Annotated in this window: 50 protein-coding genes and 4 pseudogenes (1 of these 54 running past the window's edge); 17 read left to right on the top strand and 37 right to left on the bottom strand. The window is 52.5% G+C overall.

Annotation, left to right across the window (positions count from 1 at the left end; all coding sequences use genetic code 11):
* Positions 1 to 191, top strand: the final stretch of a protein-coding gene (locus ACNTAO_RS12200; RefSeq protein ID WP_435162330.1) for a hypothetical protein. It extends 520 nt beyond the left edge of the window; the window shows 191 of its 711 coding nt (coding positions 521–711); the start codon falls outside the window, past its left edge; its stop codon occupies positions 189 to 191.
* Between the two features lie 46 nt (positions 192 to 237).
* On the opposite strand, the gene ACNTAO_RS12195 is transcribed toward ACNTAO_RS12200, so the two are convergent.
* The 7 genes and pseudogenes from ACNTAO_RS12195 to ACNTAO_RS12490 all read right to left on the bottom strand — a co-directional run bounded on the left by ACNTAO_RS12195 (position 238) and on the right by ACNTAO_RS12490 (position 4,395).
* On the bottom strand, positions 238 to 528 hold the full coding sequence (locus ACNTAO_RS12195; RefSeq protein WP_435162329.1) for a hypothetical protein: 291 nt from the start codon (positions 526 to 528) through the stop codon (positions 238 to 240).
* Between the two features lie 74 nt (positions 529 to 602).
* On the bottom strand, positions 603 to 1,166 hold the full coding sequence (locus ACNTAO_RS12190) for a hypothetical protein (protein ID WP_435162327.1): 564 nt from the start codon (positions 1,164 to 1,166) through the stop codon (positions 603 to 605).
* A 184-nt stretch (positions 1,167 to 1,350) separates the two neighbouring features.
* Positions 1,351 to 1,482: pseudogene (locus tag ACNTAO_RS12185) on the bottom strand (IS1595 family transposase); the annotation flags it as partial.
* Between the two features lie 151 nt (positions 1,483 to 1,633).
* Positions 1,634 to 2,143, bottom strand: a complete 510-nt coding sequence (locus tag ACNTAO_RS12180) for a protein-tyrosine phosphatase family protein (protein ID WP_435162360.1) — start codon at positions 2,141 to 2,143, stop codon at positions 1,634 to 1,636.
* A 371-nt stretch (positions 2,144 to 2,514) separates the two neighbouring features.
* Positions 2,515 to 3,120 carry a hypothetical protein gene (locus ACNTAO_RS12175; protein ID WP_435162325.1) on the bottom strand — a complete coding sequence of 202 codons (606 nt, stop codon included), beginning with the start codon at positions 3,118 to 3,120 and terminating at the stop codon, positions 2,515 to 2,517.
* 680 nt (positions 3,121 to 3,800) lie between these two features.
* The gene (locus tag ACNTAO_RS12170; protein ID WP_435162323.1) at positions 3,801 to 4,061 is read right to left on the bottom strand and encodes a hypothetical protein; all 261 of its coding nucleotides are present in this window, start codon (positions 4,059 to 4,061) and stop codon (positions 3,801 to 3,803) included.
* Positions 4,062 to 4,113: 52 nt separating this feature from the next.
* Positions 4,114 to 4,395 carry a DUF7983 family protein gene (locus tag ACNTAO_RS12490; RefSeq protein WP_496923243.1) on the bottom strand — a complete coding sequence of 94 codons (282 nt, stop codon included), beginning with the start codon at positions 4,393 to 4,395 and terminating at the stop codon, positions 4,114 to 4,116.
* Positions 4,396 to 4,482: 87 nt separating this feature from the next.
* Here ACNTAO_RS12490 and ACNTAO_RS12165 point away from each other — a divergent pair, with 87 nt between their 5' ends.
* Positions 4,483 to 5,019, top strand: coding sequence for a hypothetical protein (locus tag ACNTAO_RS12165; RefSeq protein WP_435162321.1), 537 nt, complete (start codon positions 4,483 to 4,485; stop codon positions 5,017 to 5,019).
* 309 nt (positions 5,020 to 5,328) lie between these two features.
* Here ACNTAO_RS12165 and ACNTAO_RS12160 read toward each other — a convergent pair.
* The 13 genes and pseudogenes from ACNTAO_RS12160 to queF all read right to left on the bottom strand — a co-directional run.
* Positions 5,329 to 5,439 (bottom strand): annotated as a pseudogene (locus tag ACNTAO_RS12160) (TRAM domain-containing protein); the annotation flags it as partial.
* 62 nt (positions 5,440 to 5,501) lie between these two features.
* Positions 5,502 to 5,684 (bottom strand): ribbon-helix-helix domain-containing protein, encoded by a 183-nt coding sequence (locus tag ACNTAO_RS12155; protein ID WP_435162319.1) that lies wholly within the window; start codon positions 5,682 to 5,684, stop codon positions 5,502 to 5,504.
* 103 nt (positions 5,685 to 5,787) lie between these two features.
* Complete coding sequence (gene queC / locus ACNTAO_RS12150; RefSeq protein ID WP_435162317.1) at positions 5,788 to 6,477, bottom strand: 7-cyano-7-deazaguanine synthase QueC; 690 nt, start codon at positions 6,475 to 6,477, stop codon at positions 5,788 to 5,790.
* 112 nt (positions 6,478 to 6,589) lie between these two features.
* A complete protein-coding gene (locus ACNTAO_RS12145) occupies positions 6,590 to 7,366 on the bottom strand; it encodes a 7-carboxy-7-deazaguanine synthase QueE (RefSeq protein ID WP_435162315.1) in 777 nt (258 codons plus the stop codon).
* On the bottom strand, positions 7,366 to 7,827 hold the full coding sequence (locus ACNTAO_RS12140; protein ID WP_435162313.1) for a 6-pyruvoyl trahydropterin synthase family protein: 462 nt from the start codon (positions 7,825 to 7,827) through the stop codon (positions 7,366 to 7,368). The genes ACNTAO_RS12145 and ACNTAO_RS12140 overlap by 1 nt, the downstream gene beginning before the upstream one ends.
* 187 nt (positions 7,828 to 8,014) lie before the next feature.
* Entirely contained in the window at positions 8,015 to 8,500 is a 486-nt protein-coding gene (locus ACNTAO_RS12135) for a GNAT family N-acetyltransferase (protein WP_435162311.1), read from the bottom strand.
* Positions 8,497 to 9,660, bottom strand: coding sequence for an ATP-binding protein (locus ACNTAO_RS12130; protein WP_435162309.1), 1,164 nt, complete (start codon positions 9,658 to 9,660; stop codon positions 8,497 to 8,499). The genes ACNTAO_RS12135 and ACNTAO_RS12130 overlap by 4 nt, the downstream gene beginning before the upstream one ends.
* Positions 9,657 to 10,772, bottom strand: coding sequence for a hypothetical protein (locus ACNTAO_RS12125; protein WP_435162307.1), 1,116 nt, complete (start codon positions 10,770 to 10,772; stop codon positions 9,657 to 9,659). The genes ACNTAO_RS12130 and ACNTAO_RS12125 overlap by 4 nt, the downstream gene beginning before the upstream one ends.
* Before the next feature lie 10 nt (positions 10,773 to 10,782).
* Positions 10,783 to 14,751 carry a hypothetical protein gene (locus tag ACNTAO_RS12120; RefSeq protein WP_435162305.1) on the bottom strand — a complete coding sequence of 1,323 codons (3,969 nt, stop codon included), beginning with the start codon at positions 14,749 to 14,751 and terminating at the stop codon, positions 10,783 to 10,785.
* Positions 14,744 to 15,262: a hypothetical protein gene (locus tag ACNTAO_RS12115; RefSeq protein WP_435162303.1), complete on the bottom strand. Its 519-nt coding sequence runs from the start codon at positions 15,260 to 15,262 to the stop codon at positions 14,744 to 14,746. Before ACNTAO_RS12115 ends, ACNTAO_RS12120 begins: the two co-directional genes overlap by 8 nt.
* Positions 15,249 to 16,100, bottom strand: a complete 852-nt coding sequence (locus ACNTAO_RS12110; RefSeq protein WP_435162301.1) for a hypothetical protein — start codon at positions 16,098 to 16,100, stop codon at positions 15,249 to 15,251. The genes ACNTAO_RS12115 and ACNTAO_RS12110 overlap by 14 nt, the downstream gene beginning before the upstream one ends.
* 6 nt (positions 16,101 to 16,106) lie before the next feature.
* Positions 16,107 to 17,141, bottom strand: coding sequence for a hypothetical protein (locus tag ACNTAO_RS12105; RefSeq protein WP_435162299.1), 1,035 nt, complete (start codon positions 17,139 to 17,141; stop codon positions 16,107 to 16,109).
* Positions 17,138 to 17,566: a preQ(1) synthase gene (queF, locus tag ACNTAO_RS12100; RefSeq protein WP_435162297.1), complete on the bottom strand. Its 429-nt coding sequence runs from the start codon at positions 17,564 to 17,566 to the stop codon at positions 17,138 to 17,140. The genes ACNTAO_RS12105 and queF overlap by 4 nt, the downstream gene beginning before the upstream one ends.
* 317 nt (positions 17,567 to 17,883) lie before the next feature.
* Between queF and ACNTAO_RS12095 the strand changes: the two genes are divergently transcribed.
* Positions 17,884 to 18,249: a hypothetical protein gene (locus ACNTAO_RS12095; protein WP_435162295.1), complete on the top strand. Its 366-nt coding sequence runs from the start codon at positions 17,884 to 17,886 to the stop codon at positions 18,247 to 18,249.
* An 89-nt stretch (positions 18,250 to 18,338) separates the two neighbouring features.
* Here the strand turns inward: ACNTAO_RS12095 and ACNTAO_RS12090 are convergent.
* Positions 18,339 to 18,682 (bottom strand): annotated as a pseudogene (locus ACNTAO_RS12090) (ISH3 family transposase); the annotation flags it as partial.
* Between the two features lie 517 nt (positions 18,683 to 19,199).
* Here ACNTAO_RS12090 and ACNTAO_RS12085 point away from each other — a divergent pair.
* Positions 19,200 to 19,570, top strand: a pseudogene (locus ACNTAO_RS12085) (helix-turn-helix transcriptional regulator).
* Positions 19,571 to 20,208: 638 nt separating this feature from the next.
* Here the strand turns inward: ACNTAO_RS12085 and ACNTAO_RS12080 are convergent.
* Both ACNTAO_RS12080 and ACNTAO_RS12075 read right to left on the bottom strand, forming a co-directional pair.
* Positions 20,209 to 20,451, bottom strand: a complete 243-nt coding sequence (locus ACNTAO_RS12080) for a hypothetical protein (protein ID WP_435162293.1) — start codon at positions 20,449 to 20,451, stop codon at positions 20,209 to 20,211.
* Between the two features lie 225 nt (positions 20,452 to 20,676).
* The gene (locus tag ACNTAO_RS12075) at positions 20,677 to 21,012 is read right to left on the bottom strand and encodes a hypothetical protein (protein WP_435162291.1); all 336 of its coding nucleotides are present in this window, start codon (positions 21,010 to 21,012) and stop codon (positions 20,677 to 20,679) included.
* 595 nt (positions 21,013 to 21,607) lie between these two features.
* Here ACNTAO_RS12075 and ACNTAO_RS12070 point away from each other — a divergent pair.
* Positions 21,608 to 21,763, top strand: a complete 156-nt coding sequence (locus tag ACNTAO_RS12070; protein WP_435162289.1) for a hypothetical protein — start codon at positions 21,608 to 21,610, stop codon at positions 21,761 to 21,763.
* A 467-nt stretch (positions 21,764 to 22,230) separates the two neighbouring features.
* Here the strand turns inward: ACNTAO_RS12070 and ACNTAO_RS12065 are convergent, their stop codons facing one another.
* Positions 22,231 to 24,975, bottom strand: coding sequence for a phage NrS-1 polymerase family protein (locus ACNTAO_RS12065; protein WP_435162287.1), 2,745 nt, complete (start codon positions 24,973 to 24,975; stop codon positions 22,231 to 22,233).
* A 305-nt stretch (positions 24,976 to 25,280) separates the two neighbouring features.
* Between ACNTAO_RS12065 and ACNTAO_RS12060 the strand changes: the two genes are divergently transcribed.
* Entirely contained in the window at positions 25,281 to 25,622 is a 342-nt protein-coding gene (locus ACNTAO_RS12060; RefSeq protein WP_435162285.1) for a hypothetical protein, read from the top strand.
* Between the two features lie 488 nt (positions 25,623 to 26,110).
* Here ACNTAO_RS12060 and ACNTAO_RS12055 read toward each other — a convergent pair whose 3' ends face one another.
* From ACNTAO_RS12055 to ACNTAO_RS12040, 4 genes are all read right to left on the bottom strand, one after another.
* Positions 26,111 to 28,987 carry a UvrD-helicase domain-containing protein gene (locus tag ACNTAO_RS12055; RefSeq protein ID WP_435162283.1) on the bottom strand — a complete coding sequence of 959 codons (2,877 nt, stop codon included), beginning with the start codon at positions 28,985 to 28,987 and terminating at the stop codon, positions 26,111 to 26,113.
* On the bottom strand, positions 28,984 to 31,578 hold the full coding sequence (locus ACNTAO_RS12050; protein WP_435162281.1) for a PD-(D/E)XK nuclease family protein: 2,595 nt from the start codon (positions 31,576 to 31,578) through the stop codon (positions 28,984 to 28,986). Before ACNTAO_RS12050 ends, ACNTAO_RS12055 begins: the two co-directional genes overlap by 4 nt.
* Before the next feature lie 56 nt (positions 31,579 to 31,634).
* Entirely contained in the window at positions 31,635 to 32,270 is a 636-nt protein-coding gene (locus tag ACNTAO_RS12045) for an IS6 family transposase (protein WP_435162279.1), read from the bottom strand.
* 277 nt (positions 32,271 to 32,547) lie between these two features.
* Positions 32,548 to 33,264 (bottom strand): hypothetical protein, encoded by a 717-nt coding sequence (locus ACNTAO_RS12040; RefSeq protein ID WP_435162277.1) that lies wholly within the window; start codon positions 33,262 to 33,264, stop codon positions 32,548 to 32,550.
* A gap of 319 nt (positions 33,265 to 33,583) precedes the next feature.
* On the opposite strand from ACNTAO_RS12040, the gene ACNTAO_RS12035 reads away from it, so the two are divergent.
* Together ACNTAO_RS12035 and ACNTAO_RS12030 are read left to right on the top strand one after the other, a co-directional pair.
* Positions 33,584 to 34,162, top strand: coding sequence for a hypothetical protein (locus ACNTAO_RS12035; RefSeq protein WP_435162275.1), 579 nt, complete (start codon positions 33,584 to 33,586; stop codon positions 34,160 to 34,162).
* A gap of 267 nt (positions 34,163 to 34,429) precedes the next feature.
* Positions 34,430 to 42,589, top strand: a complete 8,160-nt coding sequence (locus ACNTAO_RS12030) for a PDDEXK-like endonuclease domain-containing protein (protein ID WP_435162273.1) — start codon at positions 34,430 to 34,432, stop codon at positions 42,587 to 42,589.
* Between the two features lie 1,218 nt (positions 42,590 to 43,807).
* On the opposite strand, the gene ACNTAO_RS12025 is transcribed toward ACNTAO_RS12030, so the two are convergent.
* Positions 43,808 to 44,134, bottom strand: a complete 327-nt coding sequence (locus ACNTAO_RS12025; protein WP_435162271.1) for a transcription factor S — start codon at positions 44,132 to 44,134, stop codon at positions 43,808 to 43,810.
* Between the two features lie 117 nt (positions 44,135 to 44,251).
* On the opposite strand from ACNTAO_RS12025, the gene ACNTAO_RS12020 reads away from it, so the two are divergent.
* Complete coding sequence (locus ACNTAO_RS12020) at positions 44,252 to 45,151, top strand: SDR family NAD(P)-dependent oxidoreductase (RefSeq protein WP_435162269.1); 900 nt, start codon at positions 44,252 to 44,254, stop codon at positions 45,149 to 45,151.
* Positions 45,152 to 45,155: 4 nt separating this feature from the next.
* Here the strand turns inward: ACNTAO_RS12020 and ACNTAO_RS12015 are convergent, their stop codons facing one another.
* From ACNTAO_RS12015 to ACNTAO_RS11985, 7 genes are all read right to left on the bottom strand, one after another.
* Entirely contained in the window at positions 45,156 to 45,719 is a 564-nt protein-coding gene (locus ACNTAO_RS12015) for an adenylate kinase (protein WP_435162268.1), read from the bottom strand.
* Positions 45,719 to 46,006, bottom strand: a complete 288-nt coding sequence (locus ACNTAO_RS12010; RefSeq protein WP_435162267.1) for a DUF5789 family protein — start codon at positions 46,004 to 46,006, stop codon at positions 45,719 to 45,721. Before ACNTAO_RS12010 ends, ACNTAO_RS12015 begins: the two co-directional genes overlap by 1 nt.
* 85 nt (positions 46,007 to 46,091) lie before the next feature.
* Entirely contained in the window at positions 46,092 to 47,123 is a 1,032-nt protein-coding gene (locus tag ACNTAO_RS12005) for a beta-ribofuranosylaminobenzene 5'-phosphate synthase family protein (RefSeq protein WP_435162266.1), read from the bottom strand.
* 84 nt (positions 47,124 to 47,207) lie between these two features.
* Complete coding sequence (locus tag ACNTAO_RS12000) at positions 47,208 to 47,546, bottom strand: cupin domain-containing protein (protein ID WP_435162265.1); 339 nt, start codon at positions 47,544 to 47,546, stop codon at positions 47,208 to 47,210.
* 67 nt (positions 47,547 to 47,613) lie between these two features.
* On the bottom strand, positions 47,614 to 49,314 hold the full coding sequence (locus ACNTAO_RS11995; RefSeq protein ID WP_435162264.1) for a YcaO-like family protein: 1,701 nt from the start codon (positions 49,312 to 49,314) through the stop codon (positions 47,614 to 47,616).
* 194 nt (positions 49,315 to 49,508) lie between these two features.
* The gene (locus tag ACNTAO_RS11990) at positions 49,509 to 50,390 is read right to left on the bottom strand and encodes a glycerophosphodiester phosphodiesterase (protein WP_435162263.1); all 882 of its coding nucleotides are present in this window, start codon (positions 50,388 to 50,390) and stop codon (positions 49,509 to 49,511) included.
* Positions 50,374 to 50,679 carry a hypothetical protein gene (locus ACNTAO_RS11985; protein ID WP_435162262.1) on the bottom strand — a complete coding sequence of 102 codons (306 nt, stop codon included), beginning with the start codon at positions 50,677 to 50,679 and terminating at the stop codon, positions 50,374 to 50,376. The genes ACNTAO_RS11990 and ACNTAO_RS11985 overlap by 17 nt, the downstream gene beginning before the upstream one ends.
* A 170-nt stretch (positions 50,680 to 50,849) precedes the next feature.
* Between ACNTAO_RS11985 and ACNTAO_RS11980 the strand changes: the two genes are divergently transcribed.
* The 4 genes from ACNTAO_RS11980 to ACNTAO_RS11965 all read left to right on the top strand — a co-directional run bounded on the left by ACNTAO_RS11980 (position 50,850) and on the right by ACNTAO_RS11965 (position 53,256).
* Positions 50,850 to 51,389 carry a hypothetical protein gene (locus ACNTAO_RS11980; protein WP_435162261.1) on the top strand — a complete coding sequence of 180 codons (540 nt, stop codon included), beginning with the start codon at positions 50,850 to 50,852 and terminating at the stop codon, positions 51,387 to 51,389.
* A 134-nt stretch (positions 51,390 to 51,523) separates the two neighbouring features.
* Complete coding sequence (locus ACNTAO_RS11975) at positions 51,524 to 52,078, top strand: diadenylate cyclase (RefSeq protein WP_435162260.1); 555 nt, start codon at positions 51,524 to 51,526, stop codon at positions 52,076 to 52,078.
* Between the two features lie 148 nt (positions 52,079 to 52,226).
* Positions 52,227 to 52,715, top strand: a complete 489-nt coding sequence (locus ACNTAO_RS11970) for a hypothetical protein (RefSeq protein WP_435162259.1) — start codon at positions 52,227 to 52,229, stop codon at positions 52,713 to 52,715.
* Between the two features lie 82 nt (positions 52,716 to 52,797).
* Complete coding sequence (locus ACNTAO_RS11965) at positions 52,798 to 53,256, top strand: hypothetical protein (RefSeq protein WP_435162258.1); 459 nt, start codon at positions 52,798 to 52,800, stop codon at positions 53,254 to 53,256.
* 12 nt (positions 53,257 to 53,268) lie between these two features.
* Here the strand turns inward: ACNTAO_RS11965 and ACNTAO_RS11960 are convergent, their stop codons facing one another.
* Positions 53,269 to 54,081, bottom strand: a complete 813-nt coding sequence (locus tag ACNTAO_RS11960) for a helix-turn-helix transcriptional regulator (protein ID WP_435162257.1) — start codon at positions 54,079 to 54,081, stop codon at positions 53,269 to 53,271.
* A gap of 209 nt (positions 54,082 to 54,290) precedes the next feature.
* Between ACNTAO_RS11960 and ACNTAO_RS11955 the strand changes: the two genes are divergently transcribed.
* The 4 genes from ACNTAO_RS11955 to ACNTAO_RS11940 form a co-directional block, all read left to right on the top strand.
* Positions 54,291 to 55,250, top strand: a complete 960-nt coding sequence (locus tag ACNTAO_RS11955; protein WP_435162256.1) for a DMT family transporter — start codon at positions 54,291 to 54,293, stop codon at positions 55,248 to 55,250.
* Between the two features lie 327 nt (positions 55,251 to 55,577).
* Positions 55,578 to 55,820, top strand: a complete 243-nt coding sequence (locus ACNTAO_RS11950) for a hypothetical protein (protein ID WP_435162255.1) — start codon at positions 55,578 to 55,580, stop codon at positions 55,818 to 55,820.
* Positions 55,821 to 55,840: 20 nt separating this feature from the next.
* Positions 55,841 to 56,875 (top strand): isocitrate lyase, encoded by a 1,035-nt coding sequence (gene aceA / locus ACNTAO_RS11945; protein WP_435162254.1) that lies wholly within the window; start codon positions 55,841 to 55,843, stop codon positions 56,873 to 56,875.
* A 66-nt stretch (positions 56,876 to 56,941) separates the two neighbouring features.
* A partial coding sequence (locus ACNTAO_RS11940; RefSeq protein WP_435162253.1) for an aldolase/citrate lyase family protein occupies positions 56,942 to 57,671 on the top strand: 730 nt, incomplete at its 3' end.

The following is a 57,671-nucleotide window of genomic DNA, read 5'->3' as shown; positions in this document are numbered from 1 at the left end:
GATGGGGTACATTTGAAGTTACAAAAAGTGGAGAAATCATCCCCTTAGAACGCGCTCCACTTGCCAGACCATTACGTAAGATCCGGCAGAGCGTTGATCACGATAACTTTGAATTCAAGCGAGAACAACTCAAAATCGGAAGATTACTCAGACTGTTTGAATCAATTCCGGGCAACGTCCAACGGGGTTAGGACGCGATCGTGGGTTAGGGGAATACGTAGTTAGAAGACGGCGTCGTTATGACTTATCTACGCCAAACCACCTCACCCTCCATACGGTTCGCATTATCGTATCTAACGAGTTGGATCTCCCATCCCCTTTTGTTAGATGATAGACTTTGATTTCTTCTTCATTTCTTTCCTCACAGGCATTTCTGTACTCTCTTTTTAATGCGTTGGTAAATCCTGTATGCGACACGATCACTTCTTCACTTGATTCATCCACAATAAATGTACTTTCAGTCCCTCTTGAAGCGATTCTCGACCGAACTTCGTCTTCGAGAAAACTCGGGATTTGATCATCAACCATATAGGAAATATTACCGGCTAATGATTGAAGCTTTGTGTCATAACAGCCACATTGACACCGCAGAGATCGTTGTTTTACTCAGGTTCAATTGGAATCACTTCAATCCCCGCTACCCCCTCCAATTTAATCGACTCTTGAAGCCAGTTGACGACCTCATCGTAGTATGTCGATTTGTATTCCATCGTACCGATAATCATAATCACAGGTTCGTCCCCGGTAATCGAATACTCTCTATCGCCATCCACGATCTTAGCTCCATTCCGTACCGCCCAATAGTATGTGAGGATCTGTCCAATGCCCTTCTTTCCAAATCGTTTCTTTAATTCGATAACATACAACGTAGACCCGGCTCCGGGTTCGGCCTCCCACTCACATATTAAATCAGGACGCTCAGTAACGTTGGCCGGGACTTCGTCACGCTTGCGCTCGCGTACAAACACATCTGGCTCCGCATACCAAGTAGTAATACCATCATCAGGACAAAATCCAGACGATTCAAGTTCCTGTTTTATTGGTTCAACTAACTGACTCTCATCAATATGAGAGAGTCGGCGGCGTTTTTGTCTTTCCTTAGTACGGCGTTCTTGTTCTTCAAGCAACCCGTCTAATTTGTCTTTATCCATCGGGATTTTTACCATGTTCCGACAGTACGTCTCGGTCGTAATAGTGTTTGGAGACTAACGAGATCGTCTATGCTAACCTGATCAGGGGGCTGTTTTGAATCGGCATACAGCGGCAGGATAGGTCGCTAAAACGAAGGAGTTGAAGCGGGAAACTGCGGTTATCTATGACACAACGCTCTTGTGTAGCATATTGTTGATCTCAGAGAGTTGCTTTGACGGCGTGTTTGAACGCTTCTCGTCCGGATTTGCGGTAGAGTTCTCGTCTGAGTTGGAACGCTCGGGAATACTGTGTGAGGCGATCTTTTGAGATGCCTCAATGCGGCGAGAGCCACCATCACGCCAACGAACCTGCTGTAACAGGTCCGCTGCGACCGATTCCGACCCAAACACATCTAGCGGAATCATCCGTGTCGGACACCGCTGACGCGGTATGCTTGTCCTCTTCGACTCGACAGCCGCAGCTCAGCAGTATCAACAATCTCCTACAGAAGAGCGTCGTACATTTCCCGGAAGGTATCAATAGCAACCGACTCAAGTGGGTCACGATACTGATTGCGGACGGTATGGATTGCGGTCTCAAGATCATAGTCATGTTCGAGCGCTAGCCACAGCGTAAGTACTTGTCCCGTCCGGCCGATCCCTGCTGAGCAATGTACGACAGCCGGCAGTTCCTGTCGCATAGATTCTTTCAGAAACGGCCAGATCTGCTCGCTGAACAGATTCGTAGAGACTGGTGTGTGATCCTGAACGGGCGCGTGGAGTACGTGATCTGACCCAAATCTGCTCTGATACTGGTCGAGGAGGTCGTCATACAGCTGTAGTTGGTCTGCTGACAGCAGACAGCACACGCGTTTGATCCCGTGGTCCTCTATTGCTGCTAACCAAGCCGCGACATCTGTTTCGTCTGGTTCGGTCGCTGGATATCCGGGGCGACAGGCTCCATACACGATCTCGGTATCTGGGTCTACAGGGGCGATATGATGAGCTATCATCTCTGTGCAGCTGCAGAATACGTTTCCCACCTAACGATCGCGTCAGGCTCGATCCCATCTTCTACAACCACTTCGGGTACGTCGTATTGACCACATAGCGTTGGCAGGGCTGCTTGAACGTCAATCGGGTCAGATAGCGACAAAAAAGTGCTTGGAGACGCCGAGTCAGTCATACCGTATCTTGGGTCATCCCACAAATAAGTAGTCACTTCGAGAGTATCATAGAAGCATTCCCACAGTCGGATCAAAATCGGTCAATACGTACTCTTCATCGACCAGTCGTTTCAGGCGCGAATATATCTGAAGAATAGGATTTCAACAGAGCCAAATTCACATAAAGTAGGCCACTATTACGTGACAAGAGCGAACTCTCATCGGAATCGACGGTGGTCACTGTCAAGCCAATCTTCGTATTTTTTCTTGGATTCTTTTCGCTGTGACTTGATTTCGTTCAGTAGTGAATCGTATTCCTCATTCAGACGTGTGACGTGATCGGCATACCTCTTGATTGGTCCCGGATCTTGTGTGATAATAACATTAACCTGATCAGGTCGCTCAGTGTGATCTGAATCCTCAGCAGTGAAACGTATCTTAGTGGTCGACAATTCCGAGTCCAAGTAGTCAATATCGTACACCTGTGCCACTTCAACAAGGTCTGCCATCGTATTGATATCCACGTGATGGGCAGTACAAATCGTAATGATTGTCGGGTCTATCTGGTGGTTCATCATCCGAAAAGTCGGCATCTGAGACCACTTATCATACTTTGCTACAGCCACTTGGTCGTGGTCTGTATCAATTATAAGACGCCAAGCGTTACGCATCCAGCTGAAGTAGTCATTTGACGATTCGATATGTGGATATTCCCGTACAAGACGTGCCGCATCAATTTCATCAATATTCTGTAGGGAAGTGGCATTCCTATTGCTGTTTGTAGTCTGTACATCAGTGTCATTATTAGAATGTTCTACTGACATAATTATATAATATGTATCGCAATATTTAAATCTATCTCCGGTTCTTAATATTAAAATCCTAATGGCAATATACTAGAGATATAAAATCATAACTTTGATCCCGCTCAAATAACACAAAACCCACACCCCTTTTCGTGAACTACCCCTCCCTACTCACTCGCTTCGCTCGTTCGTTGAGGAAGGGGCCTTAGCGCCTACTTTCAGGTGAAACTCAGCCGAATTAAATCACTACATCCACGATACTGTCTGCATCAACCATCACGAACGACTCTTTTGACTTGTAATCACTCACGACTATTCCTTCTGTCCCTGAATCACTCTGAACTTGATGAAGTCTATACTCGTTCAGCCTCTGTTCAAGATCTCGTTCCCACTTCTTTTCTTTAATCGCCCAATTATGTTTACCCAAAGTAATTCACCTTACGTTAACTAAAATGTGTGAATACATAAGTAACTTGTGATTACCTCAATAACTCACCAGTCATACTCGAATTATTCACAGACGGAACAGCTACCGAAGACACATTCTCAACAATACCACTCACAGAATCACCAAACGACGGAATCTCAAACACAGACGGAAACAACACATCAACACCACTCACCTGCACACTCACAAACAACACACTAGAAACTACCAACAACAACACAAACTCTCTCAACGAAAACCCACTCATACCCTACCAATCAAACAACTCCCTATCAATAGCCTCTGCCGTATCCTTAGGCGTATAATACACACTACCAATCACCTTATATATCACATCAACCCCATTAAAATCAATCTCATACGTACCCACTAAATTACGAAATTTACCAGCTCGAATTGTCGCATGAGAATACGAACCATCCGTCTCAGTCAACAGCCTCCAATCCACTCCACCTCTAATCTTAATCAACTCCGCATGCACTTTATCATGATACTCTTCTAAATCTTCCATACAACAGTATACCGGAATACCCATTAAATATCTATGGGCACTTACAGTTATCCTACGACCGAAGATCTACCGTATACACAGACAACGAACTCTGGTCCACCGTAAAACGGGATATTAGAAGAATCAAGAGCCCGTCCACGAGCGTCTCGATGAGCCGGGATTCGACGTCTGCCTTCCGCACGTACTCCCTTTCCTCAATGTCGTACACATCGGATTCAGAGAGTGAGGTGACGTCCAAGGCGTCACCAAGTTTGCTCGTGTCAATTTTGAGTAACGACTCTGCCACAAGGAGTTGCCTTTTTTCTGAACCACTGTAACCATGCGCATATGACATCCAATTCTATATTTTTGCTCCTGTATGTTTAAAATCTCGATCAAAATCCCAACATACAAATAGTGTCTACTCGATTAAAACTATGTGATGTATCAATCACACATCAAAACCTCCAGTAATGGGGGTGAAGAAGAGAATTGGAATAGAGACGGACAAATGGTTGACGATCTGGGCATGTTCCCAACAATTAGAGAGATGAATGACTCTGCTGTTGAGCCTAGCACCCTAGAATTCAACAATCCCTCCGAGTTTAAAACGAAGATCAGAGTGGGTTATGACGGCCACAAATTAGCGATTGCGTCCATCTATCAAGAAATACACGTAACACTCCAAACGTACCCGGAATACGCTGTCTTGAGTAATCAAATTGAGTCTCAAGAGGAACTTTGGAAACATCTTGATGAATCGGACAATCAAATAGTATCACTCGGCTATACGGCCAATAACTGGTACGTTACGATAGAGACTGCTGATGATGGAGACGACATAACTGCTGTAATTACAACCAATATAACAGAAGCTCAAGCACTTCCTCATGAAGTAGTTGAGATTGTTGGCGATAAGATGCAGCGGAGATTTGACGAGATGATCACAAAGAACCACCTGATCGACGAATTTCTCTAATAGCTGTACGGACGGACTGATAACATGATCGGAATCATGGAAGAGACAATTAGATTCTTGAGGTCGTGATTATTACGCTAATTCTGCCACTTGGTAGCACGACAGACCCACCACAAGAGCGTTATTCTAATTTTCAGCCAAACTCCTACGGACTTACTGGACAGAATCATCATAAAAGTATGTAGACTAGTGTCCATGTTCGGAAAACCACATTCTTCTGGTATAATGTGGACTGAAACAGTCGGCCACTGAAGAATGCGTATCGGTCACGCGCCCTCGTCAACAAACAAAGAGAATGAATGCTTCAGACTACTTGTAGTAACTGATGCGATCCACAACTTCTGCGAAGGCGACATTCTCGCGTACATCGGTAATCTCGATCGTCACACGCTCGCTCTGTTGAGTATCGGTAATGATAAGTTACACGGGTACTCGATCCCCCCCTGAGCATACGGTCCTGTCGCCGACTTGTTCACGGGACGCTATGTATTGCCGGAGGAGTCAATCCGGCCGTGTCTATCGTCGATCTTGTCAAGAATATCTAGTGTCTTCCGGATTGAGGCGCGGATTGCGTCGCTTCGGTTGACAAACTTCCCTTCCTCACCAACGTGTTCGTCAAGATCTTCTAGCAACTCATCAGGGATCTCAACGCTGATCTTTGTCATACCCCTGGATTCGTCAGGGAATATCTTCATACTGTCGTCACCGCGTTGTTGCTCTCAGGCGTCATCGCTTGCAATACGCAAAATGACCGGGCTGTTAAACCAGCTACGAGAACTCCGGCCGCTGTGCGTACGCAATTGGATCACGCATTCCTGCGTTTCGAAATGCTTCAAGCCGGAATGCACACGCATCACATGTCCCACATGCTGGCTCCTCATCACGGTAGCACGACCACGTTATCTCGTAGGGAACGTTAAGTTCCATTCCGCGTTCCGCGATCTCTGTTTTCGACCACTCAACGAACGGTGCTTTCAGCTCAATCTCTGTCTCTGGCTTTGTCCCGACATCGATCACGTGCTGAAACGCGTCGAAAAAAGCTGGGCGGCAGTCAGGATATCCGGAAAAATCTTCAGAATGTGCACCCATGAACAACGCCTCAGAGTCAGTTGCCTCTGCGTATGAGGTCGCCATTGACAGCAGGTTGGCGTTCCGGAAGGGCACGTACGACGTCGGGATCTCGTCACTCTCAAGATCCGCCTCAGCTACGTCCATCTCTTCGTCGGTCAGGCTTGACGATCCAATTTGTGCGAGGTGTCCTGTTTCGATATGGAGGAAGTCAGCCGCATCGACCTCCTCAGCAAGCGATTGTGCGCACTCGTGCTCTTTGTCTTCCGTGCGCTGTCCATACGACGTGTGGAGGAAGTACGGTTCGTACCCCTGTTCCATTGCCTCGTACACCGCTGTCGCACTATCCATGCCGCCGGACACCAGAATGACTGCGCTTTTGTTGCTCATCGTTATTCAATTGCGTCGGAACTGCTATTGTTTGGGTTAGTACTCTGGACGTTCCGCTCACGGCATACTCTCTTTGCCGTACAGCGTCGACCGGAGTGTCTGTCGGTGCTACTCATGTTCCTGGAGCATCGTTCCAGAGGTCAACGTGGAGTCGCGGTGTGTACCGATACCCGTACTCCATCGCTAACTGGGCAACCTCGGTGCGCGTTCCGTCGAGTTGCTCTCGGGTCATGCCTTCCGACATCAACAACACATCATCGTCCGCTACGGTTGTCGCCGTTGCTGCTCGCACTCGATCAACGAGATCGGTTATTTCTGGGAGGTCTGTCTCATCCGTCACGACGAACTTTAATTGTGTCTCGTAGTCGTCGACCATGCGAGAGAGTGCATCCATGTCGATCCGATTCTGTTCGTGTCTCTGCTCCCATTCGCCCTCGCCTTTTGGGTCACGGTCGGGCGTTGGGGTGCTACTCGCCAGCTTTGGACTGATACTCGCTAGATCAACCGGTGCGTCCCGGTAGATGGTCCCGTTTGTTTCTACCGTCGTGTGGTAGCCCTCTGCGTCGAGCCGTTCCAAGAGTTCGACGGATTCCTCGTGGATGAGTGGCTCGCCGCCCGTGAGCACGACGTGTTCCGCCTGCTCGTGTGATTGGATTTCCTCCACGATTGAGTCGACATCGCGCCACGCCCCAGTTGGCTCCCATGACGTGTGGTAGGAATCACAGAACCAACACCGCAGGTTACACCCAGAGGTCCGCACAAATACTGAGGGGACGCCAGCGAGCGTGCCCTCGCCCTGTAGTGAGTAGAACACCTCGTTGATCGGAAGGCCTTCACCAGCCGCGTCAGCGTCCGTTGGAGGCTCCTCAACGTCACTTGCGACCGGCATTAGTAGGTCGCACAGAGCTCGCTGGTTTCACGCACTGCCACCGACACGTCCGAAACGGTATCTGGGAACGTCTCAAGCATCCGTTGCTCAAGCAGGACGCTCATCACCTCGGCCGTTGGTGGGTGCTCCAAGACGACGAGGGCATCACCATCGCCGGACGCTTCGAACGCGTTGACAAGCGGGTCTCCCTCCTCAACGAGGAATCGATGATCCCACGCGTCGATGACATCGGTGACATCGCCCTTGTCGACAACCCACCCTTCCTCGGTGAGCTCGCCAGTTACTTCGACGGTGATCTTGTAGTTGTGGCCGTGTGGCCGCGAGCACTTCCCATCGTGGTGGAGGATGCGGTGGCCCGAGCTGATCCGGATGGGGTTGTCCTCTCCAATTGTCAGCGTCTGCGTGCCAGCTTCCTGTAGGATACCTGTCTCACAGTCTTCTCTTGATAATTTTTGGGTCATATCGTAGTAATATCGAGGACGTGCTTAAAATTGTCTTACTACAATCTCATTATAACTTCCTCGTCTTGGGGTAAACACGACCGAGTGAATTAGATTTATTTGATATGTTTATCAAATTATATAGTAGATATTCTATGATTTTATATGAATATATATATATAAATCAAAACTAAGACATGATTGAAATTTATAGTGGCTTTTCGACCGTTAGCATCGGTGTTCGTTTCTTTGTTTCCCATTCAGATTGTACCTCGTAGCCAATCGATTTCCAAAATCCCACAGCAGGTGACCCCTCTACTACATCTGCTATCATCTGTTCTTTTTTATACTCCTGAGCAAATCTTTCTGCTTCTTCACATAGGTACCGTCCAATTCCTGCACCACGGGCAACTTTGGAAACAGCAACAAGGCGTATTTGTGCTTCCTCTTCCTCCAAGACTCTTGACTCACACCACACCATCAAGGCCCCAATAAGTGTCCCAGATTTCTCTTTTACGTAGTAGAGCTTTCTGTCGTCTCTCTCAAACGCTCTCTCTAATGTATCTCGGTATGTAAACCAGTGAAGTTCATTCTTGATTTCAGGTGAATTAAAAAAATCGTTGATCGCTTCAACGTCATCGATTGATGATGCAGCTTGGACGGGGAGAACGGTTTTATTCAGCTTTGATTTCAAGCCTCGCCACCCCCATGCTGACTTTTTCGGGGGCGAATCTTCACCATCTGAACAGTCTCTTCTTCGTCATCAACAAAAACAGCCTCGCCAACATTATCGATCTGTCTAACGTACGTTTTTAGATTACTCCCCATGTAATCCTGACTCAGCTTGTCCAGAGATCTAATGTCCTCTTTCGTGGTGATCTTGTGACAGAGAGTAATATCACACTGTGAGAGGACTTCGCTATCGATTGCAGAGGGTTGTTGACTTGCAACGACGATCGAGAGGCCGGGCTGGCGGCCTTCTTTCACCCATCGGATTAGCATATCTTTCGCCAAAGACGATGAGCCGCTCGGAACAAAGTTGTGGGCTTCGTCGATGAACAGCCATACCTTCGGAATCTCAACTCGCAGTCCCATTTCTTCACGACGGCGAGCATCTTGCCGTTGTCTGAAGAGTTCCTTCCCTAGGACATCAACCACCAAATTGCGCAATCCGTACTGCCCTGGGTCAAGAACACTCACATCGAGAACGTTGATCCGGGTTTCATCGAACGTCTTCCAAACGTCTTGGTACTCATCTGCGAAAATATCCCAATCACGGGCCATCTCTAACCGGTTGAGAAGGGCCTCTTTTGTGCGGTCAGATGATGATCCATCCATCTCGACTTTGTTAATAATATCAGGGAGATAGAACGGATTATTGTCCTCATTAAGCTCTCTTATCGCACGATAGAGAGTGATTCCCATCGGTTTGTTAATATTGAGATCGAATAATTCACACCAGCCATCAGGGGTCATGTCTGATGGATTGAGGAGGAGTGGATTTAGATCGATGCCGCGAGATCGAAATTCACGAACGATATCATCACCATATCGATCCACGGGGTCTCCGGGTACGAGAAGATTTACTGGGAATCCTTGTTCAGTAACTCCCCAGTCCCAAAGCAGGTCTCGTTGGTCATCATTCTCTTCAGCCATCGTCCAATAGATACCCATCGGGTCAATAACGAGGGGTACTATGTTGTCGGTCTCTGTGTGTATCTCTTCTACGACATTTCCGAGTGTGTAGCTTTTACCCGTTCCGCGCTTTCCACACGCAAGTATTGAACGGGCACTCGATGCGTCGATGTACACGTCCTCTTTATCCTCGATCTCTTGCCCAATATACAGTTTCATAATGTATCATCCTCGGTGACTTCGATGAGTGGAACTATGGATTCATAATATGAGAACCCTCCGTGTACTCCCCACTCGGTATTTGCCAATTTCCTCGTTAGATGTGGATAGCCAAGACCAGTCGTCTTAGTCCCATCTCTGTCAAAAATTGTTTGACCCTCCTTGATGCTTATTCCACCCTCTACGAACCGGCCATGTGGGTGGTAGTCCTCACAAACAATAGAGGGTTCAGAGGGTAACTGATCCCTCCACAGAATTCCGTGGTCAGCTGTGAGGAATATTCGGAACTGGTCTGAAAGTTTGTTCGCAGCTTCATGCATCTTCCCGAGGTCATCGAGTATGTCCTGAACAACTGCAGACTTATTCGGTTCTTCTTTTCTGTTATGAGAGTCCTGATCAAGTCCCATACGCGTGATTTGAACGAACGTTTTCTCTTCTATTGGATACCCCTCGCGGAGAGCATCGACTACCTCACTAAAACTACTGATCCGGGTCACGCTACTCATAGAGGAGTGAAGGTCAGTGGAAAGATCTTCATCACCACGTTCCCAATATGTGAAAGCGAGATCATTATAGAACCTCTTTGCATCGAGGAGGTCTGCATATACAGAAGTGGGTGAGTATTGGCCTTCGCCATATATTACTCGCCGATACCCCGGTTCCGTGGTCGAGATTCCATCAACAAAAACCGGTTTGGCGTCCACAGCTGTCCCCCGTACTGATTCAAACGAGAGACCATCAACGATGATCAATATAACTAGGTCTTCCGAAGAAACAGAATCTAAAATATGTTCTTTGATTTGGGACTGGACCAGCAATTCGTCTTTTAATCGCTGATGAGCTGTATGTGTATCCCAATCAACGACCGTGTTCAATCGTGGCTTTACCGTCTCTTCATCGCACGATAACCTAGCGAAATCAGGGTGGTGTTCGTCAGCATCGATGATAACATCCTTCTGGAAAAGATGGTCTGGATCATAAAGATCCGTCTCAAAGTCATCAACAGAGGAGTAAAGGCTAAACTCCTCAAGATAGAATTTAGCTAGGTTTGGTAGAGGGGCTATGACCGGGTGTTGGTGAGCACGTTCCTTGATTTCCTCAAAGTATGCCATTGATCCGTAATTAGCGCCCCCGTCGCTGTGAGATTTCTATATCAATCTGGTTCAGAACGAAGAGTCGCTGAATGCGGTCCAACAGCTCTTCCGGATCAACCGTGTCTCCATCATCGTGATATTCCATGAGAAGGTCTTTGAAATCCACTCGGCGGTGGTCCATGATTCGGTCTAGCGTCTCTTCGACAGCCTCCCCATCCGGATCCTGTTCATACCTGAATTCCTTTGCATCCTCGTTGATATCTTCGGTTGTATCAAGCAGGTCCCTTCCTCCATTTCCAAGGTTGGTTTCATTACCAATATCTGTAAAAGAGAATTGGTCAAGTTCAGATCGAAGTGATTGGAGCGTGGATTCTGCCGTTAGTATCCCTTCTTCAACGTCGTTAGGATTGGCATCAACTGTCTCTTCTATTCCAACGACGTGAGCGTACTCGATCTCACGACGAGCATCCTCGATATTTTCTTCTGCCCGTTCTATTACGCTCTTTCTATATGTGTCCTTGAATTCTTCTAGCAGATTTCGACGTGACTCTTCTGGGTTCCGAATGCTGAAATTGGCTGAACGGAGTCCCCGTGCTTTGCCGTCAGTTGCCTCTTGTAGAATCTCCTTGAGCAGTTCTCGCTTCTCATCGAAGACCTTCTGATGTTCCTTTCGCTTGCTCTTGTACTGGCTCTCAATCCGGTTCAGATTCTCTTTAAATCCTTCTAGGTTATCAAGAGCACCGACTGGATCTTCAGCAAACCGTTCCGATATTTGCGAAATGAATCGGTTGATCTCATCTTCTTCATCCACCGAATCCTCATCAAACGTCCGTGCGTAGTCCGTAATTTCCTCTTTGACACCCGCAACCTGTGCCGTGAACGCTTTCCAATCCTTGAGCTTCGCGGCGTCTTCTTCGAGCTCTTCAACCTCCTTCTCAACCGAATCTAATTCTGACTCAGCCTCTTTTTGTTTCTCAGATAGCTGTACTGCGCCGTCAATCCCTTTTCCAGCCTGAGTCCCAAGGGTGTTCCCCAACTCAGAAGCTGCTTCAGTTAGTTTATTATTGATATCAGTATACTCACCACGAATAGACGCACGCGCGTCGTTAACCCCTCCAACGAATTGGACACCACCTTCAATTGTATTGTCAAGGTGATTTGGCACAACCTGACGTGACTTTCGTTCGATCCGACTTTTGAGATCTTGACACGCTTGGTGGTGGCGAGTATAGAGTATTTCTCCCTGTTGTTCTAATTTCTCTACCTGTTCTTTTGTATGATAATATAGCGTCTCTAGGCGTTCTCCATCTTCTGGATTCGTTTCCTCAAGAATTTCTTCAACCTCGCTAAACGCTGTTTCTACACCATCAGGAACCTCATCTTGATCTAGTTTCTCGATCTTAGTCAGTAGATCTCGTCCAGTACTAAGAACCTCCTCTACTTGTGCAATCGAATAGTCAGTTTCAAGCAGGACTAACGAGTCATCCTCGTTTAATCCAACAATACGCCGACGAGAAAGGAATTCAAATATGAGATCCAGCTCTGCTGTTTTGTACCCCTTGTTATACCCGATTTGCGTGATTTCCTCAAGCGAGAATTCTTCTCGGTCTCCCGACTCCAATTCATCTATAATAAACTGTTCGAACGGGTGTAGTGTCGCTCGCACCTCATATTCGTCTTTGTCCGAGTTTTCGACAGTGAGAATGTCAGAATAGTGCTTCTTAATGCGCCCATCAAAGGGGGACGTGTTCTTGAGACCAAACCGTTCGGCTACCTCATCTTTGGGCTCTTTGAGAGTCTCTATCCCACGACATAGTGACACAGTTTGTAAGGAGTCTAAAAAGTCCAAATAATCGCCCATTACCGATTCATACTGTGTGCTGGTGATGAGCGTGCTATAATCGGGATAGAGATCCTCTATCGCTTTACTAAACACCGTACTGACAGCCATTTTCCCTGCACGGCGAATCTCGAATGGAGCGTTCTCAATTAATTCTTCTCCGAATAGCGTTTGGATGGCCTGTTTGAGGAGGCTGTTCTGGAATGAATCGATTCGCTGCTTTTGCTGCGGATCGAGTTCTTTGTCAGTAGTATCGAGATAATCGACTAAAGCCAACATCAGGAATGGATTGACTGCTTTTGGGTCCATCGCGTCTCGGAGGAACTCGATCCCATTTGGCAGTTCCTCAAACGTCTTGCGTCCATTCAGCATGAACGTGTATTCCCGCGAAGAGTCTCGCCGGATGTGCGGATCGACCGTTTCATCAGCCTTCTCCCATCCGAGGACAAAATTGAACGCGATGTCATTATCCTCTTCAGCGGGTCCAAGATTAGCCGAGCCAACGACAGCCTCCTCGTGAGCTGGGTCGGTTACCGAAATCGTCGCGCTCCGCTTGGGATAGTTTGGATCAAAGGTACCGATCATACCATGCCTTCTGTAGACTTGTGGTGCCTCCTTGTCGAGTCCGTCACCAACGCCCCAACCCTCCAGCTTCCCGCGCTGGGGTTCGAAGATCTCTCCACCAACAAGACGGTTTGCTAGTGCATTATGAGCATATTCTGCGTTAGGGTGATCCGTATCGTATTCGCTCCAGAAGTCACGAATTAACTCTCGCACAACGTCTTGTGGCCCATCGCTTCGTGTAACGTCGATAAGTGTATATCCTTCATCAATGACTTTGATGACTTCTCCATGCAGCTTTTTTGAAAGATGTCTCCGCGCATCAAGAAGTCCATATTCTTCTACGGCAGCTTCAGGAATCCCCTGTTCGGGGAAAACCCCACAGAGCATGATGAATGTTTTTTGCTCTTCAGTCGCTACTGAAGAGTGATCAAGGGCATCTCCAATAGCTGATTGGATGATAGTCGAACTCCCCTGAAACCGAACTTCGCCATTATAGAATGCCTCTGCAAGATCAAGTGCGGTAAACGGGTCACGACTAGTTTGATAATTTAGGAGTGCGATTCGGAAGATATCGATAACTGTTCGCGGGCCATTACTGAGTTCTGGCCGAGAACAGATCTGCCCGATTGCATTGAGAGTATGAGCAGTAATCACATCATGCTGTTGGTCTTCAAACCCAAATCGTGAAGAGTACTCATTCCACAGCTCAGCGGGGAAGTTTTGGCCGTAGACATTTTCCAGATTAAGCATCAGGTTGTCGCTCTCTAATCGGTTGAGAACGTCGCCTGCGCGTGTATCCAGACTACTCTTTGTTTGAGCAGGCATTGAGACAAAGAACCCAAATTCACTATCTATCCGGGCTCCGGAGTGGATATCCCAGATCAGGTCACGGAAGTTTGCTTCTGCGTCCTGCCTGTTATCCGCGCTCTTGAAGTACTGTTGAAGCTCGTCCCCCAGGACCACGAGCCCCTCGAAGCCAGCATCGACGGCCAGTTTCGTACACTCATCAAAGAAGTCAATTAGAGTATCCGCATTAATGCTGAGGTCAAGTTCGCCAGTTCGTTCCATTTCCTCAAACATCGTGACCAATTTATCCACCCCGACATCATGGGCATCTTTCTTTTCTTCAGCATAGCTACGAATCTCTTTTTCTAGATACGACTCGCGGATGTTTTCCAACTCATCCACATAAGGCGGAGCCTCAGTTCGCATTTTATAATGCATCCATCCATATGTTGCACGCATTATCGCCGAGAATGAACTAACAGTAAATGGAGGAACAGCGATGATCTCGTTTTGATTTAGCTTGTGCCAGATACTAACCGATGTGCTCGTCTTCCCATAACCAAACGGCCCGTAGAGATAGCCTTTCGTGGGTTTCTCATTCTCTGTAAGGGAGTCGTATACCTTCTGCTCAAACCCACTTGTATCCCCAAGTGAGATATGTGTCTCTGCATACGTACGATACTTTTCTTCAACAGATTCAGCAGAGGCCTCAAGATCACTTGCCGTGTGAGTAGAGATGATCCCTTCGTCTTTTCTGATCAGGTCGAGCAGTTCGTCTGTGTTTGATGATGGTGTTGTTTCACTCATTGTTTTGATTGGTGGTGGTATTGGTGTTGACAGTCATGTCGACACTTGAGAGGGTCGCTGTGTCGAGGCCCAATGTGTCCCAGTTGGCAGCTACCGATTGATGATGCTGTTCGTCGGCTGAAAGATGAACTCGGGGATAGACCTCCTTAGCAGGTGATTTTGTAACATACACCACGTTAGAAAGTCCACTCAGGTCCACATTATTTCGTAACTGACGGGTAGTCGAACGATCAGGTTTCCCGTGGTCGTATACTACCGCAGTCACATCCGGTTCAGTTACTCGTTGGAAGTGCGCCTGCTGATACTTCCATCCGTGCTCACGGAGAGCCCAACAGAGGAACGTCTTTCCACTGTTTCTCGGACCATGGAGATTGATGAATGGTTCTCCATTCTCACGGTGTTGTCTGATTTCTTCTAGCGCTCCCTTCTGTGCCGATGTGAGGCTTTCTTTAATATCGATTTGCTTGAGAGTATTCATCCGTTTGAGGAGTTCAGCCTCAGGCAAGGTCATCGATATTCACCCCTTCTGTGAGCCGTATTCTGATAGAGTAGTCAGATTCAATCGACAATCTCCCATCCATCGAAGCCGTGTGCTCCAATAACTCGGGGAGATCATCCTCGTGTACCAGAAGGACAGTACTCAGGAATTCTTTAGACTCTTTTGACAATTCTAGACGATCACCATACCGTAGGCTTTTGAAGATTGTATCGCTCCGATATAGAGAATCAACTGCACCAATGACTAATTCAGTCTGTGCAAATGAACGGAGATCAAACGTTCCGTTCTCCAACACAGGGGGATCAAGCTTCTGAATAAATCGCTTGTAACTATTGAGGCTTCGTTTGCTTAGTGGACCGGGCTCATCAAATACTGGCGACTCCATCCGATCTGCTTTCTCCATTACTTCCTCTATCACCTCTTGGCGTGCGTCAGCGAAATTTGTCGGTGACCTACGACGGTAGGCGTCCGAGATTTGATAATAGGACCATGAAATACCCGTTTTGCTACTCGGATTACGATAATATGCTGTCGAATATAGGAGATGGAACAGGGCAAAGAAAGCATCTTCGTTGTAAATTATCACATCAATAAATTCCTCTCCGAGTTCAGTGAGCTGCTGGCGATTGTCGTCTTCAACCAATCCCAACTTTGTGAGGGTCGTCAACATTCCTTTTGTATCAACCTCTCGATCTGTCTTGTTTGGGCGAGTAAGATTGAATTCGACATATGCGTCTTCCATAACGGCACTAGCAGAATCGTACTCTCGTCTGTCGATCAGATCGAGATAGGATTTGATTGCATCAGGGCGACCAGTCCCCCCTTCAATGTGGAGTTTTGTTGACGACATGGTTGTTTAAAGACTCACCTCCCTTCGAGGCGTGATATTTTCCAACCGCTTTCGATACTGAGAAGATCGGTCCATCAAATCAATAACCTCCTGCTGAGTCATATCACCAATCCGTTCAACAACCTCGTGCGTGACGATGAGGTTGTGCAGAATCCGGTCCCATCGGTTGTTACTCAAGCGAGACATATGTTCGCAGAAGGCACAGCTATGATCGGTCTCTGCTTTCAAGTGAGGAAGTTCCTGTCTCGTTAGAACATTCCCACTGCGGTGCTTTCTATGAGATGCATTAAGTCGGCCTTTAAACGGGAAATACACGTTTCCGTACCCGCTTGTTCGCATCCAACTTGTAGTATCGAAGCTGTCGACGCCCGCCTCATACAACAACGGAATGCTGGTAGGGCCACCGACACCAAATGCATGGACTGAAAGTCCATGTTCATGTGCAATTTCGGTTGCCCACCGGAGATTCTTGAATGCCTCTGAGGTGATCATATTGACGCCCCCATTAACGCCCCCGGTTGCAAAGCTACCGAACCCAACTTTTGTTAGCCCATCAAGGTCCTTGTATTCATCAATACATCGAGAGATTTGCTCGCGTGTGTGGCCTTGGATGACAGCCAAAGAGTCTTCTCTCACATCCTCAGGTAAACGGCGGAAGCACATTCGAGTCGCACTAATTGTCTCATCAACTTTTTTTTGAACCGTCTGAGCGTCATCATCACTCATTGGAACGTTATCCGGGAGGACATATCGCTGTCCCCACCTGTTCTCGTCATAATACTCTAAAAGATATTCATAGAGTTCATCAAACGTTTTCTTACCAACCTGTACCTCATATCCACCCGAATCGAACATAAGATTGAGATCAAGTTCTTTACTTAGAGACTCGATCTCGCTACGCGTTCCGTTGCCATGAGCAATCGGCGTGAAAATGACATTCTCTAACGGTGCCAGAGTATGATGTTCATTCTGAAGCCGAGCGAAGAGCTTCCGCATTGAACTTGGTGAGATATTCATCCCGGCATAGAATGTGAGCGTCATTTTTCTGAAGCAATTCTCCCGAGATTCTCTTTTCGAGTCGCATTGCTGTTCGGAATGTTATCTTCATCAAGTTCACCAGATTCCACAACAACATCGGTTGTGATCCCTCCTCGGGTATTGAACTGCGCAGTGATGCGCATCCAATGTGGAGAGATACAGTTAGTAAGATGGTCTAAGATCTGGTTTGTCGCAGCTTCATGGTATATCTCGACATTTCGATATGACGTGAGATAGAGTTTAAGCGATTTGAGTTCAATAATGTGATCGGCAGGAACGTATTCAATAAATATTGTAGCAAAATCTGGCTGACTTGGTTTTTCAGGACATAAGCATGAAAATTCAGGAGCAGCAAGTTCGAGTTTTGTTTTTCTGTCAGGGTACTCGTTCTCGATCACGTCTAAGACGTCCGGGTTTGGCGAATTCATTATTATCGTTGGAGGGTATGACTTGTGAGCGTGAAGTACACCGCGTAGTGTACATCACGAAGTATCTACTTCTATCTAACACAATCAAACTAGACCGTCATAAAACCAACCAATCTGAGCTGCTTTGAAAATTCATAAGTAGAGTAGTTGTTATCCTTACTAAAACAGTATAATGGTGGAATTCAGCCCAGGAAATTTGAGCTGTTAAAATGTAATTTGTCTGATAATTATAATTGAAATAATTCGATTACTGGGCAGAGGTTGATCCCTAACCGTTCTCCCGAGATTATTAATACATCCCAATAGTGACATAGATAATGGGAAAAAAAGATAATCAGCAAGAAGCCAGCCTATCTCTGACGAAGATTGATTCTAATAGGAACCCTGAAGAAAGACAGCGAGATGGAAAATCTGGAGATATATTGTATACGCTAAAATTTCATAAAAGACAAAAAGAAACGATAGAAGAAGGTAAAGTAACTGAGATAGGTTCATTAGAAGATTCGCCTCCCGTTGATCTTCATGCACTCGACACAGACACCTACACTCACTATGCGATCTTTCGGATGAAAGATAGATCAACCACGATGATTGTTCAAGATAGAAATAGAATTACTTACAAAGCACTTTCATTAGGTAAAGATACTGTAAAAATACCATACAAAGTGAGTATAAACTTATAATATGATCAGTACCACACAAAGGATACTCAGCTAACTGATTCTGAAGTCTGAGCTCTGTGGCGCAGTGTTTTTACTGAAGTCCTCAACTAAATAAACTCTCTGAGGACGCTGCTGTCGGTGAGACAGCGAACCGCCAGCGCAGACCGTTCTGGTCTCTACACGCGCGCAGAGTGGTCGCGTAGTCGTGGAATACGGTCGTCCGCGCTTTGCTTGGGAGTGATAGAGACCATCAGTGTCATCTTCGTCTCCGTAGTGGGGCCGCATCTGGAGGTCTGAAACGACCTCCAACCGCTTGTGAAGGATGTCGGGGAAATCTTTCTGGAGGAGATTGTTGCCAACCTGTTTGAACGTCTCTAGGTTATGTTGTGGAGATAGTAGAGAACGGAATTTTTTGGGATACATCTTCGCTTCTTTTACAGAGCGTCGAGGTACTCAGAAGTGATTTCAGCGTTATTTGCTGAGGAGAAGGGGACTCCTCGTCAAGCTAGTTGGCGGAAAATTAAGAGGTTAGTCCTCCTAAATCTCATCGTATGCTTGCGTGTTATAGTGGGCATTCTCAGCACGCAGACATTCTAACTAAGCGGTTTTGTGAGGTACTGAGGTCGGGTTTGAGAATTTTCGTGAAGTGTCGAGGAAAATGAGATCGCTGTCGACCAGCTGAATGCGATCTAGCACCTGATGTCCACGCCGTGGCCTATAAGTTAAAATAAACTACCTCGAAACGGTTGAGCGCGCCCAGAAGTTCGACGAGAAGATACCAAAGGCAAACTGTATGATCGACAAAATCGCCTACAAGATGTATGGAGTGACAGACGAGAAAATAGAGATAGTAGAAGAATCAACTGCCGATCAAGTAGCTTCTTGTGCTCGTGGTTATTGCGCTAACTCTGGCCACTTGGTAGCGCGACAGACCCACCACAAGACTCGTAATACATCACTAGTGAAAACTGATTAGCATGTCTGTCAGCGACTCTGACCTCTCCACAGACGAACAGGATGCCCTGGAGCTCATTCGTAGCCGTGGTGGGATCCATCAGAGTGACTTCTAGAAAGAACTTAATATCTCTTCGAGAAAGGAAAGTCGGCTTGTTGAGTCCCTCCAGCAAGCAGGCTTCATTGAACGTGAGGACGTCGTATACAAGGGTCGAACCACCTACTATTTCGAGCCGGCTCCACGGGATCTCGACTTTCTTTGCTCATGGCTGGCGATATGGTGTCTCCGTTTATCGGTGAAGAGAACGTGGATCCACAATCTGACGCCCTCTCACAGTGGGCAATGAACCTCTCGGCACAGTTCATGGAGAATAAGAATAGTAGGTGAAGTTTCATACCCGGAATAACATAGTTAAACATATGTTTAACATACTTTCTGAGCACACACCTTAACATAGTTCTAACATACCTTTTTACACTGATCAACAATATTGTATACCTCCAACCCTGTTTTATATATGGATCAAGCACAGCATTCATACGGGTATCTCTCTACAGTTTTAAGCAACGTCAAACCGCACCGTGACACCGATCTCGTTGGAGTTGTACAACACGAGTGTGATTACCTCCGGACGTTTGTGTTCAATCTCAATAGCCTCTATTCTATCACCACCTGTCTCCATTTGATCTGTAACCCACGGAGCCCAAAATTCCGTATCAGTAGAACACACACGAGGAGGTAAACAGCGAATCTACATAGTTTTGTTATAACTGGAAGGGGCGTCTCGCCCGCGAGACCGGGACTAGTTTCAGCTACGACGACAGCAGTCGGGAGAGTCGAGACACACTACGCAGGACGACAGAGATTCTACTATCTCATACACTTGTCTGGTAGATTACCTGTGGGAACGCGGTTACGTATTTTTGGCTCTGTTGAAATACTCAGCAGATGATATTTTCATGGCGGGGATCGCTCAGTACAGAGGTCTCACCTACTACTCAAGGTTAGATTGTAGACCTACCGAATCACAGTATCTCGTTGTCCTCGTACCACCGCCACAAATCAAGCCCACACCAGCAGGTGTACAGTAAAGAGAAGGGAGCAACGATGTAGAATGGGTCCACACTGGCTATAATCAAATTCACTGAGTAGGCCCCCGGCCGAGCGAACAGGACTGTAGCAAGAAAGACAGCGACACCAACGGTGACGTTGGATAGATGCCAGAGCCACGCGTCGGCGCGAAGGATTGCATTTCCGACACCATCCATATGGGTGCTTCTAATGGGATTCGAGATAAGACTGTTGTCAAGCAGAACGGTTCTGAGAATCGGCGTTGTAAATTGACCTCGATAAACCCGTAGTTCTCACCGACCGGCTGTTTCAGGCGAAAATATATCTGAAGAATAGGATTTCAACAGAGCCAGCATTCTCAAACTCATCCTACGAGACTTACTTACGAGAGACAATTAAACGACATGGATGAACTCGTTGATCTACTTCGGTTGTGAGTGGTTTCTAATTATTTCAGAAATTCTCTCTGGATCTCTTACAAACTCGCTAAATTCGTCGAAGCCATCCTCGTCGCCTAAGTATAGCTGTATATACCCATCAGTAGTCACATAGATATAGGCATATAGTCTCGTCAGACGTCGGTGATTTAAATGTAAGATGGTCCAGTCGCCCGTATCGTCTGCTGTAATATCGATGTGATCTTCTACTTCCCACGCAGAATCATCAATATCAATTGAGTCAAGCAGTATATTTTGAGTCTCCTTAGCTATTTCATTATTGAGTTTGTCTATATTTTCGAGGTGGGCTTCTAATTCCATATGTGACGTTTTTGCTTATCATATTTATTAGTTGTTAGTTGCAGGCACTTAATTAAAATAGGGCTTCAGTTCTAGTCTCTATTTTTCCAGTTAAGTGGACTAGTGAGTTGTATTAAAGTCGGTAAACCGGAGAGGCAATATAATAAGCGTATAATGACGTATTTTTTCTATGCGTATAATACACATATAGTATACGTTTGTGGCTTAGAAAAGCGCAAGCAGGCAGTCGGGTAAACTGTAACCAACCCGCTGGATCTATAACTCACAGCACTAGGCCGAGCCACATTTATAACTAGGTGGACGCCGTAGTATAGTTTTGGAAAGGTTAGATTTTGTTTGATTCATTATATGTACGCCAAACATATAGATTTACTTATGATTTACTACTATTTAGTTAGTAAGACGTATTTGCCGATATTGACAGGTAGAAGCTATACAATCACACTAGAGCAACAGAATAGAACCCCAGTCCGACATACAGGTTCACAGAAAGGTAACGACGAATCGAGGGTGTTATAGAACTGTTCCCACACCCGGATCAAGATTGCTCAGTACAGAGAATCTATATAAAGTGTCAAAATAAAACTAACATAAAGTGAATCTGATAGAATCTATTGGTGTTCTTCTCACCGGGATTGGTGTTATTGGCGGCTCAGTAGCAACAACTCAGTCGTTTTCCGATGCGGTCCTTCCTTTTGTTTTCATAATCGCCATCGGAATTGCTGTGACCCTTATCGGAAGATACAGGTGAAGTATTCGCAAGCCCGTTCTTACAGCTGATTCAGTTGTAAGTTTGTGAAACAAACATCGTGACAAGGGTTCTATGATACCCTCACGAGTCGTGTATAGTCACAGAGGGAGGGCAATCAGACTACCGTAACATGTTGCGGTCATGTTACACCAATGTTACACCCCTAAAACCGCAAGACGTAACGGGTTTGTTTACACATACAACACCTTTCTAGGGGTGGGTGTCGATCCGATGAGTTGCTGAATATCATTGTTTCCTCAAAGTGTATGCCCCCTCACCTCCAGAGAGGTGTTGCATGTGTAAACAAAGTATTGCTGTATGGCGATTTTTGGGGTGTAACATTGTTGTAGTATAACCGAAAAGGGGTGTAATTCTATGTAGGATCGATTCATTTTCTCTTATGACAAAGGATTTATCTACGCTAATGCTGGGTAAAATAAAAGGAAATAAAACAGACAGTGACGTACTCAGTTCCTTGCGAACGCCTTGTGGTCAAAGCCATCAATGTCTGCGTCGGCTTGTTCCATGTCAATGGCGACGCATCGATTTAGATCTCGATTCACTTTGCTTGTGTCAAGTACGTAGCTGTCTTTATCATCTTCAGCTTCGTTGAGGCGGTCTCTGTAGTCTGTTGGAGCGTCGAATACGTCTGCGCTTAGATCATATTCTTTAAGATATTTTCGCACAGTCGCGTGCGCCTGAGAGAGTTTCACCAGTAGTTGTTCATTGCTCTTCCCTGAATTGATCACTGTGTAGTCAGTCAGATTTTTGGCATCCCTCTTCAGCGACGCATCACTGAGTACTCGAAGGAATTCATCGAGGTGTGTCTCTCGATTCTGGAGACCAGATCCGCTTGCGACGTAGTTCATTGCAGTATCGACATCACCCTCTGTGATGTCTGGTGATCCGCCAACAGTGTCTGCGAAATGCCTGTACATAGACAGTCCAAACTGTATCATCGTCAGCTGAACGATTTCCAGATCTTCAACATCGTCACTAGATTGTGCCGCAATTTCGTACGCGTGTTGTTTTGCTGTTTGCCAGTGTTCGTAGAATTCGTCTTTGTCTGCATCGATTAGGTATTGCCAGATTGCCTGTGCATGGTCTTCTGTACTATACCCTTCGTGATGGATTATGTCTCCGTCGTCGGTCTGTATTGTTCCACCCGTGAGTTCCGTCCAGTGCGTGTCTTCTTTCACACTCTCTTTAAGCAGCTGAACTTGGATCATGCGTCGATGCTCTGCACTTCCTTTAATGGATTGCTCGCCCGACACTACAACTGGTCCACCAAATTGCCATGATTCAATACCTGTGTGTTCACGACTACCGGCGGTTTCAATAGCACCTCTCGTCGCTTTGCGGATGTAGTCGTGTAGGTTGTTTACTTGCCAGTCCTGGAGTTCTGACGGCTTATATTCATCAACCCAAACAGGGATGTTTGTTGCCGCTGCAAAGTGATTCTTCAGAGCGTATTGTGTACTTTTCACTGAGAGTGGGTCGTCATCAAGACCGATGAGTTGACAGAGCAACTCAAACAGTGTGGATTTGCCAGCACCGGTTTCCGCAAAGACGCCCAAAAACGGCACTTCTCCCTCCCATTCCCGAATATATGGAGTAATCAGCGACGAATACCAGAATCCAAGGATAGGTAATAACCGTTCTTTATTTCGGGTTTCTGGGAGCAATTCGAGAATCTTTGCGACTTCGTCGTCGTCGTAATCACCGATTCCAGTAAGTTTGAACTTGGTTTCGAACTTGGTTTGTTGTTCGACGTATCGGTGTGTTGGATTGTCTGTTCCGAGTACTCCGTCAACTGTGACAATTTCGTTGTCGTGTAGTCCGAGTTTCTTCGTCTTTGAGAGCTTAGGAGCATCCTGATGAGAGACGATTTTGCGCAGGTCGTTGATGTGGTTAGCTTGTCCCTCAAAGGTTGTTGTACGGCCTGTAACGACTTTATTTTTGAACTTTCGAGTCTCGTTGAAGCACGTCCACGGAACGACGACATCATATGAAGTCTCAGCGTCGCTCGACGGGATTACACGGAGGTCAACGTACTCTCTTCCGTGTTCATCCACTACATAGGCTTGAGATTCGAGAACGAAGTTGGTCACCTGCGAATACTCGATGTCGCCGCTGTCGGTCTTGTGAGGCTGGAAGTACGATCCGTTCTGTGAGACGAGTGTTGTATTGGCTGTGTCTGGAATCGTTTCTATGGTCGATTCTGAGGTGTTGTCGTCGTTACCTACAGACGGGTCGTATACTTCCGAACAATTTCGAATTGCCTTCTGAATCGAGCGTTCTCGGTAGTCTTGGCGATTGGTCCATTTCTCCCGAGTGAGCCCACTCTTTCCAAACAGGCGTTCCATCTGTTGCCGGTCGCAGCCGGTCCAGAATGCGAGATGCTGAAGAAGACCCATATCAGCCCGACTGTGGTCGTCATCGTAGCCGCTGATGTCTCCATTCCATAGAGATTCGAAATCACGCCCGTTATGCGCCTTTTTTGCCTTCTCGATCAGCTCTTGGTCATCTAGGTTTAACTCGGTTGTAGTTGCTTCTGTAGTGGTGTTATCGTCGTCTGTGTCGTCATCTTCTGCGACGTACTCAGAGTGTACGGATGTGAGTTCGTCATGTCTTTGAACAAGTTCTGTTGGAGTGGACTCGATGTGGTCGAAACTCATGGTGAAGTATCTTCCACGATCGTACATCTCGATCTCGGACTCTTCGAATGCGTCGAGTGTAGATTCTTGATGTGCTCGTGTACGTGCGTCTGAATCCATGATACCGTAGACGAGAATGTGAACCCCAGTTCCAGACGGAGACACTTCTGTGTAGCTGTCGAGTTGGTCTATAACCTCTTGTGCCCATGGTTCTATGTCGCCGGTATCAGGGTCTCTAACGTTGTCTAGGTCGACTCCTGCGATGATGTCTTCCTCGGAGAATACAAATCCAAGACCATCCACTGTGGTTTTTGTGTGGTATTCTTGTGCGGTCTCGTAATCGGACCACGTATCTGGATCGCTACTGCTTGCGTTTTGTCCTGTGTGTGGGTTTACTGGAATCTTTGTTTGTTTGCCGTCTCGCTCTTCAAGTTTCCAACAGACCCATTGTTCTTCATTTTTGAGATTTTCGAGTAGGTCCTTTTTTGTTTCTCCCGTTACATTTAATTCACCTCGGTTCTTGGAATCGTTGTGTGCTTCTTGTTTTGTTGACATTGTGATATTGTATTAGTCTTCGTCATTGCTCACCTCCGTATCTTCCGTGATCGGATGAAGTGTGAGTATTGGTGTATCACCGTCATTAGCCTCTGTCTCCTCAATTAAATACGCTTCAACATTCTCTGTGAAGTCCGCAGGGATGCTTAGTTGCCGCTTGGTACTCAGTTTGCGCCGAATCCGTTGTGTATGTTTAGTTGACATAGCATATTATTCAAATAGGTTAATGATTATAAGTCTTACTTCGGTATGAAACTAAGTACGTGGTAAAATATAAATAGTCTTACCTATTTAGTTAAATCGTTATGTATAGATCAGAAACAAACGTTGATGCGAATGAGGACATCGAAAAAGTCTGGTGTGATGATTTCGGTATTTGGAAGATCATGAGCGATATGACTTTGCGGCATCAGACAGACCGACTGCAGCATAATCTACAGATTTCTGAGTGGGAGATTATCGGGCTTAACGGCTCTGAAATCGAAGATTATGATGTTGAGGAGGCGTATGTTGAGTGGGTGGAGGAACAGCTCCATCCTGATGGGTCGTCTGATCATCTTGGTGGCGAGTTTGATACGGATGGTTCCATGCTACACATTGATGATGCTGCGGGAGATCAACTCAACATTCAGATACGTTTCGAGTAGATATACACAAATTAATTGCTTATTGATTTCTAATGTATTTTAATATACTTTACACGCACCTGTTAGGAACACTATGGTGAGTTTGTGACTCAGCTGTTTGAAGGAGAGATTGACCCGCCTGGAATTTTCACCCACGACATGGATGTAAAACCACCTACCTACGGACAGGAACTGTGTAGTCGCTGATTATGTGCTTGGTTTTATGATCGCTATCAGAATATATGATGTACACTTCTGGATCTTCGAGAATTTGATGATTATACGGGGCTATTTGCTTGTTCTGAGCCGCTTCATGGCGCTTATCATTTAATTCCCAATGGTCTCTATCTGATTCACTCATACATTTTCATATACGGGAGTATGTGTCATAAATGTGAGCACTTTCTGCATTTCTTCAACATTCAACGAATCAACATTTACCAATTCAGTCATAAAAGCGGTGAGGAAAAATTCGAGGGCAAACGGATGATAGAAGATATGTTCGACAGCTATACTGTCTTATTGCCCAGCTCGATCAAAAGCTCAGACAGCCTTGATCTGGATAGTGGGTCGATAGCAACTTCTTCACCTGACTGTGTGTAGAATATCTTCGGCTGAACTGGTCGTTCGGGGTAGATCTCAGCGACAACGCGGTAGTAAACGCTCAGTTGCTTTCGATACTCTGGTTCGGCATGGCGACTTCTATCCGTCTTGTAGTCAATGATGTCAACAGTGTCTGGAGTGACGTGGAGTAAGTCAATAACTCCTGAAAGAGTCACTCTACCCTGTTCGGTATCGAGCGGAAGGTACACATTTTCTTCTGGATAGAGTTTACCAGAAAGAGAATCGATGAGAGACTGAACCCGTCGCTCATCGTTGTTCCGAGGGCTGACATCCTCTCCGAGACAGTACTGTTCGGCAAAGTCGTGTACTTGCGTGCCGAATTCCATCCCCTCTCCACTCTCGACCTCTTCATAGACGCTCTCATCCATGAGTGAGTGTGGAGAGTATCTTTTAGGTCCGACAGGGTCTGGAAGAGAAACATTTAATTCCTGTTTTGTATCTTGACTAATCTCAAAGTCAGGCACATCCGGGTCGCCGGGTCCAATCTCTACTGGGAGTTCTTCGAGGAATGTGTTGGGCTCTTCACCCGCAGTAAACAGAACGTGACTTTCAGCCCGCGTGATCGCCACGTAGAGTAGCCGCCGCTCTTCATCATAATCCCGTACTAGAGACTTCTGAAGAATATCTACCTTCCAATTATCATAAACGTATGGCTGTCCGCGAGTCTCATCGTATATCATTCGCTGCCGAAGACCAATTGCATCGTCGTATGAAATTGTCCGGCTACCACGGCTTGATGGCGGGAAGCGACCACTGTTCATATTGGCAAGGATAACAATGGGGTGCTCAAGCCCTTTGGTAGCATGTATTGTCTGAACCGTGACGGAGTTCTCGCCTGCGCTCGTATTTACCTCATGCGTGGTCCCGTGCTCAATGCCCTGAGAGATGAATTTGATTAGATCACCATGTGTGAGCGTTGTGGTATCTCGAATGGACTCAACTGTGTGAAGCAATACGTCGGCCCGAGGACCGTCGAAACCATACCGCTCAAACACTCGCCGAATAACTCCACCGAGGGAATCTATCGCTCCGAGATTCTCACGGAATGCCACCATCTCTTGAGGGTAGGATTCTGTCTCTAGAATGTATTTGACTTCGTCAAGTGTGTACCCAGCCTGCTCGAGAATGGGGGCCCACCCCCTACCTCCATTATATTCGAGAATACGAAGCCATGCGAGGAGGAGTTTCGCTTGATCTGTTCGGAAGAGTTCAATGCCACCTTCGTATGCCATTGGAAGGCCGTGGTCGTCTGCCACATCCTGAAGTTCTCGTCCAAAGTCTCGGGTCCGAGTAAGAACGGTGATGTCCTGATACTCAGGAGCCCGTCGACTGCCGTCCTCACCCTCGACAAGATATTTGGAGTTTCCAACGACCTCATCAATCGTTGTGAGTAGCGCTTCGTATTCTTCCTCGTGCTGTACGCCTCGAATAATAGAATCGTTGTAGTCCGTGTTCGAATTGAGCTGAACAACACGATTAGCCACGGAATCGACGTCGACAGAGTCGTACTTAGCTGCCGGAGTAACCAAACTCTTCTCAGAGAAATCCAGTATCGTCTGTGTAGAGCGGTAGTTCTCTTTGAGTTTGATGTCTTGTACGGTAGAGGTATCGTACGTGATTCGCTTGTGGTCGCTGTTCAGCTCAGACGCAAACTTTGAGAGCCGACTACGAAACTCGAGTATGTTCTCGACGGCAGCATACTGGAACGAATAGATACTTTGTTTCCAGTCTCCGACGACACAGATGTTGTTTGTATTAGATAGAAGCAAGGCGAGTTTGAATTGGATTTCGCTGGAGTCTTGAAACTCATCGACCATCACGTACTCAAAGTTCAGTTCGCTTCGGAGTTCGTGATCCTCACATAGCAAAACAAACGCGAACAGTTGAAGGAAACTAAAATTCAGGTAGTTACGTGAGAGCGCGAATCTAAGATAATCGAAGTAAATGTCATGTACAAACTCCTTGAGTCCCTCACGATCTTCCTCGAACGCTCGCCTAGCGACTTCGTCCGGAACTTGCTTCCCGCTGCCTCTGATGTCTAACTTTGTAGGAGCGTCCGGGAGGTAACATTTGTTTTTCCCGTATCGGTACAGTTTTGAGCGCAATCGTGACTGCTTGCTCCCACCGTTTCGCGGAGCGTTCATCTCGTCGAACTGCCGCTTGAATGCCGCGTAATCACCGTCTAGATGGGATTCGCTGTCACGATACCAGCCGTCGACAGTTGGAAATACCCCCTTCGCAGCAAGCTGATTGATTACATCAAGCAACTCATTTGGATTAGATATTGTTCGTAGGAAGTGGGTGTACTCTGGGTGGTCATCAGTAAATTGCTCGAAGAATTCCTGAAAGAGAGCCTCCTCCACAACGTCGTCTTCGACAATCCGCGTTGAACTCGGAATACGGTCCTCAATACCAAGAAGCGTCGGGGCGGCGAACCCATAGTCCTGAAGAATGTCGTGACAGAGACTGTGGAAGGTCTGAATTGGGGCATCAGAGAGTTCTGCCGTACTATAATCACAATGCCCGACGATGCGATCTTTCATCTCGTTCGCCGCATTCCGAGTGAAGGTGATGAGCAGGATATCGTCCGGTGAGGCATCCGTCGATTCAAGAATCTGAGCGTAGCGACGGGTAACAGCGAATGTCTTTCCTGTTCCGGCACCTGCATCTACGAGATACGTCCCGTCGATATTGTTAATCAGTTTCTGCTGTTTTAAATTCGGGCTTGGGGCTGACTCAGTCTCACGCTGTGCGTCTGTCATCGCTCGCCCTCCAACAAAAGGTCTCGATGATTGAGTCGCCGGTAGTTTGGCTCGTCAGTTAAATCCGCGATGGGGAATCGCTGCTCTCCCGCACGACGGGTATTCAGTTCCGTGAGCCGTTCGGAGACAAACTCCTCAAACGCATCAAGATCATCCTCGAAGTAATTTCGATTCCGAATCCGCATGAAATCACGCATCGCTTGTCTACACCCCTTCTTGACGTACTTGTAGTTTCCAACGACATTCTTCATCGCGCTGGTAAACGCCACCCCAAACGGCGACTCAATAAGTTCGTCACTGTCACGAGTGTCAGGAAAGTCAGCCGCTTCGAACACTGCCGCGTATTCTTCATACGAAGCCTTCGAGAGTGTCTTCTGGCAGTCATTCGACCCGCTATCAACGAGTTGCAGGTACACCTCTTTGCTACTGATATAATCAAGATAGGGTTCGGGATGGTACTCAACCTCAGTAATTGTGTCATCTATGCCTGCGTCTCCGCGGACGATATCGTCGACATTCTCTAGGAAGTGCACAAAGACGAATTTGAGTTGCTCGTTTGGTTGTCGTGACCGCTGATGAGTTAAATAGAGCTTCGCCTGGAAATCGGGGGTATTAGAGATGTCGTCGATAGATGAATTCTTCACGATGTCTGTTGCGGATTTCTTTGAACCACTCTTGTAATCAATGAGGCGCGTAGATGACCCGACAAGATCGATCTTACCCTTCACACCGAGGTCTTCATTCTCGAACCATCGTTCTGTAATATCGCTTCCAACGGGCTTTCCAAGGTGCTCGGCAAACGTATTCTCTCCGTGCCCTCCATTCTCAATAGTCAGGCTGCCAGTCTTGGGGGCGTTCTCGTCAAGAAATTCAATAATGTTCTGAACGCCAGCCTGATATTTTGTTCTGTGGACGTCCCTGTCTATCCCACGAATGAACGGCTCCATCTCCTCAATCATTAGGTCGACAATCTCGTCGATCCCGGTAGTCAACACTGTCTCGGAATGGTAGACATAGAACTCAGCGAAATCATGGAACAAGTTTCCCTTGCGGAAGTAGTCTCTGTCAGGGGAATCCACGATTCGGTCAAAAAAGTAGTCTCGCGGTGAATTGACGTAAGTGCTGAGACTGGACTGACTGAGAGTATCAAGCTCAACCGCCGATACCGGCACTGGCTCAACGCTAAACGGCTGTTCTGATGCCGAATTCGAGGTCGTATACCTCTCTGTGGAGAGGTCGCTGAATTGAGAAAACGATTCGTCTAGAAGTTCCTCGAAATAGAGACACGGAGTGACAGGCCGTCCACCAACACTGTCTTGGACGAGATAATACTGTGTCGCGCCGTTCTGTAGCAGTAGCTGAAATTGTGCTAGATGACGCTCGAATTCAGTCTCACGATTTACCCATGGTCTGCGTAGCGGAGCCCTCGTCCAATCATCGTCAAGCCCGAGATAGAACACAAGCGGTCTGTCTACGTGAGTCGCAGACTTCGCATCGGCGAGAAGCACCCCTTCGTTCTCGCGGTCGACCGGAACCTCGTACGACTGTAAATAGAACTCAAGACTGTCAACCCGAGACTCTGTAATCGTCTGTGAAGCAAGACCAAGCGTATCCAGTTCTTCGTGGAAAGTCTCGAGTCCCTCGCTTCCGAGCATAGATTCATACTCAGAGAGCGCAGTTCCAAACGACCGCTCACCAGCTCCCACCGTATCACACCACTCGATTAGCCAGTCCATTTCTGGGACGTCAGTTCTGTGAAGATGCTTCTGCTCGTGGTCGACATTTACGTGCCGCCCGATATGTTGGAGGACTGGCTGTACGTCCGACACCTGTACGTCGCTTCCCCGGAACGCAGCACGGAGAAGTTGTAAAAACGCTCGATGATTAGTATTGTCGAGGAACCCTGGTCCACCGTAAAACGGGATATTAGAAGAATCAAGAGCCGACTCAACGAGAGTCGAAAACTCGCTTCCCGCATCAAGTACAATAGCGACCTGATCAGCAGCCTGTTCTGAGATCGTTGCGACAAGGCCGTTGATGATATCCGCTGAAGTATCGAAGACACGGAATGGCGGATGGTCAAATGCTTGGTCTGTGAACCGGTCAACAGTGTCATAGTTTGATGGGAGAATCGATCGTTCGAGAGCTGTAAATTGGGGATAGCCGACTACAGCAAGATCAGTCGACTCCTCAATACTGTAATCAGTGAGATACCGAGAAGTGGTGTCAAGACGACGCACCTGCTGGACAGCCTGATTGACAGCAGGCGTATTAAACTGCTCATATTCAAGAATGTGGTCAGGACGGGCGGAATATTCCCAACAATGAATAATCTCTTCTCCGAGATATGCCGCCTGCTTCCACGAAAGATCGGTCTCGTGGAGGAGCTCTAAAAAAACGGTTCTCTCCTCCACCTGCTCTCGTCGTCCAGCAGCCAATCTTCGTGGAGTCGTCGCAAAGTTCCCTATGTGTGGCCGATCTAGATGCCGATTCAAAGCACTGGCAAGAGGAGCATCCGGAACAAGAACAAGGTCGTATTCTCTAATATCGTCATAGAGATTAGAGAGGGGCTTTGCCTGTTTGATTGGCATGATATGATCCAGTTACGTGTGTCACATAAACGTACGCCCCAGTGAAAGTCTCGTGTTCAGATAAGCTGATTCCATACGAAGCTGAACGATCTGAGCCAGTCGTCGGCGGTTTCTGCTTCGGCGTTACTGAAACAGTTTGAGAAGCTGGTAGTTCTGCGTTTTGTCTCACGAAAGACACGTTCGACGCTGTTCCGATTTCCATGTCGTTCGTATCTGAAATCGAGGCCATGTTTTTCACAAGCTCGGTGAAGTGGGACCGCGCCATCAACGAGAAAGATCGCGTCATCCACGTCGTGTTTGTCGCGGAGTTCTGTGAAAAACTGATCTGCGATCACGTTCGTTCTTGTCGGCTCAAGCTTTGTATGTAGTAAATCGTTTGATTGAGGATCGACGGCAGCGTACAGCCAATACTGTTCATCGTCGAGCTGAATCACAGTCTCGTCAACCGCAACGTGATTCGGGCTCCGACCAGTCTTTGGCTGTAGCTCGGCCTTATGAACCCAGTTATGAACGGTCGATCGAACTCGATCAACACCAAATACCTCAAGAAAAGAAACAGTATTCGAAAGCGATAATCCAGCCAGATGAAGCTGAATACTGAGCTTCATCAACAGCTTCGGTGTTGTCTCTCGCTCCACAAAGTCTAAGTTGATCTCGTCTAAACAGCCGCTGAGGCGGTCGTTTTCGGGCATAGATCACCTTGAAAACGCACCGCCTCACCTTTCAATCCTTATCTGAACACCGCCCACCGCCAGTGAAAGCCAAGATATTCTTTTTGCTGTATCACCCTCGTCACTTTCTTTAAACCTCTTCATGTTTACTCCGATCGAATGTGCTACGCATGAGCGCCTTTCATACATAGTGTACATAAATACCTCTGGGGAGTAGTTTGGAGACTATGCTGAGTAGACGGAGTGACTTTTGGACCAATCTCTTGTCGCCGAGATGCAGGGATCAGCAATGCTAACTCTATTGAACATAATCTATTTTTCTCAGGGCCTCGTCAACGGAGTCTGGCAACCCTTGGAGTTGCTCGCGGTGGTCGACTGAGAGGTCAATCGAAATCTCGTCACCCTTCCGGCCCTGATATTTGAACTCAGTAATTTCGATCATCCCGGTGCTCGGAATGTGGACTAGTGATTTGATCTTCCCACCACCGGGCACGTCTCCGTTCATATTGGCCCCCCCACTGACGTGGTGGAGCTGCCACGGAGAATTAAGTAGCCCGTCCATATTTATCTCGTGGAGTGCTTCCGAACTATTCTCAGCTTGATGTGTGTATCCATCCGAATCGAGAACGGTCACGTTGTGGGTCCTGAACCGGATGTCTGGGCCAAGTGAGGCTATCTCAATCGAGACAAACAGGCCGTCTTGGTGTTCATTACCAAGAATGGTTTCGCCCGTACCATTGTAATAATCGAGCCCCGTAATTGCGATAGAAATACGATCGTTCGCACCCCTAACGACACCTTCTGGTGGGAAACGGTCAGTGCGTTCTGCGCCATCCTCCTGACTAGGAGAAGGCTGTCCAGGGTTTGTATTATGATTATTTGGCTTTGGATCTACAATCTGCTGCAGAAATTCATCACGTAGTAAATCATACTCTTGCTCAGTAATTCGCTGTTCTTTGTATAGCGCTTCATATCGTTCGGCGCGTGTTTCTGCGCTTTCATCGTTCTGTCTCATACAGACCAGTGTATATTGACGATACGTTAACTTGAATGTAATACCTGTATTAGTTATACAAATAAGTTTAGGTTGAATTTAAGCTCTAAGAGATACGACCCTGTTGAAATCCTACTTAATCTTGGTCGTTATTTCGGACTCGCTGACTGTTAAAACGTGTACTACACAAAATAGTCGAGATGCGCGCGGAACACATAAGAGCGCTCGGGATTCGGACCTGTATTCTAGAATCATAATGGAAATATGACATAGAACATGTTTAATTTACCTTGGGGTTAGATTTATAACATGATTGTGTGTTATCCAAAACGAGTTACATATGGGCCACAAACTGACTGAATCAGAACTAGAGGAATTTAAAAATGTGTACCGTGAGTTCATGTCAATAAATAATGAGCACCGTGAGATACATGAGCGCATCTCTTCAGCAGCGGATCTTGATGGCATAGAAGCAAGATTCGCAGAGGAAGGCACAGAGGCATTATTTAAACTTGCACTGAAAATGAGGAACAATTGGGCAGAGATAATTGTTGATACCCGAGACCAGGCAGACAAAATGGAGGCAATGGTGGATCGGATAATGATAGATGATTTCATACCTCTTATTAAAGAACAGATAATGACAATGCGAGAATTAGCGGATTCAATAGAGGGCGCGTTAGAATGCAAAGACAAGCTAATAAATAGTAGACTGAAGTCACAGGAGATTACCCCTGCGACATTGGATCAGGTAAAGTCGTTTGAACCAGATATTGCTACGTCTCCTTCCAATGATCCCTCTGATATAAAGAGTACACAAGACGTATACATGATGTCTGCGACTAAAGATGTAGAAAAAATAGGAAACTTATCCAGCAAAAGAACGGAAATAATAGAAAGTATAGAGGTAGTTTCGTAGTGTGTATCATTTGTACTAACGTGATATAATATTGTTCACCTAAATCTCTCGTAAAAGCACTAGTTTTGGATATAGTGTCCGAGCCAGCAATCGATGGCGGAGTGTGATGTATATTGTTGCGTTTTTATTGCAGCTGAAGGCGCGGATGTTCTCCTCAATTTCCTAAAAAAACGCGTTGAGTAGCATATCGAGGATAGTGTTCATATCAGCGAAATGTATAACACGTGTTAGTGGGTACCTACTAACAGACAGCTTTCAGATATTGGCATGGCACGAGATATTGATGACCTCGCTGACGAACGGGCGTTAGGAAGACAATCCCCCGGTGAAGAGTATCATAGTCAGTTCCTCAGTTTACGCCCCAAAACGGAGTGGTCACCATATATCGATGAGACTGCCAAGGATATTCGAGCCAACATTGGCATCAGCGATATCGATCTCACGAAGAACGATTTCGGCAGAGAGCTGGGAGAGTACTACCGGCGTGGATTAGAGAAATCTACTGGCCGATATACTGACTTGCCAACGGTATTGGACCGCCAAGTGTCGGATCAAAAACTGGGCGAACTCGCATATTTGCTCAATGAACTCAGTTACGACATTTCAACGACGGAATTAGGAATTGACGACGTCGAGATGGCAATTGAGGCGGTGATCGAGAAAATACTGACGCGGCATGTCGGAGGGGAGCTAAGCGTATCATTTGATTTATCAGGTGCTACTGTGTCCGAGATTACGACACAATTATTCCAGAGTGAGCCAGTTGCCGCAAACGTTGATCTTCTGCTAAGCGAGTTTGAGGAGAGTGCTGACCGTGGGTTACTGGCACTGTTGGATGAGCCACAGATGATGACTCCACTGTGGAGTCACCAACGAGATGCACTCCAAACGTGGTGGGAAAACGACCAGCGAGGCTACGTCGACATGGCAACGGCGACGGGAAAAACCGTTCTCGGGCTCGGAGCGATTGCGCTACGGTATGGTGAACTGCATCCAGAGGATCAGGCGATTGGTGGCGTCAGTAGTGCGGATACCTCCTCTGCCAGCGATGACGTTCTCGTTGTAGCGCAGCGAGAGATTATCCTTGAACAGTGGCGGCGAGAGTTCGAGACTCATCTGAATATTCCAAAAGAGCGGACGACGGGGAGCGACGACATTAAACTTGAGTGGGGGACGGTTCATTTCCGAACTGCCCAGTCGTTGGTTAATGAAGAGAGCGTCTCATACGACCTCGTTCTGCTTGACGAAGCACACCATTACGCGACGGGCAGTGAGTGGGGGTCACTGCTTGATGATTTCGAGGGGAGCGTATTGGCGATGTCCGGTTCTGTCGATGATGCTGGGAGTGATAGCAACCGGATCAAAGAACGGCTCACAAACAGCATTGGACCGATAGCAAAGCGATACAGCATCACTGAGGCACGAGCAGACGGCGTCATTCCATCATTTGACTGGGAGGTCCATTACGCAGGATATGATGCTGTCGGCAGTAATCTTGAGAAGACTGCAAAGCGAGCGGAACGCAGCTTCAAACAATTCCAGCAACGGCTCCATCATAATGAGTTAGATCTTGAAACAGATCGTCGTCTCAAAACCTACGAGGATATCAGGCGCTTCTCTCACACAAATGAGGGGAGTTCACTTAAACAGAAAGACGATGACTTTCGGGACCTCGTCACGATACTATTCTCACGACGGACAAAGCGGTGGAACCTATCTCCTGTTCTTGAGTCCGTCGTCAACCTAGTCATCGAACACTGTACCACGGAGAAGGTTGTTGTCCTCGCAGATAGCAACGCACAGGTCGAGGAGCTGGAGTCTCGATTGAGTAATATCGTCTCGAATCCAGACGCAATTCATCTCGTTTCTGGGGCAAAGAGCCAGGAAGAGCAGCGTGAGACGATCCAAGAGTTTGATGAGCCGGAAAGCGCCGGCATCCTGATTGGGACTGGAGACCTTCTCGGCGAGGGTGTTGACATGCAGCATGCGTCGGTGGCAATCAACATGGCAACGGGTGGGGTGAATCAAGAGCTTGTACAGCGCATTGGAAGGGTGCTCCGAAATCCTGTGGACACCCCCAAACATGCGATGTTCTACAATGTCGTTGGAGTGCCTCCAACAGAGTCTGCCGCAGTCCCTCGTGAAGATGGGAAGCGGCTTATTGAACAAGCGGCTGGGTTTTGTTCTCTTGGCAGACGCTTCAACAAGCTTCCTGGATTTGCTGCCTCGTCTGAGGCTGATGAAAAAGCCCTAGAGACCGTACTAACAGAGGGGGCATCATTCATTCAATCGCTGGATGATGACGACACATACAACTGGGATGAGGGCATCACCAATTACGAGGACCTGCTCGCGCTCCACGATATCGTACAAAGTACTGAGGACGGTCTTGATACAATACTCGGCGAGTGGGAAGAGTACTCATGGGAACATAGTGAGGAGCCTGAACTGGTTGAAGATGAGACAGAGCCAGAAAGTAGTGAACCTGAACGGCAGGCTCAGGCAAGCGAGAATGAAACCAATACAGAGGAGTCTACGGTAGCACCGTCGCCAACATCAGATGGAGACCGCGGGATCGACGTAGAAAACATTCCATCTACGAGCGAGACCACGCAGGTGCGGCTCGGTGCAGAGTCAGATCCAGATGACGTGGATGCGCGTCCAACAGCGAGCGAGCTGATAGATGAGATAGTACGAGTGGAATCGATTGTTGACGACGTCCCCACGAAGAGCCAGATGACCGATCAAGGGGCGTATGCGATCGAGCAATTTGAAGAGGAATTTGGATCGTGGTCTGAAGCCGTTGAACAAGCGGGATTCGAGCCACACGGATCACAGAGTAAACAATTCACGCGAAGTGATGTGGTAGAGGGGCTCAAAACTGTTGCCGAAGAGCTTGGTCGGTCACCATCTGTGGGTGATATCAACCAGCATGCACCGTTTAGTGCTCCGGTGATGTACAATTTCTTCGAGTCGATCGGTGAGGCTCGACAAGCAGCAGGTGTTGAAAATGGATTTGAGTCCGGGCCAACTGCATCTAAAGAGACATCTACGCCCAGTGTTGAGCCAAACGAACTCGCAGAGTACTATGAGCTGTTTCGCACCTTCGGATCACTACTCAATCAGTTGCTTCGGTCAGAGAGTACCACATACTCTACGGATGGCGACCATCCGCTAAATGACTGGCAAGCAGCTGTGTCGAACATTGCATTTGGGAGTGGATTGAGTGAGGATGCGCCGAATTACGGTCAGCAACAAGGGTCTCGGAACCCACATAAGATGTCCGAGTATCGGCAGGCATTCGGAAATGGGGACACTATAACCGAATATCAGCTGGTTCCCACAGTACAGCCATCTGACGAAGACGTTGCCGTGCTTACTGAGAGGGAGGTAATTGAGCCTGACGAACAGTTCGCGATCCCTGTGGCACCCCACTCTGATGTAGCACTCCCAATTGCTGTCTCAACCGAAGAAGAACTGGAAGAGGCACTAGCATTACTTGAGGAGTTCCCCGCCGAGCCGCAGCCAGCAGGTAGCTCAGTGACGACTCCAGACACTGCGTCTCCAATGTCCCAAGATGGTGAGGGTGATGGATTGGTAGATGACCCGAGCAAAGAGGTTGAACCTACGTCACATAGTGAGGTGAGCGAGGAGGTAAACGCAGCTGAATCACACACACGAACCAACCGAGAGCAAATAATCTTCTGGGATCAGGACGTCGAGGATATCACTGAATTCACCGAGGAAGAACCGGGCACAGAGTCCGATACGGTGAATGGCGACTCCCTTGATCAAAAAATTGACGAGTGGAAGTCACAGTTACTTGATCTGACGCGACGAAACAATCTCATTTCATTCAAGCCAACGAAAACTAAATCGCTCCCAGTTGAGCAAACGAGTCCGACAACGATTGCTACGGTTCTTGAGCAGGATGAGGAGCTATACATACGGAAGCAGCCAGAAGACGATTCGGAAGCGGAGCCGGATGATCTCGGCGATGATGAGGTGTTAGCAACACGTGCTCCAGACGAGGCGGACCGCTCGCTACATCAAATTGGAATAAAGAATAAGCAGTACCTCCGTGAGCAGGGTGTTGATGCGCTCTACTTGGCTCTTGGAATGGTGAGCTGGTACAGTGTTGACTACAGTGACGAGCCGAACCGGTCACCGCTGTTTCTGGCACCAGTTGAGTTAGAGGAGAAGACGCTTCGGGCTGGTGAGAAACATGATTACGTAATCACGTCGAAGGCAGAAGAATTTAGACTTAACCCAGCCCTCAGAAAGAAACTCGCTGCGGAGCGCAACATTAGCCTGCCGTCTGACTCATCACTGTCTTTGGAGAACATTGATGCTGCGTTCGAATCGGTGTACCAGACACTCAGTGGATTCAACCAGTGGGTTATCCAGCCCGATGTTGTATTGGGTATCTTCGACTTTACGAAATTCAGCTTATATTCTGACTTAGAGCGGAACCGACCGGCGATTAAGAGCGATCCGATCATCAACGCGCTCAACGGCAAAATGGAGCCGATACAGGAGTCAGAAGGAGATATTACGACCCCATCGGCATCTGAACTTGATGATGTCGTCAACCCGGTAGATACGTATCAGGTGCTTGAGGCTGACTCGAGCCAACAAGAGGCGATTGAGGCAGCAAAGCGTGGCAAGAGTTTCGTTCTTCAGGGACCGCCTGGGACTGGTAAGAGCCAGACAATAGCGAATATAATCACCGAGAAGCTCGCCGCTGGTGAACGCGTCCTCTTTGTGAGCGAAAAACAGGCTGCACTCGATGTCGTCAAAAGCAGGCTGGATGACGTTGGGTTAGGGCGGTTTTGTCTTGAGGTTCATGGTGAGAAAGCGACCAACAAAGACGTTCTCAACAGTCTTGAAACAGAACTGAAAGCCCCACAGATCAAGCCCGCAGACGCTCGCAGGAAGCGGCTCGAGAAACTACAGAAACGGCGTAACAAGATCAACTCCTACGGACGGCAGTTATTCTTCTCACCAACGGGATGGGATCTCACCGCATACCAAGCATTTGGAATCGTGAGTCACCATGGAGACGCTCCACGGGTCAACATTGGTATTGAGAACCCTCTCGATCTAGATCAAGAGACGGTTGAGCAGTCGATTGATGAATTAGAGACGCTCGCACGATACGGCGATCAAATTGATTCATACGAGACCGGTCTCTGGCGACATACGACGCTACGCCAGTGGGGGGTGGATACGAATGAATCGATGCGAACGTCGTTAGATCAGCAGATAGCGGCAGTCGAGTCGCTACAAGAAGTTGCAGGCGACATTGAGTTAGCATTGAATATTACTGTGAACTCAATTGCAGATATCCGCCAAGTTACACAGCTGCTGGCGTACATCTCAGATCGACCGGATATAGACTGGCAGCCGTCTTTCTTTGATGGGTCATTCATCAAAGAGGGGAGCCGGTTCCAGAAGCTTGCCGAACTTGAAAGAGAGCGGGCGTCACTCATCGAGGACCTCTCAGGTCGATATAACCGGAGCTTCTTTTCAGCAAATGGGTCAGAGCTTAACACCGAACTTGCCGGATATGGCATACTAAAGATCCTAAAGCCGAGTTATCGGTCGCTCAAACGGCAGGTAACCAATCACTGTCAAGACGGGTATGATCCGGATCACGACCAGTTGCTTGAAGATACACGGAAGCTGGCGGAGATACAGCGGATAGAGAACCGTCGAGATGACTTCCGCGGAGTGATACAACGGCTTGGGCCGCTGTATGATGGTGGAGATACCGACTGGGAAACCCTCTCAAAGGCTCAGGAGTGGGTCAGTGGGCTCGCCGACTTCGACGATGTACAAACTGAGCCAGTAATTTCCGCATTAATCGAAGGGCGTCTCCCAGCTATCGATCCAATCCTTACGGACGCTAATAGAGCTCTCGAAGCATACGATGTCGCTGCTGCGTTCTTCGGGAACGTGATGGACGTCGATAAGATGGAAATTGAGGGAGCCCAATTTACCCGAGCGCCATTTCCTTCACTGCTTACCCGACTTGAGCGCCTCCGTGATGATGTCCCCTCGTTCCAGCGCCGTGTGCAGTTTGAAGCCCAGCTTGAGACCGTTCAAGAGACTATCTGTAGCGACTACATTGACAGATTCCTAGAGGGGGCATATGAGAGTGAAGCGCTTGTTCCCGCGTTCAAAAAGCGATTCTATACGAAGTGGCTCAACGGTGTCTACGAAAAAACAGACCTCAGCTCATTCAATGTCGATGAGATGGAGCGCTACATCGAGGAGTTCCGACAGCTCGACCGCGAACAACAGGAGCTAGCAAAGGTTCAGGTTCAACACGAGGTCACCAAACAGCGCCCCACATTAGATCTTGAGCACGCATCGAGTTCAGAACAGGTTCTCGTGCGACGTGAAGCTGAAAAGCAGCGTCGGCACAAACCACTTCGAGAGCTATTCGACGAGGCCGGCTCGTTCATCACGCAGCTTACCCCGTGTTTCATGATGAGTCCACTGTCCGTTGCCCAGTATCTGAAGGCGAACTCGGTCCAATTTGATACTGTTGTCTTCGATGAGGCCTCACAGATCATGCCTCAAGACGCAGTCAGTAGCCTTATTCGAGCAGATCAAGCAATAATCGCGGGTGATACGAAACAGCTGCCACCAACCTCCTTCTTCAGCGCTGATGTTGAGACGACCGAGGATGTGCGGGAGGACTTAGATAGTATTCTCGAGGAGACGGCCTCTGTGCTTCCAGAAAAGAGTCTTCAGTGGCACTACCGGAGTCGTACAGAGGAGCTCATACAGTTCTCGAATTACCATTACTACGATAACAATCTCCGGACCTTCCCGGAGAATGATCCCGACGTAGAGACCGGGGTGTCATTCGAATATGTCGAGGACGGCGTGTACGACCGCGGTGGGTCACGACAGAATGCGGTTGAAGCAGAGCGTGTGATCGACCTCATCCAAGATCACGCTGAAGAACGGAGTAACAAGAGCCTCGGTGTGGTCGCCTTCAGTAGTGCTCAAGAACAGGCAATTCGAGATGCCCTTGAGGAGCGCCGCGAAGACCACCCCGTCCTCGACGCGTTTGTCGATCAAGACGACGTCCTTGATGAGTTCTTCATCAAGAATTTAGAGATGGTCCAAGGCGACGAGCGTGATAGAATGATATTCAGCGTCGGGTATGGTCCAGCTCAAGATGGAACGATTTCAACAAACTTCGGTCCGATAAACAAGACCGGTGGTGAGCGCCGACTAAATGTGGCTGTAACGAGAGCTAAGGAGCATATCACTGTTGTCTCGTCGATGCTTCCGGGTGAGATTGACCTGTCCGGGTCCCAAAGTACCGGCGCAAAACACTTCAAGAACTACTTGAAGTACGCTCGACAGGGCGAACAGGCATTAGTTCGTAATGACCAGGTCAGCAATTCGCTTGAGTTCGACTCGCAGTTTGAAGAAGCGGTGTATGACGCACTTGAACAAGAGGGGTACGATGTCGTCTCACAGGTAGAAAGTTCAGGATACAGTATTGATCTAGCTATTAAGCACCCAGAAAAGCCGGGAGAGTTTATTCTCGGAATTGAGTGTGATGGGGCCGCATATCACTCATCGAAGACGGCGCGTGATCGCGACCGAAATCGCCAGATGGTGCTTGAAGACTTGGGCTGGAATATCCACAGGATTTGGTCGCCTGATTGGACGTCAAATAGAGAACGCCAAATTCAGCAGATCAACGAACAAGTTGAGTTATTGCTGGATGGCAACTATGAGTCACTACATAATAAACAGGTTGAGAGTCATGAACCCGAGGCTGTGGCAAGCAAGTCTAAATTTAGCCACGACGCACTGACCGAGTACGAAGAACCATCGCTCAAGTGGACTGACCGGTATTCAGTGAACAAGCGAGGTCGCAGTACAGCAAATCGAAATGCGGTGAAAGACACTGTGGTTCGAAATGGGCCTATTGAGTATGAGACCGCAATCCAAACAGAATTAGACGTTTGGTCTCAGTCACGTGCTGGAAAGCGGGTGCGCCGGGTCTTTGATAAGAATGTCAGTAAGCTTGAAAGAGACGGTGAGCTCTATCAGCATGACGGCTTCCTATGGCAGCCTCAAGACGAACTAGATTTCAAAGTGAGGGTCAATACTGAGCGAGCAAAGCGGTCAATAGATAAGGTGCCGAAAGAGGAACTTGCGAAGGCGATAGCAGTCATCTTGGAGGAAGGAGGCCAGATGACAAGAGACGATCTCGAATTGGAGACGACACGACTTGTGGGGTATCAACGCCGGGGTAAACGGATCAAACAGCGCATAGACGCAGCAATCTCTATTCTGGACGATATTGGTGCGTTAGTCAAAACAGCAGACGGCAAGCTGAACATCGATTCTAGTGTCTCAGTAGATGATGCGCTACTAGACAGAGTATATTGAGAATATGGGCTTTGTTGGCTCTGTTGGAATCCTCAAGAGGTGATAGGATCTGCCCTGGCTCCAATCAATACAGGCCAAAGACGCAACGAAAGAGACCACGACCTACCCACTAACTGGCAGAAAATCCGTGCAAGATATAGAAAGTGTGTGCAGCAAGGCGAGGATGATTTCTACAGATCTCCACTAGAATCAAATTAATATCTCCCAGCCATAGTAGAGTCGTAACTGCTGAGTGGTATTCACCCTAAACATGAGAGCCACATTCAGTCTGAGAGAGTCTGTAGAAGACTATCAGTCGAATCTAGAACAGGGACTCGTAATAATCCCACAGCTCTGTCAGGAGTGGTTCATTGCGAACTGAGACAGATAGATCCTCTCCTGCCCAATCTCCCTTAATTGTGCCTTTACGTAGATAGAGTTTAACTGTCGGTCCCCCATATGTCATTGTGAGAACAATTTCGTTAATACTCTTATCTCTCTGTACACGGTACTCAACCGCAAGTGGTTCTGGTAATTCTAAAGAATTATCTAATGATTCGTATTGTTCTGCTCGCGATACAACCACGTCCGATAGATTTTCTGTAGTATTCATACTTATAATTCTGATTACGCATATGTACGGCCCTCCTCTGTGTACTGATCTTTGTGGGCAGAAAACTCATCATAGAGTTCCTCTATGCCTGTCCAGATAATCGATTCAATATTTCTGACATGCCTTGATACAGCTTGGCATGTGATATATTTATTTTGATTCATTTTTCTATTTATTTAGAGAAGTGAGACGATATTCAAGCAGTAAATTGATGTTCGTCACATTTCCCTAGATAAACATTAGTCTATATTTATATAAATGTTTTGGAGGATATTCCATATAGTATGCGTATTTTGTACCCGTATAGTATGATTGACCGGCTTTGTTGAAATCCTCAGAGAGTGATATATTCTACTCCGGTTGCGGTCAATACGTAGTTCTCATCAGCCGGCTGTTCAGGCAGGAATATCTCTGGATGATAGGAATTCAACAGAGCCGACTCGTCATAATTCACAGCTCTCTCATAAGCGAATCATTGCGGAACGGAGTCGGTTTGGGTTGTGTATTCGACCTCAGATGCGTCCTCAAATCTAGCTGTTGAATATATGCTGATTGATTCTGGACCAGGTATGAGAGGCTTCTGTTACACCCCCTCGGAGTTGTATATTCTTGTCAGTTAAGAAATATTAGTTATAACCTCTCCATCGATAACTACACTTCTTGCACTTGAAAAAGCGCGTTGGCGGCTCGTCGGCCGCCCCGGTCTGTTTGATCGTGTACCACGCCGCCTCGTGGCCACACCCGTCACACACCACGTCGGTGGCGGTGGGTTTCCCCTCGAAGTTCGCGCCTTCTTCGGTCTCGACGACGTCGGCGTCGGTCTGTGCGGCCGTCGACTCGAACTGCGCCGCCACCTCGTCGTCGCGTGCCGTCTCGGCGCCACACGCGTCGTTCGTACACGCCATGCCCCCGTCACGGGCGATCAGCATCGAACCGCAGTCGTCACAAAACATCGTACTCCGATTCAGTGTGTATGTACTTCCCGCATCGACTTCGATGCTTCGGTGCCCGCCACGGCGAGGTCACCCTCGCGTGCGGGGCGTTTTCCTCCTGGCGCCCTAAACTCGTGTATGGGTGAGCCACCGGAGTCGCTGGCGGGGGTCTCGGACGTCGACTGCACGGGTACCCGGGCGCTCGTGACCGGGTCGACGAGCGGCATTGGACGTGAGGCGGCGCTCGCACTCGGGCGCCTCGGCGCGACCGTACTCGTGCACGGACGAGACGCCGACGCCGGCCGGGCGGTCGTCGACGAGTTGGCGGCGAGCGGAGCCGACGCCCGGTTCCTCAAGGCCGACTACGCCGACACGGCCGCAGTCCGCGACCTGGCTGCGACCGTCCGCGCGGAGACGAGTGGGCTCGACCTTCTGATCAACAACGCCGGCGGGCTCGTTCGCGACGGGCGACTCACCGACCGCGGCGTCGAGTACACCTTCCAGGTGAACCACCTCGCGCCGTATCTGCTCACGGCCGAACTCGTCGACCACCTCGAGCCAGGTGCCCGCGTCGTCACGACTGCATCGGCGGCACACCAGGGCGCGACGCTCGAGCTGGATCGCGTCACTCGACCGGACGGTGGATTGTCGGCGTACAGCCACGCCAAGCTCGCGAACGTCCTCTTCGCGCGGGAACTCGCGCGACGACTCGAGCGCAGCGGACGGTCGGTGACGTCGAACAGCGTCCATCCGGGGGCGATCCCCGGGAGCGGTTTCACGAGGTTCCTGCCGGGACCCATCTCGGAGTTCGCCGGGGTGCTCGAGCGCGTTCCCGGCGTCACGTCCGTCGCGGAGGGTGCGGCCGCGCTGCTCGTTCTCGCCTGCGCGCCGCGTCTCGACGGCGTCTCTGGTCGGTACTTCACCGGTCAGCGCCCCTCGACGCCCGCCGCCGCTGCCACCAACGACGAGGCTGCCCGCGACCTCTGGGAGCAGTCTGCTGAGCTGGTGGACGCCGACGAGCCGCTCGCCGACGCCTGAGCCCTCAGCGGGCGTCGACCGTTTCGACGACCGCCTCGACCGCCTCGCTCACGCGCCCCTCGTTCTCGACGAACTGGACGGGTGTGTTACGGGTGCGTGCACACTCCAGTGCCGCCGTTCGATTGAGGCTCTGCTCGAACTCGATCTGTCGTTCGGTCACGTCCTCGACGCGTCGACCGCTCTCTGCTCGGCGCTCCAAGACGGTCTCGGGTGCGGCCTCGACGAGGACGACGGTCGACGGGGCGACGTCGCGGAGGACGCTGTCCGGCAGCCCCTGGATGTAGCCGTGGTCCGTCTGGACGGTGAGGTGCGTCGAGAGGAGGACGTCGGATTCGACGGCGGCGTCGGCGACGTACTCGCCCGCGCGGCGCTGGAGCCGTTGGATCTGTCGCTGTGAGAGCGCCGCGAGGTCGCCTCGCTCGGTGGTGATGTCTCGCGTCGCCGCCTCCTCGAGCATGATGTCGCCGAAGTTGAGCAACAAGTACCCGTCGTCGAGTTCGGCGCGGACGCGCTGACAGATGCTCGTGAGGCCGACCCCGGTGACACCAGAGAGCAGCGTGACCGTCATCAGAACTGTACCTCCTCTTCGCCCGGCGCGGTCGGTGAGGACCCGCGGTCGTCGTAGTACTTCCGGCCGATGAACTCGTCGCTGACGAAGGTCATGAGCGTCCCGTACAACTCGTCCGGCGAGGCGAACTCGTCGGTATCACAGCGGTCAAGGACCTGGTCGATTCGTTCGCTTCCACCCGTCGGCGCTTCGAGTTCGGTCTCACCGACCGACGCTCGAACCGCATCACACGTGACCGGAAAGTCGAGACGGCGCGCGAAGAGGTCCCGTGTCTCTGAGAGACGCATACCGTGTCGGACGTGCCCGACCGTCTTAGTAGTGGGGTCGTCCTCCCGGACGGCGGCAGCGCGTGGGTGATGCGGCGACGCCCGTCTACGTCTCGACGCGCGCGCCCTCGTTGGTCGCCCGAACGACGGCGACGGTCCCCTCGATGCCGGCGGTCGCGAGAGCCCGTTGCCCGGCTTCTGCTGCCGCCGCCGCCCGATTGGCGTCCGTGACGCCGTAGACGATCGGGCCCCACGAAGACTGTCCCGCGCCGAACACCGCCGACGACTCGCCGAGTGCTGCCACCACGTCGCCGACCGGCGGGCGGTACACCCCGCCCTGCTCGTCGGCGTACCACGCGCCGTTGAGCCGCCCGACGCGCTCGACCGCAGCACCGAACGCTTCTGCCCGGCCCGTCGCGGCCGCGGGGAGCACGCGCCGGGTCACGACCCCCGCCACGCGGTCGGCGAGCCCGGGGTCGGCGTGCTCGACGGCGGCTCGCATCGAGGCGTCCTCGTCGGCACCGCTGCGACCGGGCGCGACGTCGGGGGACACCAACAGGAACCGCCAGTCTGCGGGGACGGCGTGGCGTGCGACGACGGGTGGGACGGTCCACTCGCCGTCTGCCGGCCGATCGGTGGTGAACCGGGCGGTCGAGTGACCGGCGTCGAGGACGAATCCGCCGTCCTCGAAGGCGGCGACTCCGACTCCCGACCGACCGCCACGACCGAGAGCCGGTGCCCGTTCGCGGACCGCCGGCTCCCCGCCGTGGGCGTGGGCGACCGCCGCGAGCGCCGTCGCCGCGAGCTGCGTCCCGCTGCCGAGTCCGGCGTGTCGCGGGAGTACGGCGCGCACGGTGAGCGCCACACCGGGGACGCCGAGGAGGTCGACCGCGCGGGCGGCGTACTCGCGGACGTCTGCCTGCAACGCGTCGCGGTCGGTCCCGTCGTCGCCTCCGCCGGTGAGGTCGTCTCCGCCGGTGAGATCGATCTCGACCTCGATCGACGTCGCCGGCTCCGCGTCGATCGTCACACGCGGTGCCGCGAGCGCGAGTCCGAGCGCACCGTACAGCCGATCACACGACAGGCTGAGACTACAAAACCCGAAGTGGAGCCGAGCGCCGGCGCTCACACGAACCATACACGAGTCCACGGGCCGCGGACACAAAAGGCGTCGCGACGGCGGCGAGGGTCGCCGCGGTACCGCGTCAACGCGGTGCGGCCGCTACGACTCCCAGTCCGGGTTCGGACGCGCCGGCGAGAACACCTCGACGCCGGTCGCCGGCCGGTCGCCGTCGTTTCTGGCGGCGTGCGGCTCGTCGCCCGGGATAACGAACGTGTCGCCCGCACGCACGGGCCGATCCTCGCCGTCGACGACGAGGGTGAGCACCCCGCCGGTGACCGTCCCGATCTGTTCGTGTGGGTGAGCGTGTTCGGGAACGGTCGCCCCAGGCTCGATCCGGAAGCGCTGGATGCTCGCTCGCTCGCCGGCGGCACCCTGCGTGAGGTGTACGCCGGGCATCGCTTCCGTCGCCTCGACGCCCTCGTCGGTCACGATCTCCATGCACCCATTGTGACCGCACCCATCCTACGTGTCCCGGTCGAACACCGACGAGGCCCCGCTCTCGGCGTCACGGAAACGGATGGTACGGCCGGTCGAGAGCCGGCTCGTATCCCATCGAGCGAGGGACCTTGCGGGCGCGGTCGCCGAAGAACGGCTCGCCGGTAAAGAGTGGCTGTGCGCCGGGGACCAAGACGCGGACCGCTTCGAAGCCGAGCGTCGCCAGGTCGCGCGTCGTGAGTCGAGCGACGACCGGCGAGAGCCCGGCGGCCTCCACCCGCTCGACGACCGTCTCGAGTGCGGCCGAGCCATCGAGGTCCGGTTCGCCGAGCCCCTCGGCGTCGACCGTCGTGGGCGGGTCGAAGAACGCGGCCGTCTCCGGTGGGAGGTCGGCGTGACGGCCGATCGCTGCGCCCGCCTCGTCGGCCGCCTCTCGTCCCATCGACCGCAGTTCCGTCCAGTTCTGGAGCGCTTCGGCGACGGCACTGCGCGCGGCGGCGGCCGGGTTGAGGTCCGCACCCGACCCCGCAGCGAACCGCGGCCAGTCGCCGTCGCGGTGGACTGCGGCGGCGACGACGGGGACGTCGACGTCGCCGGTGACGAGGAGGGTCGACACCGACAACGACTCTGCGCGAGCGCGCTTTCGCAGCCGGTCGAGCACTGCGTCGTCGACGCGGAGCCCGAGTGGCTCCGTCGTGGCGTACCAGGTCGTCATCGTCGCGTCGCGCTCGATGACCTCGTAGAGCCCGGCGAGCGCCGCCGCCGGGCCGCTGTTTCCGAGTCCGAGTCCGGTCGTGATCGGCGGGCGATACCGACGCTCAGGCGGTGGAAAGTGAACGAATTCGGCGGGGAGCTGTCGCACCGCCCCGGTCGCGAGGGCTTCACCGCGGACCCACGCCAGCCGATCGTCTGGGTCGTACCGGGTGGCATCGTCAGGTCGGACGAAGGCGTCGGGCGTGACCGGATCCTGGACGTCGGCCGCGGGCGCGGTCGTGACCGCCGAGGAGTCGTACACCCCCGCCGCATAGCGTTCGAGCCCCTCACCGAGCGCCTTCATGAACGCGACGTCCCAGTCGTCTGCTGCCCCACCGGCGAAGGCGGCGGCACTCACATCCGAGAACGGGGTCGTGTCGGCGAGTCGCGAGACGTAGTACGGCACGGGAAACGACTCGCGCTCGCCCACGTCGGTGAGGAGCCCGATCCGGGCGTCGACCGCCCGCTCAGCCCGGTCAATCGCCGCCGACACCGACCGCGATCGGTCATCCCGTGGGAGCGCCGCGTCTGGGGCGTCGCCACACGAACAGCCCGGGGCCGCGAGCAGGTGCCGGGTCGTCCCGGGGACCTCACGCACCGTGTCACCGACGGACTCACCCGTGAGGAGCTGCACAACCGCCCGGCCCGCGAACGCGCCGGCGTATCGCACCGCCGACCGGGTCCCAGTCGGCGCGTCGGCCGTCGCCGACGACTCGGTCGTACCGCTCGCGACCCGGGCGCACAAACAGTCGTAGCAGGCCGTCTCGAAGACGGTCACCGCAGCGTCGACGTCTGCGAGTGCGACCCCGCCGACGCCCCCGACCTCGACGGCGACCCACCGGTCGAGCCGGTCGTTCGCGGCTGCGAACGCCGGCGACCCCGTCGTGTCGACCACCACCGCGAGGTCGAACCCGTCGAGCAGCGCCGACTCGACCGAAAACGCGTTCACGTCGACGTCGCCGAGCGCGGCGTCGACGGCCTCGGCTCCGGGGCCGTCGCCGACCACTCCGATGTCCATGTCTCCGGCGACGCGCGGGACGAGCAAAAAGCCGCAGGGAGGCGGCCGGAGATCCAACCGCGCTTCGACTACGACGACGCCGAGCCGGACCTCGACCGGGCGCACCGTCCCCCCGGTGTGCTCCCGACGCCCGTGAGACGCCGCGGGCGCACGCGTCACCCGCCGCGTGTCGACGGCAGCCGCCCACCGCGCGGTCACCCGCGGACGCCGACGCACCGATCGGCGATGACGGCGTCGACGTCGGCAGCGGCGAGCGCCGCGTACGCACGACGCGACCGGACAGTCCACGGCCACACACGGAGTCCGGCGTCGTGGGCCCGTGTGACGAGCGACGTTCCCAGACACAGTTCGTACCGCGGCGAGATCACGACACAGCCCAGTCGCCGCGCCGTTGCGACCATCTCGTCGACGTCGGGCGACGGATACAGCCACGCCGGAAGCCCCGGGACGACGGGCCGGAGCAGACGGGTCGACCGGGGTTCGCGAACGGCGTACGCGACTGACGCCGGCGTCGACGCCGCCTGCGCCTCCTCGACCGTCGTCTCCGCGTCCGATACGAGGCGAAGTTCGTGCCCGTGAGTCGCGTGTGCTCGACGAACGTCCGCGACGAGCCCCGGCTCCTTCAGGTCGAGCAGCAGTGCGGTGTCCGTCGGCGTCGCCTCGAACACCGCCTCGAGCGTCGGGACGGGTTCTCCCGAGCGCTCGACGCTGAGCTGAGAGAGCGTCTCGAGTGTGGTCCCGTCGACGCGTCCGGAGGCGTTCGTGACCCGTCCGAGCGTCGCGTCGTGAAACGCGACGAGTTCACCGGTTCCACACTGACGAACGTCGACTTCGACCCAGTCGACGAGCGCCGCCGCGGCTTCGACGGCCGCGATCGTGTTCTCCGGACGCGTGGCGGCACACCCGCGGTGAGCGACGAGCGGTGGTCTGTCCGGCCCCCCGTGCGCCGCCGAGCGTGTGTCGCCGCCGGGACGACCGCCGACCGCGGCCCCGCCGACTATCGATCCGACGTGAGCGAGGACCCGGCGACGTGACGACGACGTCGAAGCCGAGCGCGTGTCAGCGTCGCATCTCACGGACCCGATTGCTCGTCGTCGTCTGCACGCGGAGCGTCTCGGTCCCACGGATCCACTCGACGTACTCGCGGAGCCGGTCGGCCGTTCGGAGCGCCTCTATGGTGTCGTAGTCGGCCCGCAGTTCCTCGTTCGTGAAGCGGGCGTGGACGTTGTCGTGACACGGCCGACACAGCGTGACCGTCGGGCTGGTCGCTCGCGCTTCGGGACGGAGGTGGTGCTCCTGGATGGCCTGTGGGTCGGCGATCGGCTCGCTGAACACGCGCTGGCAGAGCGCACAGGTCGTCGACACAGAAGGCACATCGCACCGAGAAGTGATAACTTTGCGCCCACGGACGGCGGTCGCACCGCCGAGTGGAACCGCACACGATGCCGTTCGGCCGTGGCTCTCGCGCGGCGGCGATGCTGGGCAGACGACCGAGACCGACGACGGTTTCGGGTCGGGGACGCGACGTCCCGGCGATGTTGCAGCTCGCCGCGCACAACGCGTTGCGGAGCCCGATCGTGAGCGCCCTGCTCGGGCTCGGGCTCGGGCTCGTTTCTGCCGGTGGCGTCGCCGTGACGCATCGCTGCGACGCCGACCGTCGAGCGGCGTTGCTCGTCGGCGGCTCGGCCCACGCGGCGGGGATGCTCGCGGTGTGGGTCGGCGTCCGGCTGTGCTTCTGGCGGCATCCGGCACCGCTCCCGGAGTCGCTTCCGGTCGTGCTCCCGGTCGTCGGCGTTGCCTTCCTGCTGTTCTCTGTGCAGTGGATCGCCGCTGCGGTGTTGTCGCTCTCGTACGGGCTGCAGAGCGCGGTCGTCTGGCTCGTCGGCGTGACGTGGTACACCGTCTACGCCGCGACCTTCGTCGGCAACGAAGGCGGTGCCCTCTTCGCGCTGTTCTCGTGGGTACTCGTGATCGGACCGGCGACGCTGACGCTGCTCGCCGTCCTCGCCGGAGGCGAGCGCGTCGTCCGACGGCGGCTGTCTGCCGACCGCGAGACGGACGAGCGAACCCGGTGACCCGTGGTCGCGCGTCTGCGCGGTCGACGCCGACCGCGGCGGCGTTCCCGGCGTTCGGGAGGGTGGTGTCACGCGTGGGTCACCGGCCGGTGAACAAGATTCATACGTTCACGCCCGTGTGTTCGCGTACCTCGATGGACGCGCTCGACCGGGTGCAGAAGCGATTCGCGACGAGCCAGGCGCTCATGGATCAGGTCCGCTACGCCGCCGAATCACTGAGCCTGAACTTCGATCGATGGGACGAGCCGCACGTCTCCGGGCCCAGTCTCTACGTGCTCATCGTCGCCGAGATGAGCTTCGACCACTACACCGATCCCCTCGGCGGAAACGAGTGGCCGACCGACCGGTGTCGACTCGTCACCGACTCGTTGGACAAGTTCACCGAGGTCGCCCGTGACGTCGCACTCACCCGCGACGGGGCGATCGTCGTCTCTGCGGACGGAACGATCCAACGACAGATGGTGCGCGTTCGAAATCCGTCGCTCGCGGAGACGGAGGAGAACGCCGATGTCACGCCGACCGACTGGATGGGGACGAAACACCTGAGCGCGCTCGAGACCTCACTCCGCGAGGAGGTCATCTGGGTGATAACGCTCAGCGAAGAGGACGGCCGCGTCACCACGTTCTTCGACGGGACGTACCAAGACTATCCCCGCAGCGAAATCGGCGGACGCTGGCGACCGGGCTGACCCGGTAGGTCGCGATGGACGGCGTAGCCGTCCGATGACCCCGCAACGGTCGTCGTGCCGGACGCGACGGCGGCAGATCGCGTCTCAGCGCGCGAGACAGGTCGGGCCCACTTACGTCGCCGTAGTCCATCTCGACGGACGACAGACGATGCGCGGAACGCGTGTACAGACGCCGATCACGAGGCGACGGGTACTCACGGGTGGTGGAGTCACGGCTGCGGTCTCGCTCGCGGGCTGTGCGGGGGTCATCGACGCGATCGGCGAGCAGATATTCGAGGACGTGAACGTGCTCAACCAGCTATCGCGGACGGTTTCGGGGTCGATACGCGTCGTGGATCCGAGCGACGAGACGGTCCTCGACGGAGCCTTCGAGGTGCCCTCGACCGAGGCCGACGGAGCGTCCAACCTCGTGGCGTACGGCGACGTCTGGACGAACCCAGGGACGTACCGGGTCCGTATCGACCTCACCGACATCGTACTCGAAGGCGTCTCGCGGGTGACTCGAGCCGTGGCCATCAACGACCCCGCGGCCGAGATGGTCGCCGTCTCGATCGGCGCGCGAGATGGCACCGAGCCGATCGCGATCTCCGTCGGCGAGTCGTTTTCCGACGTCGGTCCACAGAACACGACCACGTGATCCGTCTTGACGCGCGCTGATCCCCGGTCGACGATCGACACCGACATCAGACCGACGACCGCCACCCGCCGTGTTACCCGCCATGCTCCTCGCTGACGCGCTCACGACGCTCCTCCAGTACGCCGCGGGCGTCGGTGTCGTGGCGCTCGGGTGTCTCCCGCTGCTCGAGATCGAGCCCGTCCGGACCCGGCTCGAACGGTGGCCGACGGACCGACTGACCGTGAACTACCTCTCGGTTGCCGTAGCAGTCGCCGCCGGCCAGTGGGCCGTCGTCCTCCTCGGGTGGCAGGTGCTGCAGATCGGGTCGACGCAGGCCGACCCGCAGTTCCGCGGCGGGCGACTCGCCGCCCTCCTGGTCGGCTACCCGGTGGCGCTGTTCGGAGCCGGTGTCGTCTGGGGGCGGCTGTTTGCCACCACACGGTGGCTCACTCCTCGGGTGATCGCCGGACTCGGCGTCACGGCCGTGTTCTACGTCGTCACCGTGCTCGGGGCGCTGCTCGTCGCCGCCGTCGTCGCGCTGTTCACCGCGCTCCCGACGTGAGCGGCCCCCACCTCACGACGCCCCTCCCGATCCCGTCTCGAAGGTCGTCGGATCGAGCGGCGTCGCCTCTTCCCAGTAGCGTGAGACGGTCTCGTCGGCCCAGTCGCGAACGGTCGAGTCGTCGGTGTGGATCGCCGCGCGGAGTATCCCGCGTTCGTCACGGACGAGCAGGTACACCGTGCCGTCGACGACGGTGACAGAGAGCGGGACCGCAGCCCGTGCGACGCGGATCACCGCGTCGTCGTGGTCGGCGAGCGCTCGCACCCGCGTCCACAGCTCATCGTCGGCCGCGAGGGCCTCGAGGGTGCTCGAAGAGAGCACCGCTTCGAACGTCTGTCGACCCGCAGTGACGCGTCGATGAGCCGTCGTGAGGCTCTGTTCGTTGAGCGTGTGTGAGACCGCGCGCACCGTCGTCGCGCGCTCCATGCCGTCGAGGACGCGCTGAAGCGGTGCGCTCGGCCGCGTCCGGGTCGGCACCGTCACCGTCGCGTCGGCGAGGTCGCGAAGGTCGAAGCCGAACGCGTCCGTGGGGAGGTACGCGACCACGTCACGGAGCTTCCCCTCCGTCTCTAGCACGGCGACGAACTCGTCGATCCCGTCCGCCACCAACGCGCCGGTGGCGGTTGCGACGTGCGTGTCGCCCTCCCGTGTGACCCACGACCGCTCGGAAAAGTCCTCCAGAATGCGACCGAGCGTCGCCTGTGACGCCTCGGTCGTCGCTGCCAGCTCTCCACGGGTGTGTGGTCGGGTCGCCAGCAGCTGTAGCACCTCGACGCGGTTCGTCGAACGCGCGAGAAACTCGATCTCTTCGAGCGGTGCGTCCATACCCAGGGTAGTCGTCACGTCGACAAACCCCCTTCGCTCCCTGCGTGTGTTTCACCCGATGAAATCCTGTCGAGGTGGGCGATCGTTTCTCGAAGTCGAATATTTTCTGACTTTCCTTATGTGTCTAGGCGACCGTGGTCAAAGTGTGACAGATATTGCGCCTCCAGCCGCCCGTTCGCGTGATCTTGAGGTCGGGGTGTTCCGGTAGCGTGTTCGCTCGACGGTCGGCGGTGTTGTTCGTCGTCTCGGCGGTGTTGTTCGGTGGGACGTTCGTCGCGGCGAAGACCGGGCTCGCACACCTCCCGCCGCTGTTCTTTGTCGCCGTTCGGTTCGACATCGGAGCGATCGTCCTCGCCGCGTTCGCGGCGACGCACCGCTCGTGGGCGGACCTTCGCCCACGAACGCTCGGCGACGTCGCCGGCATCCTGGCGACTGGCGTGTTGGTGATCGGACTGACGAACGCGTTACTGTTCGTGGGACAACAGTACGTGACGAGCGGCGTCGCAGCGGTCGTCTTCAGCCTCAACCCGATCTTGACGCCGGTGTTCGCGGGTCTCCTCCTTACGACCAGTCGACTGTCCGGCCGCGGCGTCGTCGGGATGGGGCTCGGAGTACTCGGTGTCGGTCTCGTGGCCAACCCGTCGCCGTCGGCGCTGCTCGGCGGTGGACTGGGCGTCCCACTGCTCTTTGCGGCCGCGGTGACGAGCGCCTTCGGTGCGGTGGTGATTCGCCGTGCCGACGCGACGCTGTCGAGTACCGCCTGCACCGTCTGGGGGGTTCCACTGGCTGCCGTCCTCGCGCACACGCTCAGCGCCGCCGCCGGCGAGTCTGTGACCACCCTCACGGTGCCACCCGTCGCCGTCGCCGCGTTGCTGTACGTCGGCGTCTGTTCGGGTGCCATCGCGTACCTCGCGTACTTCGCGTTGGTCGATGCGACCGGCGCGACGCGGGCGAACCTGTTATTCTATTTCGTTCCGATCGTCTCGGCCATCGGCGGATGGGCCCTACTCGGGGAGACCCTCTCACCGTTGTCCATCGCCGGGTTCGCCGTGATCTTCGTCGGTTTCGTGCTCGCCAGTGGGCACTCTGTGTGCCCGTCGTGGGTAGTCGAGCGGGTGACGCCGGAACGACTCACCGACGAGCGGTCCGCCCAGGCGACTCGCCGGTGAGCGGTCCGTCCGGACACGGGCTCGTCGTTCGGACGGCCAGCGTTTGCGGGGCGGTGAGACCACTGCTCGCGGGCTCCGACAGCCGTCCAGGACGAACCGTGTGTGTATCTCGCACGTGATACAAAAGCACATACTAATACACTCCTGAGGATAAAACGAATTAACTAATATTATCATTATCAATCATTAACTATTAATACCTGCTCCGACTGTCGACAGACGAGGGACGAACCAATGGCAGTATCTGTACCACCCACGGCACGCCACCGCCCGACGACCGTCTGCCGACTCGACCGCTATCGACCACCCACACCACCGACATAACCGATGACAGACCGCAACTCGACACGAACCGAGACGACGACCCGCCAGCCAACGACCACCACCCCCTCGGGCCCGACGGGGCGGTACCCGACGAACGAAGAAGACCGGGAGGCACCGCTCGTTCCGTTCATTCGCCAGCCCGGTGAGCGCGACGAGATGACCGACGTTCGGCGAGAGCTCGCCGACCTTCGTCGACAACTGAACCGGATCGAACAGACGATCCGAGACGCGTCTGACACCAACTAACGCGACAGTACACCGTACGTATGCACCCTTCAGAACTCGACTCCGACGTGTTCACGCAGGATATCGACAACGAATCGGCCCGAGCGTTTCGGGAGCTATTGAACACACAAGACTTCGTGTTCGCTCCCGGCATGTACCACGCACTCGATGCTCGTCTCGCCGAGATGACGGGCCACGACGCCGCGTACATGTCCGGCTACTCGACGGTCCTCGGCCAGTTTGGCTTCCCAGACCTCGAGATGGTCACGATGACCGAGATGGTCGAGAACGCAAAGCGCATGGCTGAGGCGACGAACCTCCCGATAATCGCGGACTGTGACACAGGATACGGCGGCATCCACAACGTCCGTCGCGCCGTCCGTGAGTACGAGAAGGCCGGCGTCGCCGCGATCCACATCGAAGATCAGACGACGCCAAAGCGCTGTGGACACATCGCTGGCAAGCAGATCGTCTCCCGCGAGAAAGCGCGTGCGCGGTTCGAGGCGGCCGTCGACGCCAAACAGAGCGACGACACGGTCATCATTGCCCGCACAGACGCGTACGGCTCGTCGAACGGCGACTGGGACGAACACGTCGAACGCGGCCGCATCTACGCCGACGCCGGCGTCGACATCGTCTGGCCCGAGATGCCGAACCCGAGCCGCGAGGACGCCGTCGCCTACGCCGAGGAGATCCACGAGACGCACCCCGAGTTGAAGCTCGCGTTCAACTACTCGTCGTCGTTCGCGTGGTCCGAAGAGGACGACCCGCTCACGTTTCAGGAACTGGGCGACCTCGGCTACAAGTACATCTTCATCACGCTCTTCGGCCTCCACTCCGGTGCCCACGCCGTCTACGAGGACTTCAAGCGGCTCGCCGAAGAGGACGAAGCGGGGCAGTTCGACCTCGAAGAGCGGTACCTCGGCCACGAGACCGAGAGCCACCACGAGCTCTCGTTCGTCTCGCGGTACCAGGACATCGAGACGAAGTTCGACCCCGAGGCCCGCCGCCGCATCGAGGAGTCGGAGGGCTTCAGCGAAGACCAGGCCGACCCCATCACGAGCAGCGACGACTGAGGACGTCACCTCACGTCGCCGCTTCCATTAGTTATTCACAGACACACCCAACACCAGTAGATACACATGACTCAACGACGACACGACAGAGACTTCGTGCGGACGTTTTTCACCTCTCCCACCGCGGTCGAGGGCGAAGACGACTCCGCCAAGATGCTTCGACGCGCCGCCGAGCTCCGCGGCATGCAGGCCCCCGACGTCTGGGTCCCGGACAACGAAGACGCCACCGCCCCGTCGATGCGCGACCAGGGCGCACAGAACATCGTCGACGTCGTCGCCGAGAACGGCGCCGACTTCCCCGGCGAAATACACCCCCGGATGGTGTGGCACCGCGACGACCCCACCACCCGTCATCAGGGCTTCCAGCACATGCTCGACATCGCCGACCCCGAAAAGGGAGCCATCGAACACATCGACGGCTTCGTCATCCCCGAAGTCGGCGGCATCGACGACTGGAAGAAGGCCGACGAGTTCTTCACCATCGTCGAGGCCGAACACGGGCTCGAGCCGGGCAGCCTCGCGATGTCCGTCATCATTGAGAGCGGCCAGGCCGAACTCGCCATGCGGAACCTCCGCGACGAGATGGGCAAGCCCGAAAACACCCTCGAACGGCTATTCCTGCTCGTCGACGGCGAGGTCGACTACACGAAAAACATGCGCGCGCTCACCCCGACGGGCGAACTCCCCGAGTGGCCCGAACTGCGGCACAACACCTCGCGCGGCGCGAGCGCGGCCGGCTGTATCGCCGTCGACGGCCCCTACGACGACATCCGCGACGTCGAGGGCTACCACGAGC

It is taken from the genome of Halorubrum zhoui, from assembly GCF_051194155.1.
GTDB lineage: Archaea > Halobacteriota > Halobacteria > Halobacteriales > Haloferacaceae > Halorubrum.
The sequence above is the reverse complement of the archived record's forward strand: the minus strand, read 5'-3'. Positions and strand labels throughout refer to the sequence as shown.

Excerpts from the sequence above, each read along its gene's own strand:
- queC (WP_435162317.1), bottom strand. The coding sequence starts at position 6,477 with ATGAGCAACAAAAGCGCAGTCATTCTGGTGTCCGGCGGCATGGATAGT.
- ACNTAO_RS11960 (WP_435162257.1), bottom strand. The coding sequence starts at position 54,081 with ATGGACGCACCGCTCGAAGAGATCGAGTTTCTCGCGCGTTCGACGAAC.
- ACNTAO_RS11980 (WP_435162261.1), top strand. The coding sequence starts at position 50,850 with ATGTTGCAGCTCGCCGCGCACAACGCGTTGCGGAGCCCGATCGTGAGC.
- ACNTAO_RS12060 (WP_435162285.1), top strand. The coding sequence starts at position 25,281 with ATGTATAGATCAGAAACAAACGTTGATGCGAATGAGGACATCGAAAAA.
- ACNTAO_RS12105 (WP_435162299.1), bottom strand. The coding sequence starts at position 17,141 with ATGACGCTCACATTCTATGCCGGGATGAATATCTCACCAAGTTCAATG.
- ACNTAO_RS12130 (WP_435162309.1), bottom strand. The coding sequence starts at position 9,660 with ATGAAACTGTATATTGGGCAAGAGATCGAGGATAAAGAGGACGTGTAC.
- ACNTAO_RS12020 (WP_435162269.1), top strand. The coding sequence starts at position 44,252 with ATGGGTGAGCCACCGGAGTCGCTGGCGGGGGTCTCGGACGTCGACTGC.
- queF (WP_435162297.1), bottom strand. The coding sequence starts at position 17,566 with ATGAATTCGCCAAACCCGGACGTCTTAGACGTGATCGAGAACGAGTAC.
- ACNTAO_RS12080 (WP_435162293.1), bottom strand. The coding sequence starts at position 20,451 with ATGGATGGTGTCGGAAATGCAATCCTTCGCGCCGACGCGTGGCTCTGG.
- ACNTAO_RS12110 (WP_435162301.1), bottom strand. The coding sequence starts at position 16,100 with ATGTCGTCAACAAAACTCCACATTGAAGGGGGGACTGGTCGCCCTGAT.
- ACNTAO_RS11950 (WP_435162255.1), top strand. The coding sequence starts at position 55,578 with ATGACAGACCGCAACTCGACACGAACCGAGACGACGACCCGCCAGCCA.
- ACNTAO_RS12035 (WP_435162275.1), top strand. The coding sequence starts at position 33,584 with ATGGGCCACAAACTGACTGAATCAGAACTAGAGGAATTTAAAAATGTG.
- ACNTAO_RS12075 (WP_435162291.1), bottom strand. The coding sequence starts at position 21,012 with ATGGAATTAGAAGCCCACCTCGAAAATATAGACAAACTCAATAATGAA.
- ACNTAO_RS12155 (WP_435162319.1), bottom strand. The coding sequence starts at position 5,684 with ATGACAAAGATCAGCGTTGAGATCCCTGATGAGTTGCTAGAAGATCTT.
- ACNTAO_RS12180 (WP_435162360.1), bottom strand. The coding sequence starts at position 2,143 with ATGATAGCTCATCATATCGCCCCTGTAGACCCAGATACCGAGATCGTG.
- ACNTAO_RS12000 (WP_435162265.1), bottom strand. The coding sequence starts at position 47,546 with ATGGAGATCGTGACCGACGAGGGCGTCGAGGCGACGGAAGCGATGCCC.
- ACNTAO_RS12065 (WP_435162287.1), bottom strand. The coding sequence starts at position 24,975 with ATGTCAACAAAACAAGAAGCACACAACGATTCCAAGAACCGAGGTGAA.
- ACNTAO_RS12165 (WP_435162321.1), top strand. The coding sequence starts at position 4,483 with ATGTATCAATCACACATCAAAACCTCCAGTAATGGGGGTGAAGAAGAG.
- ACNTAO_RS12195 (WP_435162329.1), bottom strand. The coding sequence starts at position 528 with ATGGTTGATGATCAAATCCCGAGTTTTCTCGAAGACGAAGTTCGGTCG.
- ACNTAO_RS12040 (WP_435162277.1), bottom strand. The coding sequence starts at position 33,264 with ATGAGACAGAACGATGAAAGCGCAGAAACACGCGCCGAACGATATGAA.
- ACNTAO_RS12050 (WP_435162281.1), bottom strand. The coding sequence starts at position 31,578 with ATGCCAATCAAACAGGCAAAGCCCCTCTCTAATCTCTATGACGATATT.
- ACNTAO_RS12005 (WP_435162266.1), bottom strand. The coding sequence starts at position 47,123 with ATGGTTCGTGTGAGCGCCGGCGCTCGGCTCCACTTCGGGTTTTGTAGT.
- ACNTAO_RS12025 (WP_435162271.1), bottom strand. The coding sequence starts at position 44,134 with ATGTTTTGTGACGACTGCGGTTCGATGCTGATCGCCCGTGACGGGGGC.
- ACNTAO_RS12190 (WP_435162327.1), bottom strand. The coding sequence starts at position 1,166 with ATGGTAAAAATCCCGATGGATAAAGACAAATTAGACGGGTTGCTTGAA.
- ACNTAO_RS12490 (WP_496923243.1), bottom strand. The coding sequence starts at position 4,395 with ATGTCATATGCGCATGGTTACAGTGGTTCAGAAAAAAGGCAACTCCTT.
- ACNTAO_RS12045 (WP_435162279.1), bottom strand. The coding sequence starts at position 32,270 with ATGCCCGAAAACGACCGCCTCAGCGGCTGTTTAGACGAGATCAACTTA.
- ACNTAO_RS12120 (WP_435162305.1), bottom strand. The coding sequence starts at position 14,751 with ATGAGTGAAACAACACCATCATCAAACACAGACGAACTGCTCGACCTG.
- ACNTAO_RS12055 (WP_435162283.1), bottom strand. The coding sequence starts at position 28,987 with ATGACAGACGCACAGCGTGAGACTGAGTCAGCCCCAAGCCCGAATTTA.
- ACNTAO_RS12095 (WP_435162295.1), top strand. The coding sequence starts at position 17,884 with ATGGGAAAAAAAGATAATCAGCAAGAAGCCAGCCTATCTCTGACGAAG.
- ACNTAO_RS12015 (WP_435162268.1), bottom strand. The coding sequence starts at position 45,719 with ATGACGGTCACGCTGCTCTCTGGTGTCACCGGGGTCGGCCTCACGAGC.
- ACNTAO_RS11965 (WP_435162258.1), top strand. The coding sequence starts at position 52,798 with ATGCTCCTCGCTGACGCGCTCACGACGCTCCTCCAGTACGCCGCGGGC.
- ACNTAO_RS12170 (WP_435162323.1), bottom strand. The coding sequence starts at position 4,061 with ATGGAAGATTTAGAAGAGTATCATGATAAAGTGCATGCGGAGTTGATT.
- ACNTAO_RS11975 (WP_435162260.1), top strand. The coding sequence starts at position 51,524 with ATGGACGCGCTCGACCGGGTGCAGAAGCGATTCGCGACGAGCCAGGCG.
- ACNTAO_RS11995 (WP_435162264.1), bottom strand. The coding sequence starts at position 49,314 with ATGGACATCGGAGTGGTCGGCGACGGCCCCGGAGCCGAGGCCGTCGAC.
- ACNTAO_RS12115 (WP_435162303.1), bottom strand. The coding sequence starts at position 15,262 with ATGACCTTGCCTGAGGCTGAACTCCTCAAACGGATGAATACTCTCAAG.
- ACNTAO_RS12175 (WP_435162325.1), bottom strand. The coding sequence starts at position 3,120 with ATGTCAGTAGAACATTCTAATAATGACACTGATGTACAGACTACAAAC.
- ACNTAO_RS12010 (WP_435162267.1), bottom strand. The coding sequence starts at position 46,006 with ATGCGTCTCTCAGAGACACGGGACCTCTTCGCGCGCCGTCTCGACTTT.
- ACNTAO_RS12145 (WP_435162315.1), bottom strand. The coding sequence starts at position 7,366 with ATGCCGGTCGCAAGTGACGTTGAGGAGCCTCCAACGGACGCTGACGCG.
- ACNTAO_RS12140 (WP_435162313.1), bottom strand. The coding sequence starts at position 7,827 with ATGACCCAAAAATTATCAAGAGAAGACTGTGAGACAGGTATCCTACAG.
- ACNTAO_RS12125 (WP_435162307.1), bottom strand. The coding sequence starts at position 10,772 with ATGGCATACTTTGAGGAAATCAAGGAACGTGCTCACCAACACCCGGTC.
- ACNTAO_RS12030 (WP_435162273.1), top strand. The coding sequence starts at position 34,430 with ATGGCACGAGATATTGATGACCTCGCTGACGAACGGGCGTTAGGAAGA.
- ACNTAO_RS11970 (WP_435162259.1), top strand. The coding sequence starts at position 52,227 with ATGCGCGGAACGCGTGTACAGACGCCGATCACGAGGCGACGGGTACTC.
- aceA (WP_435162254.1), top strand. The coding sequence starts at position 55,841 with ATGCACCCTTCAGAACTCGACTCCGACGTGTTCACGCAGGATATCGAC.